Annotated in this window: 54 protein-coding genes and 1 pseudogene (1 of these 55 only partly in view); 25 read left to right on the top strand and 30 right to left on the bottom strand. The window is 65.3% G+C overall.

What is annotated here, in order from left to right:
* Nucleotides 1-763: the 3' portion of a TRAP transporter large permease gene (locus JF515_RS15865; RefSeq protein ID WP_203105444.1), read on the top strand. It extends 545 nt beyond the left edge of the window; 763 of the gene's 1,308 nt are visible here — the last part of the coding sequence; the start codon falls outside the window, past its left edge; its stop codon occupies nt 761-763.
* A 41-nt stretch (nt 764-804) separates the two neighbouring features.
* Here the strand turns inward: JF515_RS15865 and JF515_RS15860 are convergent, their stop codons facing one another.
* Nucleotides 805-1,767: an MBL fold metallo-hydrolase gene (locus tag JF515_RS15860; RefSeq protein WP_203105443.1), complete on the bottom strand. Its 963-nt coding sequence runs from the start codon at nt 1,765-1,767 to the stop codon at nt 805-807.
* 32 nt (nt 1,768-1,799) lie between these two features.
* Nucleotides 1,800-2,810 carry a N(2)-acetyl-L-2,4-diaminobutanoate deacetylase DoeB gene (gene doeB / locus JF515_RS15855; protein WP_203105442.1) on the bottom strand — a complete coding sequence of 337 codons (1,011 nt, stop codon included), beginning with the start codon at nt 2,808-2,810 and terminating at the stop codon, nt 1,800-1,802.
* A 180-nt stretch (nt 2,811-2,990) separates the two neighbouring features.
* On the opposite strand from doeB, the gene gmk reads away from it, so the two are divergent.
* The 6 genes from gmk to JF515_RS15825 all read left to right on the top strand — a co-directional run bounded on the left by gmk (nt 2,991) and on the right by JF515_RS15825 (nt 10,391).
* Complete coding sequence (gene gmk / locus JF515_RS15850; RefSeq protein ID WP_203105441.1) at nt 2,991-3,623, top strand: guanylate kinase; 633 nt, start codon at nt 2,991-2,993, stop codon at nt 3,621-3,623.
* A gap of 29 nt (nt 3,624-3,652) precedes the next feature.
* Nucleotides 3,653-3,916: a DNA-directed RNA polymerase subunit omega gene (gene rpoZ, locus JF515_RS15845; protein ID WP_203105440.1), complete on the top strand. Its 264-nt coding sequence runs from the start codon at nt 3,653-3,655 to the stop codon at nt 3,914-3,916.
* A 184-nt stretch (nt 3,917-4,100) separates the two neighbouring features.
* Complete coding sequence (gene spoT, locus JF515_RS15840) at nt 4,101-6,221, top strand: bifunctional GTP diphosphokinase/guanosine-3',5'-bis pyrophosphate 3'-pyrophosphohydrolase (RefSeq protein WP_203105439.1); 2,121 nt, start codon at nt 4,101-4,103, stop codon at nt 6,219-6,221.
* Nucleotides 6,222-6,266: 45 nt separating this feature from the next.
* A complete protein-coding gene (locus JF515_RS15835) occupies nt 6,267-6,653 on the top strand; it encodes a RidA family protein (RefSeq protein ID WP_203105438.1) in 387 nt (128 codons plus the stop codon).
* A 337-nt stretch (nt 6,654-6,990) separates the two neighbouring features.
* Nucleotides 6,991-8,739 carry an alpha/beta hydrolase gene (locus JF515_RS15830; protein WP_238401124.1) on the top strand — a complete coding sequence of 583 codons (1,749 nt, stop codon included), beginning with the start codon at nt 6,991-6,993 and terminating at the stop codon, nt 8,737-8,739.
* A 173-nt stretch (nt 8,740-8,912) separates the two neighbouring features.
* Nucleotides 8,913-10,391 carry an alpha/beta hydrolase gene (locus tag JF515_RS15825; RefSeq protein WP_203105436.1) on the top strand — a complete coding sequence of 493 codons (1,479 nt, stop codon included), beginning with the start codon at nt 8,913-8,915 and terminating at the stop codon, nt 10,389-10,391.
* Nucleotides 10,392-10,467: 76 nt separating this feature from the next.
* Here JF515_RS15825 and JF515_RS15820 read toward each other — a convergent pair whose 3' ends face one another.
* From JF515_RS15820 to JF515_RS15810, 3 genes are all read right to left on the bottom strand, one after another.
* The gene (locus JF515_RS15820) at nt 10,468-11,580 is read right to left on the bottom strand and encodes a 5-(carboxyamino)imidazole ribonucleotide synthase (protein WP_203105435.1); all 1,113 of its coding nucleotides are present in this window, start codon (nt 11,578-11,580) and stop codon (nt 10,468-10,470) included.
* Nucleotides 11,577-12,077 (bottom strand): 5-(carboxyamino)imidazole ribonucleotide mutase, encoded by a 501-nt coding sequence (purE, locus tag JF515_RS15815; protein WP_203105434.1) that lies wholly within the window; start codon nt 12,075-12,077, stop codon nt 11,577-11,579. The genes JF515_RS15820 and purE overlap by 4 nt, the downstream gene beginning before the upstream one ends.
* Nucleotides 12,078-12,214: 137 nt before the next feature.
* Complete coding sequence (locus JF515_RS15810; RefSeq protein ID WP_203105433.1) at nt 12,215-13,042, bottom strand: NAD-dependent epimerase/dehydratase family protein; 828 nt, start codon at nt 13,040-13,042, stop codon at nt 12,215-12,217.
* A 51-nt stretch (nt 13,043-13,093) separates the two neighbouring features.
* Between JF515_RS15810 and JF515_RS15805 the strand changes: the two genes are divergently transcribed.
* Both JF515_RS15805 and recG read left to right on the top strand, forming a co-directional pair.
* The gene (locus JF515_RS15805) at nt 13,094-13,996 is read left to right on the top strand and encodes a hydrogen peroxide-inducible genes activator (RefSeq protein WP_203105432.1); all 903 of its coding nucleotides are present in this window, start codon (nt 13,094-13,096) and stop codon (nt 13,994-13,996) included.
* Between the two features lie 10 nt (nt 13,997-14,006).
* On the top strand, nt 14,007-16,088 hold the full coding sequence (gene recG / locus JF515_RS15800) for an ATP-dependent DNA helicase RecG (protein WP_203105431.1): 2,082 nt from the start codon (nt 14,007-14,009) through the stop codon (nt 16,086-16,088).
* Between the two features lie 7 nt (nt 16,089-16,095).
* Here the strand turns inward: recG and JF515_RS15795 are convergent, their stop codons facing one another.
* The gene (locus tag JF515_RS15795) at nt 16,096-16,572 is read right to left on the bottom strand and encodes a hypothetical protein (RefSeq protein WP_203105430.1); all 477 of its coding nucleotides are present in this window, start codon (nt 16,570-16,572) and stop codon (nt 16,096-16,098) included.
* A gap of 93 nt (nt 16,573-16,665) precedes the next feature.
* Nucleotides 16,666-17,661, bottom strand: coding sequence for an AraC family transcriptional regulator (locus JF515_RS15790; protein WP_203105429.1), 996 nt, complete (start codon nt 17,659-17,661; stop codon nt 16,666-16,668).
* A gap of 90 nt (nt 17,662-17,751) precedes the next feature.
* On the opposite strand from JF515_RS15790, the gene JF515_RS15785 reads away from it, so the two are divergent.
* Nucleotides 17,752-19,452 carry an alkyl sulfatase dimerization domain-containing protein gene (locus JF515_RS15785; protein WP_203105428.1) on the top strand — a complete coding sequence of 567 codons (1,701 nt, stop codon included), beginning with the start codon at nt 17,752-17,754 and terminating at the stop codon, nt 19,450-19,452.
* Nucleotides 19,453-19,552: 100 nt separating this feature from the next.
* Nucleotides 19,553-20,470, top strand: coding sequence for a DUF3298 and DUF4163 domain-containing protein (locus JF515_RS15780; RefSeq protein WP_203105427.1), 918 nt, complete (start codon nt 19,553-19,555; stop codon nt 20,468-20,470).
* Nucleotides 20,471-20,472: 2 nt separating this feature from the next.
* Here the strand turns inward: JF515_RS15780 and JF515_RS15775 are convergent, their stop codons facing one another.
* The gene (locus JF515_RS15775) at nt 20,473-21,363 is read right to left on the bottom strand and encodes a LysR family transcriptional regulator (protein WP_203105426.1); all 891 of its coding nucleotides are present in this window, start codon (nt 21,361-21,363) and stop codon (nt 20,473-20,475) included.
* 149 nt (nt 21,364-21,512) lie between these two features.
* On the opposite strand from JF515_RS15775, the gene JF515_RS15770 reads away from it, so the two are divergent.
* The 3 genes from JF515_RS15770 (at nt 21,513) to JF515_RS15760 (ending at nt 24,305) form a co-directional block, all read left to right on the top strand.
* Nucleotides 21,513-22,289: a ferredoxin--NADP reductase gene (locus JF515_RS15770; RefSeq protein WP_203105425.1), complete on the top strand. Its 777-nt coding sequence runs from the start codon at nt 21,513-21,515 to the stop codon at nt 22,287-22,289.
* Between the two features lie 188 nt (nt 22,290-22,477).
* On the top strand, nt 22,478-23,098 hold the full coding sequence (locus JF515_RS15765; RefSeq protein ID WP_203105424.1) for a hypothetical protein: 621 nt from the start codon (nt 22,478-22,480) through the stop codon (nt 23,096-23,098).
* A 7-nt stretch (nt 23,099-23,105) separates the two neighbouring features.
* Nucleotides 23,106-24,305 (top strand): FAD-dependent oxidoreductase, encoded by a 1,200-nt coding sequence (locus JF515_RS15760; RefSeq protein ID WP_203105423.1) that lies wholly within the window; start codon nt 23,106-23,108, stop codon nt 24,303-24,305.
* A 36-nt stretch (nt 24,306-24,341) separates the two neighbouring features.
* Here the strand turns inward: JF515_RS15760 and JF515_RS15755 are convergent, their stop codons facing one another.
* Genes JF515_RS15755 through prlC form a run of 3 tightly spaced genes read right to left on the bottom strand, consistent with a single transcriptional unit; the run spans nt 24,342 to nt 26,872 of the window.
* Entirely contained in the window at nt 24,342-24,617 is a 276-nt protein-coding gene (locus tag JF515_RS15755; RefSeq protein WP_203105422.1) for a YrhK family protein, read from the bottom strand.
* A 12-nt stretch (nt 24,618-24,629) separates the two neighbouring features.
* Nucleotides 24,630-24,827: a YheV family putative metal-binding protein gene (locus tag JF515_RS15750; protein WP_203105421.1), complete on the bottom strand. Its 198-nt coding sequence runs from the start codon at nt 24,825-24,827 to the stop codon at nt 24,630-24,632.
* Between the two features lie 8 nt (nt 24,828-24,835).
* A complete protein-coding gene (gene prlC / locus JF515_RS15745) occupies nt 24,836-26,872 on the bottom strand; it encodes an oligopeptidase A (RefSeq protein WP_203105420.1) in 2,037 nt (678 codons plus the stop codon).
* Between the two features lie 47 nt (nt 26,873-26,919).
* Here prlC and JF515_RS15740 point away from each other — a divergent pair, with 47 nt between their 5' ends.
* Nucleotides 26,920-27,450, top strand: a complete 531-nt coding sequence (locus JF515_RS15740; protein ID WP_203105419.1) for a gamma carbonic anhydrase family protein — start codon at nt 26,920-26,922, stop codon at nt 27,448-27,450.
* 120 nt (nt 27,451-27,570) lie between these two features.
* Here JF515_RS15740 and JF515_RS15735 read toward each other — a convergent pair whose 3' ends face one another.
* The 6 genes from JF515_RS15735 to JF515_RS15710 form a co-directional block, all read right to left on the bottom strand.
* Entirely contained in the window at nt 27,571-28,557 is a 987-nt protein-coding gene (locus JF515_RS15735; protein ID WP_203105418.1) for a lipid A deacylase LpxR family protein, read from the bottom strand.
* A 195-nt stretch (nt 28,558-28,752) separates the two neighbouring features.
* Nucleotides 28,753-29,568, bottom strand: coding sequence for a shikimate dehydrogenase (gene aroE, locus JF515_RS15730; RefSeq protein WP_203105417.1), 816 nt, complete (start codon nt 29,566-29,568; stop codon nt 28,753-28,755).
* The gene (hemF, locus tag JF515_RS15725; protein WP_203105416.1) at nt 29,565-30,473 is read right to left on the bottom strand and encodes an oxygen-dependent coproporphyrinogen oxidase; all 909 of its coding nucleotides are present in this window, start codon (nt 30,471-30,473) and stop codon (nt 29,565-29,567) included. The genes aroE and hemF overlap by 4 nt, the downstream gene beginning before the upstream one ends.
* Nucleotides 30,474-30,485: 12 nt before the next feature.
* Nucleotides 30,486-31,031, bottom strand: coding sequence for an L-threonylcarbamoyladenylate synthase (locus JF515_RS15720; RefSeq protein WP_203105415.1), 546 nt, complete (start codon nt 31,029-31,031; stop codon nt 30,486-30,488).
* A 40-nt stretch (nt 31,032-31,071) separates the two neighbouring features.
* Nucleotides 31,072-32,121: a DNA-processing protein DprA gene (gene dprA, locus JF515_RS15715; protein ID WP_203105414.1), complete on the bottom strand. Its 1,050-nt coding sequence runs from the start codon at nt 32,119-32,121 to the stop codon at nt 31,072-31,074.
* A 45-nt stretch (nt 32,122-32,166) separates the two neighbouring features.
* Complete coding sequence (locus tag JF515_RS15710) at nt 32,167-33,240, bottom strand: LysM peptidoglycan-binding domain-containing protein (RefSeq protein ID WP_203105413.1); 1,074 nt, start codon at nt 33,238-33,240, stop codon at nt 32,167-32,169.
* Between the two features lie 166 nt (nt 33,241-33,406).
* On the opposite strand from JF515_RS15710, the gene def reads away from it, so the two are divergent.
* Genes def through JF515_RS15685 form a run of 5 tightly spaced genes read left to right on the top strand, consistent with a single transcriptional unit; the run spans nt 33,407 to nt 39,025 of the window.
* Complete coding sequence (def, locus tag JF515_RS15705) at nt 33,407-33,916, top strand: peptide deformylase (protein WP_203105412.1); 510 nt, start codon at nt 33,407-33,409, stop codon at nt 33,914-33,916.
* Nucleotides 33,913-34,866 carry a methionyl-tRNA formyltransferase gene (fmt, locus tag JF515_RS15700; protein ID WP_203105411.1) on the top strand — a complete coding sequence of 318 codons (954 nt, stop codon included), beginning with the start codon at nt 33,913-33,915 and terminating at the stop codon, nt 34,864-34,866. Before def ends, fmt begins: the two co-directional genes overlap by 4 nt.
* Nucleotides 34,859-36,190: a 16S rRNA (cytosine(967)-C(5))-methyltransferase RsmB gene (gene rsmB, locus JF515_RS15695; protein ID WP_203105410.1), complete on the top strand. Its 1,332-nt coding sequence runs from the start codon at nt 34,859-34,861 to the stop codon at nt 36,188-36,190. The genes fmt and rsmB overlap by 8 nt, the downstream gene beginning before the upstream one ends.
* Nucleotides 36,187-37,563 carry a Trk system potassium transporter TrkA gene (gene trkA / locus JF515_RS15690; RefSeq protein ID WP_203105409.1) on the top strand — a complete coding sequence of 459 codons (1,377 nt, stop codon included), beginning with the start codon at nt 36,187-36,189 and terminating at the stop codon, nt 37,561-37,563. Before rsmB ends, trkA begins: the two co-directional genes overlap by 4 nt.
* A gap of 10 nt (nt 37,564-37,573) precedes the next feature.
* Entirely contained in the window at nt 37,574-39,025 is a 1,452-nt protein-coding gene (locus tag JF515_RS15685; protein ID WP_203105408.1) for a TrkH family potassium uptake protein, read from the top strand.
* 120 nt (nt 39,026-39,145) lie between these two features.
* Here the strand turns inward: JF515_RS15685 and JF515_RS15680 are convergent, their stop codons facing one another.
* Nucleotides 39,146-40,294 (bottom strand): alkane 1-monooxygenase, encoded by a 1,149-nt coding sequence (locus JF515_RS15680; RefSeq protein ID WP_203105407.1) that lies wholly within the window; start codon nt 40,292-40,294, stop codon nt 39,146-39,148.
* 192 nt (nt 40,295-40,486) lie between these two features.
* Here JF515_RS15680 and JF515_RS15675 point away from each other — a divergent pair, with 192 nt between their 5' ends.
* The 3 genes from JF515_RS15675 (at nt 40,487) to JF515_RS15665 (ending at nt 41,911) form a co-directional block, all read left to right on the top strand.
* Entirely contained in the window at nt 40,487-41,152 is a 666-nt protein-coding gene (locus JF515_RS15675) for a GntR family transcriptional regulator (protein ID WP_203105406.1), read from the top strand.
* 95 nt (nt 41,153-41,247) lie between these two features.
* Nucleotides 41,248-41,595: a type II toxin-antitoxin system RelE/ParE family toxin gene (locus JF515_RS19740; protein WP_203105405.1), complete on the top strand. Its 348-nt coding sequence runs from the start codon at nt 41,248-41,250 to the stop codon at nt 41,593-41,595.
* Entirely contained in the window at nt 41,579-41,911 is a 333-nt protein-coding gene (locus JF515_RS15665) for a helix-turn-helix transcriptional regulator (protein WP_203105404.1), read from the top strand. The genes JF515_RS19740 and JF515_RS15665 overlap by 17 nt, the downstream gene beginning before the upstream one ends.
* 279 nt (nt 41,912-42,190) lie before the next feature.
* On the opposite strand, the pseudogene JF515_RS19735 reads toward JF515_RS15665, so the two are convergent.
* From JF515_RS19735 to JF515_RS19645, 8 genes and pseudogenes are all read right to left on the bottom strand, one after another.
* Nucleotides 42,191-42,278, bottom strand: a pseudogene (locus JF515_RS19735) (nucleotidyltransferase domain-containing protein); the annotation flags it as partial.
* Nucleotides 42,279-42,419: 141 nt separating this feature from the next.
* A complete protein-coding gene (locus JF515_RS15655; RefSeq protein WP_203105402.1) occupies nt 42,420-42,758 on the bottom strand; it encodes a DUF2834 domain-containing protein in 339 nt (112 codons plus the stop codon).
* A 614-nt stretch (nt 42,759-43,372) separates the two neighbouring features.
* Nucleotides 43,373-43,870, bottom strand: a complete 498-nt coding sequence (locus JF515_RS15650; protein ID WP_203105401.1) for a hypothetical protein — start codon at nt 43,868-43,870, stop codon at nt 43,373-43,375.
* Nucleotides 43,871-43,953: 83 nt separating this feature from the next.
* Nucleotides 43,954-44,334: a hypothetical protein gene (locus JF515_RS15645; RefSeq protein WP_203105400.1), complete on the bottom strand. Its 381-nt coding sequence runs from the start codon at nt 44,332-44,334 to the stop codon at nt 43,954-43,956.
* A gap of 363 nt (nt 44,335-44,697) precedes the next feature.
* A complete protein-coding gene (locus tag JF515_RS15640) occupies nt 44,698-45,144 on the bottom strand; it encodes a hypothetical protein (RefSeq protein WP_203105399.1) in 447 nt (148 codons plus the stop codon).
* A gap of 74 nt (nt 45,145-45,218) precedes the next feature.
* Complete coding sequence (locus JF515_RS15635) at nt 45,219-45,428, bottom strand: hypothetical protein (protein ID WP_203105398.1); 210 nt, start codon at nt 45,426-45,428, stop codon at nt 45,219-45,221.
* A 262-nt stretch (nt 45,429-45,690) separates the two neighbouring features.
* On the bottom strand, nt 45,691-46,161 hold the full coding sequence (locus JF515_RS15630; RefSeq protein WP_203105397.1) for a hypothetical protein: 471 nt from the start codon (nt 46,159-46,161) through the stop codon (nt 45,691-45,693).
* Nucleotides 46,162-46,253: 92 nt separating this feature from the next.
* Nucleotides 46,254-46,850 carry a TetR/AcrR family transcriptional regulator gene (locus tag JF515_RS19645; protein ID WP_203105396.1) on the bottom strand — a complete coding sequence of 199 codons (597 nt, stop codon included), beginning with the start codon at nt 46,848-46,850 and terminating at the stop codon, nt 46,254-46,256.
* 54 nt (nt 46,851-46,904) lie between these two features.
* On the opposite strand from JF515_RS19645, the gene JF515_RS15620 reads away from it, so the two are divergent.
* A complete protein-coding gene (locus JF515_RS15620) occupies nt 46,905-47,321 on the top strand; it encodes a PaaI family thioesterase (RefSeq protein WP_203105395.1) in 417 nt (138 codons plus the stop codon).
* Nucleotides 47,322-47,327: 6 nt separating this feature from the next.
* On the opposite strand, the gene JF515_RS15615 is transcribed toward JF515_RS15620, so the two are convergent.
* The 4 genes from JF515_RS15615 to JF515_RS15600 form a co-directional block, all read right to left on the bottom strand.
* Entirely contained in the window at nt 47,328-48,467 is a 1,140-nt protein-coding gene (locus JF515_RS15615; RefSeq protein ID WP_203105394.1) for an acyl-CoA dehydrogenase family protein, read from the bottom strand.
* Between the two features lie 121 nt (nt 48,468-48,588).
* A complete protein-coding gene (locus JF515_RS15610; RefSeq protein ID WP_203105393.1) occupies nt 48,589-49,038 on the bottom strand; it encodes an OsmC family protein in 450 nt (149 codons plus the stop codon).
* A 73-nt stretch (nt 49,039-49,111) separates the two neighbouring features.
* Entirely contained in the window at nt 49,112-52,213 is a 3,102-nt protein-coding gene (locus JF515_RS15605) for an Ig-like domain-containing protein (protein WP_203105392.1), read from the bottom strand.
* 192 nt (nt 52,214-52,405) lie between these two features.
* Complete coding sequence (locus tag JF515_RS15600) at nt 52,406-53,251, bottom strand: esterase/lipase family protein (protein WP_203105391.1); 846 nt, start codon at nt 53,249-53,251, stop codon at nt 52,406-52,408.
* A gap of 168 nt (nt 53,252-53,419) precedes the next feature.
* Here JF515_RS15600 and JF515_RS15595 point away from each other — a divergent pair, with 168 nt between their 5' ends.
* Nucleotides 53,420-54,343: a hydroxymethylglutaryl-CoA lyase gene (locus tag JF515_RS15595; RefSeq protein ID WP_203105390.1), complete on the top strand. Its 924-nt coding sequence runs from the start codon at nt 53,420-53,422 to the stop codon at nt 54,341-54,343.
* The last annotated feature ends 197 nt before the right edge of the window (nt 54,344-54,540 follow it).

The raw sequence follows: 54,540 nt of genomic DNA, 5'->3' as shown, positions 1-54,540 counted from the left end.
CGCTGGCCTGCTCACGGTGCTCGGTTACATCATCGTGGTCATCGTGCGGGTAAAGCTGAACCCGGAGCTGGCGCCGGCGCCGGACGAACGCATTTCCACCGAGGAGCGGCTCAAGGCGCTGTGGGAGGTCTGGCCGGTGGTGATGATCATGCTGGGCATTTTCGGCGGCCTGTTCGCCGGCCTGTTCACGCCCACCGAGGCCGGCGCCGTGGGTGCATCCCTGGCCTGCGCGGTGGCGCTGTGCAAAGGCACCCTGACCTGGCAACGCTTGCGCGACGCGGTGCTGGAGACGCTGCTTACCACGGGTACCATTCTGATCATCGCCATGGGCGCCAGCCTGTTGACCCGCTTCCTGTCACTTTCCGGCGCCGGTGACTATCTCTCTTCCATGGTCATCGACGCCGGTGCCAGCACCTTCGCCATTTTGCTGATCATCGTGCTGATCTACCTGCTGCTGGGCATGTTCCTGGAGCCGATCGGCGCCATGTTGCTGACGCTGCCCATTGTGCTGCCGATCGTGGACAGCGTCGGGCTCAGCCTGATCTGGTTCGGCGTGGTGCTGACCAAGCTGCTGGAGATCGGCATGGTGACACCTCCCATCGGCATGAACATCTTCGTGATAAAAAGCGTGGTCGGGAACCTGGTGAGCACCGGCGCCATTTTCAAAGGCGTGCTGTGGTTCCTGCTCATGGACGTACTGGTGCTGGCGCTGCTGATGAGCGTGCCGGAGCTGGTGCTGTTCCTGCCCGAACATGTTGGCTGAGGGAACGGGCCGCCGGGCGGCGGCCCATTCCGCCGGCGCCGTCAGGCGGCCTTGCGCGCCTCCAGCCACACCGCCAGCCCCTGGCTGTTGAGCTTCACGTCCATGCCCAGGATCGCATCCAGATGGTCGTCATCCTGCTCGCAGCCGTGTTCCCGGGCGCGCCGGAACAGGTAGCCGCGCAGGGCGGTTCGCAGCGCCGGCTCAAGCTCCTCGTCGCCGTGGTCGGCGGCCACCCGTTCCGCCAGATCCACATAGTCGTCCACCATGCCGCGCAGACGTTCGCCGAGAATCCGCGGGCCTTCCACCGGGCCGTAATGGGTCAGGTACATGCGCTCCGGGTTCAACGCCAGCAGCCTGGCGATGGAATGCTTGAGCGCCGGCGGGTCGAACTGCACCGGGGTGGTGGTGGGCAGAATGAAGGGGCCTTTTTCCGTGGTCAGGGGAGGATACGAAAGCCCGAAGGTGTCACCGGTGAAGACGCCGGCGGAGGCCGGATCATGGACGCAGAAGTGGTGTTTGGCGTGACCGGGCGTATCCAGGAATACCAGGCGCCGGCCATCCAGGTCGATTTCGTCGCCATCGTTCATGGTACGCACTCGCGCCTCGGGCACCGGCAGGATTTCGCCGTACATCTTCCTGAACGCGGCTTCGCCATAGACGGCGGTGGCGCCGGCGACCAGCTTCGCGGGATCAATCATGTGCCGGGCACCGCGCGGATGCACCAGCAGAGTGGCGTCCGGCAATGCCGCCATCAGGCCACCCACGCCGCCGGCGTGGTCCAGGTGCACATGGGTGGGGATCACGTAGCGGACCCGGGCGCGATCAATACCGCGCTGTTCCAGCAGGTCCAGGATGATCGGCACGGTGTGATGGGTGCCGGTCTCGATGATGGCGTAGTCCTCGCCACCACGCATCAGGTAACAGGCCGCCAGCTCCTCGCGAACCATGGCGGTGTCGATGCGGGTGATGCCGTGGCCGAGGTCTTCATAAACCTTAAAAGACATGGGTCCCGAGCTCTCCGGTTAAGTCGTTATTGTCATTGCTCCAGCGGCACCGCCAGCACGGCGAAGGTGTCGCCCGGGCTGACGCGGGCGGGGTGGCGGCGACCGATCAGGAGGCCGTTCACGGTAGCATGATATTCCGCCGGCGGGGTGCCGGTGCGTTCCAGGTCGTGGACCCGGGCGATCAGGTCGCCGGCGCGCACCGCGTCCCCCAGGTTCACGGTGAATTCCAGCAGCCCGCGGTGCTCGGTCTGCAGGTAATGGGCGGCGTCGGGGATCTCCAGCCGGCGCGTGTCCGCCGGCGCCGGGGCACCGGGCAGAATTCCGGCGTGGCGCAGCAGGTTGTCCACGCCGCGCTCGGCCAGGGCGACGCTGGCCGGAGTGGTGGTGCCGCCGCCGCGCAGTTCGGTGCTGACGAACACCTTGCCCTGGCGTTCCACGGCAGTATCGAACAGGGCGTCGCCTTCCAGTTCCGCCATCAGCAGGGTGTTGGGGGCGCCGAAGGCGAGGGTCGCGTCCAGGCAGCGCCGCGCCAGATCCAGGTCGTCCAGACGGTGGGTGGCGGCGAAGGGCAGCAGGTCCAGGGTGCGCCCACCGGAATGCAGGTCCAGCACCAGGTCCGCCAGGGGCACCAGGTGGCGGGTAAAATAGTCGGCGATGCGCTCGGTGAGGGTGCCCGTGGGACTGCCGGGAAAGGCCCGGTTCAGATTGCCTTTGTCGATAGGCGAGGTGCGGGTGCCGTTGAGCACGGCGGGGTGGTTCATCATCGGCACGATGATCACGCGTCCGGTGATGTGTTCCGCGCGCAAGCGACCGGCCAGCTTGAGCAGGGCGGTGATGCCCTCGTACTCGTCACCGTGGTTGCCGCCGGTGAGCAGGGCGGTGGGGCCTTCTCCGTTGCGCACCACGGTGATCGGAATCATCAGGCTGCCCCAGGCGGACTCGTCATGGGAATGGGGCAGCTTGAGAAAGCCGTGCTGCACGCCGTCGCGGTGGTAGTCCACGGTGGCGGTGATCGGGCTGTCCGGCGTCGGGCTGTCCTGCATGGGGTCTCCTGGCGATCGGCACGGTTCGGGTACGGGGGGGCAGGCCAATATAGCCTGCCGGCGCGCCCCTCTACGAGCCCCGCGAGGCGCGGCGCCGCTGGCCATGACGGACCGGGCCTTTGTCCCTATAATGCCGGTTTTCGCGGCCCGGCCGCGCCCTCCGCAATACAGGACGCCCCCATGACCGACAAAGGCAACCTCTATATCGTGTCGGCCCCTTCCGGCGCCGGCAAGACCTCGCTGGTGGCGGCGCTGGTGGAAAAACTGCCGCGCCTGCGGATTTCCGTGTCGCACACCACCCGGCCACGCCGGGAGGGCGAGGTGGAGGGGGTGAATTATCACTTCACCAGCCGCGAACACTTCGTGCGCATGATCGAGGAGGGCCGCTTCCTGGAGCACGCCGAGGTGTTCGGCAATCTGTACGGCACCAGCGCCGACTGGGTGGCGGACACCCTGCGCGATGGCGAGGACGTGGTGCTGGAGATCGACTGGCAGGGCGCCGCCCAGATCCGCCACCTGATGCCGGAGGCGGTGAGCGTGTTCATCCTGCCGCCGTGCCTGAAGACCCTGGCCCAGCGTCTGCGCGGGCGCGCCTCGGACCACGACCACGTGATCGAGAAGCGCCTGGCCGGGGCCCGGGAGGAAATGAGCCACTACGCCGAATTCGATTATCTGGTGGTCAACGACAACTTCGAGCGGGCCCTTCACGAGATGGCCAGCATCGTCGAGGCCAACCGGCTGGTGACCACCCGCCAGGCGGTGCGCCAGGCGGCCATCCTCGCCGACTTGTTGTCCGGCACGGAAACCCAGTAAAATCCCGCTCCCGCAACAGGAGAACCTCCATGGCCCGTGTAACCGTAGAAGACTGCCTGGAAAAACTGGACAACCGTTTCGAGCTGGTCCTGGTATCCAGCCGGCGCGCTCGCCAGCTGCAGACCGGCGGCAAGGAGCCGCGGGTAGCCTGGGAAAACGACAAGCCCACCGTGGTGGCGCTGCGCGAGATCGCCGAGGGCCACGTGACCGCCGACTCGGTGGAAAACCCGATGGCCGATCAGGGCGCCGAGGTCGATGACCTGGCCCTGCTGACCCAGTCGTTCGGCGAATAATCGCCGCCACTGGCGCCGTCCGAGCGAGCCCGCCCTTCGAGGCGGGCTTTTTCGTTGCGGCCCCGTCCGCGAAATTCCAACCTTATCAAGTACTCACGAGCCTCATCGTAGACAAATTGTCACGCCACTCCTAAGCTAGGAAAGATCGTTAACTTCCAACGCCCTGGCGGCACGGCGAGGCCCCTTGCCCTCCATTCGTAACCTGCAAAAACGGCTGCGCAGCTACCTGACGGACGATCAGATCGATCAGGTGGTGCGCGCCTACCATTTCGCCGAGAAAGCCCACGAGGGCCAGTACCGGCGGACCGGGGACCCCTATATCACCCATCCGCTGGCGGTGGCCAACATCCTGGTGGATATGCACATGGACTACGCCTCGCTGATGGCGGCCATGCTGCATGACGTGATCGAGGACACCGGCTACAGCAAGGAGCAACTGGCCGAGGAGTTCAGCGAGGAGGTCGCCGAACTGGTCGACGGGGTTTCCAAGATCGCCCAGATCAAGTTCGAATCCAAGGCCGAGCAGCAGGCGGAGAACCTGCGCAAGATGATGCTGGCCATGACCCGCGACATCCGCGTGATCCTGGTGAAGCTGGCCGACCGGCTGCACAACATGCGCACCCTGCATGTGATGAAGCCGGAGAAGCGCCGCCGCATCGCCACCGAGACCCTGGAGATCTACGCTCCCATCGCCTTCCGCCTGGGCATGTACAACATGCGGGTGGAGTACGAGGACCTGGCGTTCCACAACATCCACCCGATGCGCGCCCGGCTGATCGGCAAGGCGGTGCAGTCGGCGCGGGGCAACCGCAAGGAGATCCTTTCCTCGATCAAGGCGAGCATCGAGCACAGTCTCAAGGAAGAAGGCATCGAGGCGCGGGTGCTGGGCCGCGAGAAGCACCTGTACAGCATCTACCAGAAGATGAAGGAACAGCATAAGCCGTTCTCGGAAATCATGGACGTGTTCGGTTTCCGCATCATCGTCGACCGGGTGGACACCTGCTACCGGGTGCTGGGCGCGGTGCACAACCACTTCATCCCGATCCCCGGGCGCTTCAAGGACTATGTGGCGATCCCCAAGGCCAATGGCTACCAATCGCTGCACACCACCCTGAAGGCCCATTCCGGCATTCCGCTGGAGATCCAGATCCGCACCGAGGAGATGGAAGCGATGGCCAACAACGGCATCGCCGCCCACTGGCTGTACAAGGCCAGCGACGAATCCGGCTCGCCCACCCACACCCGCGCCCAGTCCTGGATGCAGCGCCTGTTGGAGATCCAGCAGAAAGCCGGCAATTCCATGGAGTTCATCGAGAACGTCAAGGTGGACCTGTTCCCGGACGAAGCCTATGTGTTCACCCCCAAGGGCGACATCAAGGAGCTGCCCGCCGGGGCGACGCCGGTGGATTTCGCCTACGCGGTGCACACCAAGGTGGGCAACCGCTGCGTGGCGGCGCGCATCGACGGCAAGCTGGCGGCGCTGTCCACGCCGCTGGAATCCGGCCAGACCGTGAAGATCATCACCGCCCCCAACGCCAGCCCCAATCCGGGCTGGCTGAATTTCGTGGTCACCGGCAAGGCGCGCTCCAACATTCGCCACTTCCTCAAGCAGCAGCGCCGGGAAGACGCCGCCGAGCTGGGCCGCCGGTTGCTGGACAAGGCGCTGGGCGCCTATGAAATGGAGCTGGGGCGGCTGTCCGATGTGACCCTGGCCACCGAGCTCACCGACAACAACTACGCCACCGTGAACGATTTGCTCGAGGACATCGGCATGGGCAACCGGCTGGCGCCGCTGGTGGCGCGCAAGCTGGCCGGCGCCCGGGACGACGCCGAGGAGGACAGCGGCGAAAGCGACCGCCGGCCACTGGCGATCCGTGGCAGCGAGGGCCTGATGGTCACCTACGCCAAGTGTTGCTACCCGCTGCCCGGCGACACCATCATCGGCCATCTGAGCGCCGGCAAGGGCATCGTGGTGCACCGCGATACCTGCAAGAACCTGCTTTCGGAAATGCGCGGCGCCCCGGAGAAATGCATCGCGCTGGACTGGGACAAGGAGGTGGCCCAGGAATTCACCGCCGCCCTGCGCATCGAACTGATCAACAAGCGCGGCGTGCTGGCCACCCTGGCCAACAGCGTGTCCGAGCTGGGCTCCAACATCGACACCATCGACATGGCCGAGAAGGACCCGACCCTGTCGGTCATCAATGTCACCCTCACGGTCAAGGACCGCATTCATCTGGCGCGCATCATCAAACGTTTGCGTACGCTGGATAATGTTGTGAGGATTCACCGTATCAGCGCCTGAGGCCGCCGGCCCGGCGCCGTCATTATTTATGGGGAAAACGTCATCATGTCCAATCATTCCGTGATCAAGACCGATCGGGCGCCCGCCGCCATCGGCACCTATTCCCAGGCCATCAAGGCCGGCTCCACCGTTTACCTCTCCGGCCAGATCCCGCTGGACCCGGCCACCATGGAGCTGGTGGACGGCGATATGGAAGCGCAGATCCGCCGTGTGTTCGACAACCTGACGGCGGTCTGCGAAGCCGCCGGCGGCGGCCTGACCGACATCGTCAAACTGAACATCTACCTCACCGACCTGAGCCACTTCGCGCTGGTCAACGAGGTGATGGCCAGTTACCTGCAGGAACCCTACCCGGCCCGCGCCGCCATCGGCGTGGCGGCCCTGCCCAAGGGCGCCGGCGTGGAGATGGACGCGATCATGGACATCGCCTGACACGCCCTGGAAGTGACAATGTCACTCCGGCACGCACCAAGGGGCATCATTGTGATGCCCCTTTTTAATGGCCACCGCACACGGATGGACCACCCGAGCGCGCCAGTCCGTCGCGCCGCCCTCCCTCTCCGCCATACCGCCCGGTATGCCCGACCGGAATAATTCCCATGTCAAATCAAGGGGTTTGTCCCAATAAGCCGTAAACATCCGTGCACATCAACGGCGGAATGGCACCCAACTTGCCTCCTGGTACCCCGTCCAGATTCTGGGCCTTTGCCAATTCATTGACGGGGAACAAAGCATGACAATTTCAATGTCCTCCCTTCGAAGCAAGGGAATGAGCACCTTTGTTTTATCCGCCGCCCTGGTGCTGAGCGCCTGCGGAGGTGACTCCGACAGCAACGATGATTACAGCGAAGCACCGGCACCGAAAACACAACCGGACCCGGTCGCCAACACCACCGCCGCCGATGCCGCCGCCATGGGCAGTCACACCGTGGCCGAGGAAGAGTACGACTTCGGCCGCATGACCGTGTACGACAACAAAAACGGCGACAGCTACGAAACCGACATTCACGGCTACATCCAGTACCCCGAGGACGCCGACGGCCCCTTCCCGGTGGTGTTGTTGCTGCACGGTCGCCACGGCACCTGCTATGACGGCCGGGGTATCGACGACGACGATTGCGCGAACCCGATCCCCAGCTTCCGGGGCTATGAGTACATTTCCGAGAACCTGGCCAGCCACGGCTACGCGGTGATCTCCGTGGACGCCAACGACATCAATGACAATGACAGCGGCCCGTCCAATGGCGACACCGGCGCCCTGGCCCGCGCCATGCTGGTGGTGCGCCACCTGGATGAGTTCCGCGACATCAACGCCTCCGGCGGCCTGGGCCTGGACGCCCTGATGGGCAAACTCGATATGAGCGAGATCGGCATCATGGGTCACTCCCGGGGTGGCGAGGGCGTCAACCAGACGGTGCTCTACAATCGCGCCCAGCCGGAACCGCACAACATCACCGCGGTGTTCTCCCTGGCCCCCACCGACTACAACACCCAGACCGTGAGCCGGGTGAATTTCGTCGCCCTGGCCGGTTACTGTGACGGCGACGTGGAAGACCTGATGGGCAACTTCGCCTACGACACCAGCCGCTACGCCGTGGATAACGACCCCTATCCCAAGTTCCAGCTGATCCCCATGGGCGCCAACCACAACTACTACAATACCGTGTGGACCACCGACAGCCGCCCGGACGACTGGACCATCCTGGACAGCGACGGCGACGACCCCTGGTGCGGCGAGAACGCCGCCGACAATGGCCGCGACACCCCGGAACTGCAGCAAGCCCAGGGGCTGTTCTTCATCGCCTCCTTTTTCCGCTATTTCATCGGCCATGAACCCGAATTCGGCGCCTACTGGAACGGCCAGACGCCGGTGCCCGGCGACATCTGCCCGGATGGCCAGGGCCCGTGCGACGACCGCTACCTGCTGAGCGTGCACGCGCCGTCGGCGGAAAGGCTGGTGATCGACGACACCCTGGACCCGGCCAGCCTGACCACCAACAACCTGGGTGGCTCGGTGTGGTTCGACGGCTTCTCCTCCTACGGTATCTGCCAGACCAACGGCCGACCCGGCGAAGGCTGCGACGTGGCCACGCCCACCTTCAACATCGCCGAGCAACTGTTCATGGCCTGGGACACCAGCGCCACCTACCGCTCGGAACTGCTGGGCCTGGATGCCACCGATTATCAGGTGCTGTCGGTACGCGTGGGGATTTCCCATGGCGACACCGACAACGAAAGCGGCCAGGACTTCCACGTGATTCTCGAGGACCGTGACGGCAACCGGGTGGAAGCCCTGGCCAGTGATTACAGCGACGGGTTGTTCTACCCGCCGGGGCGCGCCTTCTACGACAGCAACCATGGTTCACAGAAGACCACGCTCAACGCCGTGGATATCCCGCTCACCGCTTTCGACGGCGTCGATTTCACCGATCTGAATGCGGTGGAACTGGCCTTCGACGAAACCCCCGCGGGTACCGTACAGATCACCGACCTGGTAATGCAGCGCGTGGATTTCTAAACCCCACCCCTCCCACCATTCAGGACGCCCCGCCTTGTGCGGGGCTTTTGCCTTGACACCCCGTTCCACCGGGCTCGATATTGGCCCCTCGCCTTTGCGGAAAGACTATTTCGCAGAGCGAAACACATAAACAAAAAAGACCAATAACACTAAGAACAACGGGAGAAACCAACGTGGATTTTAATTCCGGAAGACGCACGACAACCCTGCTGTGCGGCCTGCTCGCCGCCGGCCTGCTGACCGCCTGCGGCGGTGACAGCGATCATCACAACGATACCGACACCCCCTCCGAACCACAGCGGGCCCAGGACAGCCGCTCCTTCAGCGTCAACGAAGCCAGCCTGCCGTTCGACGAAACCGGCGTCAGCGGCCACGACAACGCGGACCGCTGGTGGGGCGTGCGGCCCAGTGGCGCGGGCTACCGCATCGAAGTGCCTGAAACCTGGAACGGCATGCTGGTGATGTACGCCCACGGCTATCGCGGCGAGGGCGAGGAACTGACCGTGAACAACCCGAGCATCCGCCAGCATCTGCTCGACGAGGGCTATGCCTGGGCCGCCTCCAGCTACTCCACCAACTACTACGACGTGCGCGCCGGCGTGGAGGACACCAACGAGCTGGCGCTGGCGTTCAACGACATCGCCGAGGACGAGGGCCGCACCCTGGCGGCGCCCACCAAGATCTACATCATGGGCGGTTCCATGGGCGGCCATGTCACCGCCGCGGCCATCGAGGAAGAGACCTACCAGACCGCCAACCACAAGGTGCAATACAACGGCGCCGTGCCCATGTGCGGCGTGGTCGGCGATACCTTCGAGTTCCAGTACCTGGCGCAGGTCACCATGGCCGCCCAGCACTTCGCCCATATGGTCAACCCGGCGGCGCCGCCACTGACCGCGATTCCGGCCACCAACTTCGACGTGGCCGCCATCAACGATGTGGCCTGGGACAGCGTGCCCACCACCAGCACCCTGGGCGTGCTCAGCGAGGAAGGCGAGAAGATGCAGGCCCTGGTGCGTAACCTGTCCGGCGGTCAGCGTCCCATCGCCGATACCGGCTTCCGCACCTATTACTGGAACGTGGTGATGGGCACCGGCGGCCGGGGCGGCGACGTCAACGGCATCCTCACCGGCAACCTGACCGGCAACGCCGGGGTCACCTATCAGTTCGACAACTTCCCGCCGCTGACCACCGAGGAGCAGGCGTTCAACGACACCATCCTGCGCGTGGAGGGCAATCCGGCGGCCAATGGCCTGCGCGACGATGGCCTGCGCTGGATTCCGGTGATCAACGGGGAATTCAGTATTCCGGTGGTCAGCCTGCAGGGGCTGGGCGATCTGTACGTGCCCTTCCGGCACGGCCAGCTCTACCGCGAGCGCGCGGAAGCCAACGGCAACGGCGGCTGGCTGGTGCAACGGGCGATCCGCTCACCGGGCCATTGCGACTACACCCTGGAAGAACAGGAAACCGCCTTCGACGACATGATCGACTGGGAGCAGAACTCGATCATGCCCGATGGCGACGACTTCCTGAATCCGACCAACGTGGCCGCCGATACTTTCGGCTGCGCCTTCTCTACCAACGCCAGCGGCGATGACGCCGCCGCCGTCCAGGCCACCCGGCCGTCGACCATGGCCGCCTGCGTTCCGTAACCGGCGGGTTCCACCGGCCACGAACGACAACGCCCCGCATTGCGGGGCGTTGTTTTTTGGCATTCGGGGTTCCGCTTCAGCCGCGATCCAGCGACAGCTCGGAATCCAGCACCTTCTCGAAACCCTCGGGCAGCACATCCGCCCAGGCACGCAGCCCCTGACGCAGGCCATCCAGGCTGTCGGCGGTGAGATTGGCGTGGCCCAGCTTGCGCCCGGGCCGCACCGACTTGCCGTACCAGTGCACCACGCCGGGGTGCTGCAGCCAGGCCTGATCGAAGGGCGTGCCGATCAGATTCACCATGGCGGTGGGGCCATGCACGTTGAGCGCGTGCAGGGGCACGCCGGCCAGGGCGTGGACGTGCAGGTCGAACTGGGACCAGTCCGCGCCTTCGTGGGTCCAGTGGCCGGAATTGTGCACCCGGGGGGCGATCTCGTTGACCAGCAGCTCGCCATCCTGCTCGAAGAACTCCACCGCCATCACGCCGGCGTAGTCCAGCTCTTCCATGATGCGCCGCAGGATGTCCTCGGCGTGGGGCTGAAGGGCGGCGCTGGCCACCGCCGGCGCCAGGCTCAGGCGCAGGATACCGTCCACGTGCCAGTTGCGGGTAAGCGGGTAAAACAGGGTCTCGCCAGCCGGGTTGCGGGCGCCGACGATGGACAGCTCACGGCGGAACGGGATCTTTTTCTCGACGATGGCGCGGCCGGCCAGCTCGTCGGCGGGCACCGTGCCCAGGTCGCCGCCTTCGCCGATGATCCAGGTGCCGCGACCGTCATAGCCGCCGCTGCGCGCCTTGACCACCACGCCGCCGAATTCCGCCACCGCCGCCGACAGGTCCTCGACCCGGTCCAGCAGCCGCCAGGGAGCGGTGGGAATGCCCAGACGATCCAGCATGGACTTCTGATCGAAGCGGTCGGGGATGGTGGCCAGGGCGCCGCGCGCCACGCAACGGTCGCTGGCGGCAAGCCGCGCGGACAGACCAGTGTCCGGAAAGGCTTCCCGCTCCACGGTGATCACCGGGTAGCGCTCCATGCATTCTTCCCAGGTGATCGGCACCGCCAGATCGGAGGTGCCGGGGAGCAGCACCGCCCGTTCCGGATCATAGCGATCCACCACCAGACCGAGCCGGGCGGCGGCTTCGGCCATCATCAGGCCGAGCTGGCCGCCGCCGAGTACCAGCACCCGGTTCATCGCGTGCTTTCCTGGCCCAGATTCGCGTCCGCCAGCACCTCATCGGCGCGGGACGCTTTCCACTCGGCGATGCGCTTGAGCAGGGCATCGTCCTGGCTGCCCAGCATCTGCGCCGCCAGCAGGCCGGCGTTCCAGGCCCCGGAGGTGCCGATCGCCAGCGTGCCCACGGCCACGCCCTTGGGCATCTGCACAATGGAGAGCAGGCTGTCCATGCCGGACAAGGCCCGGCTCTTCACCGGCACGCCGAGCACCGGCAGCGGCGTCATGGAAGCGATCATGCCGGGCAGGTGGGCGGCCCCGCCGGCGCCGGCGATGATCACCTTGTAACCCTCGTCCACGGCGCTCTCGGCGAATTCCACCAGGCGCTTGGGCGTGCGGTGAGCGGACACCACCTCCGCCTTCCAGCCCACGCCAAACTGGCTGAGCGCGTCGCACGCCTCCTTCATGGTCTCCCAGTCGGATTGGGACCCCATTACCACGGCTACCGGTATCGTCATGTTTCACTCCCCTTGGGCGGGCGCGCCGCCTCGGCGCCTCGAAGGCGCACACTCTACGGATTCCGAGGCCGGGCACAAGTGCGCCCGGGGGCGCTAAAGATACAGCAGCGAGCGGCTCAGGCCCAGAATTGGCGCGGTTAGCGCGCCTCCAGCAGGGTCCGGTAGCCGGCCCGGTAGTCCGGGTAGCGCAGGGTATAACCGCCCTCGGCGATAAAGCGACTGTGCAAGCGTTTGCCGGTGGCCCGGGTGGCCGGCACCGGCAGCGCGCCGCCCAGGCACTCCGCCAGCCACTGGTAAACGTCCAGATTACGGGCGGGATGGTCGTCGGTGCCCACCACCAGCGGCGGCACCGTCTCTCCGGCCAGCCATTGCCCCGCCAGGGTGTGCAGCAGGCCGACGCAATCGTCCCGGTGGATACGGTTGCTCCATACCGGCTCGGGCAGGGCCTCCTCACCGCGCATCAGCTTTTCCACCTTGCTCAGCAGGCGGAGGCGGCCAGGGCCGTAAATACCGGAGAAACGCACCACCGTGGTCAGGGCGCGGGCGCTGATCTCCTGCTCCGCCGCCAGCACCACCTTGCCGTTATAGCGGCTTGGCCGGGGCGGGGTGGTTTCGTCCACGTCGCCGTCCTGGTCGCCGAACACCGCCGTGCTGGACACGAACAGTACCGGCGGCAGCGGCTGCCGGGCGGCCAGGCCGTCGAGCAGGTTCAGCGGCGCGCGCACATAGGCCTTCAGATAACCTTCCTCGCTGTATTCCGAGGGCGTCATGATGACCACCGCCAGGTCAACGCGATCCGGCGGCAACAGGAGGGCGCCGTCGAGCAGGTCCTGGCTGTACAGATCCACGCCGGCGGGGGCGTCGCCGCCACGGCGGATACCGCTCACCCGGTGGCCGTCGGCGAGCAGCCGCTCGGCCAGGCCGGTGCCCAGGTCACCGAGTCCGGCGATCAGAATATGGCTCATTGGGAGTCAGTCCGGCAGAATGGGGGTTCATTGAAAATACTTGTTGCGATTATGACCCTAACAGAACTTCGCTATCTGGTCGCTCTTGCCCGCGAACGCCATTTCGGCCACGCGGCGCAGGTGTGCAACGTCAGCCAGCCGACTCTCAGCGCGGCGATCAAAAAGCTGGAAGAGCAGCTCGGCATGCCGCTGTTCGAACGGCGCCCCCGGGAGGTGGTGGTCACCCCCCAGGCAGGCCCCATCGTCGCCCAGGCCCAACGGGTGCTGGAGCAGGCCGACCTGCTGGAACAGATGGCCATGAGCCAGCGCGACCAGCTCGGCTCGCCGCTGCGGGTGGGCGCCATCTTCACCGTGGCGCCCTATCTGTTCCCCACCATGGTACCCCGAGTGCGGGCGGAAGCGCCGGAAATGCCGCTGTTCATCGAGGAGAACTACACCCACGTGCTGCGCGGCAAGCTGGACCGTGGTGAGCTGGACGCCATCATCGTGGCGCTGCCGTTCTCCGGCGGCGGTCTGGTGCGCGCCAAGATGTACGAGGAATCCTTCTCGGTGCTGCTGCCCGGCGACCATCCCTGGACCAAGCAACAGCAGATCCGCCCGGAGCAACTGCTGGAGGAAACCCTGCTGCTGCTCGGCGAAGGCCACTGCTTCCGCGACCAGGTGCTGGAGCTGTGCCCGGCCATCGATTCCGAGCGCCAGCGCAATCTGGTGCAGATCGAGGGCGGCTCCCTGGAGACCCTGCGCCACATGGTCGCCTCCGGCCTGGGCATCACGGTGTTGCCGAACTCGGCGCTCCACCAGCACGGCTACGACAAGGCCACCTTCGCGGTGCGCCCGTTCGCGCCACCGGTGCCCTCGCGCACCATCGCCCTGGTTTGGCGCGACAGCTTCCCGCGTCCCAAGGCCATCGAGGTGCTGCGCCACTCCGTGCCCCGCGAGGGCCTGGCGGCCTGACCGGCGTGGCATGAGCGAACCCGCCGCCACTCCGGACCATATCGACATCACCCGCTTCAAGGGGGTGGGTCCGCGAGCGGCGGAGCGGCTCGCCAAGCTCGGCCTGCACACTCTGGAAGACGTGCTCTTCCACCTGCCGTTCCGCTACGAGGACCGCACCCGCATCACGCCGATCGGCGCGCTGCGCCCGGAGCAGGGGGTAGTGATCGAGGGCGAGGTGATGGCCGCCGACGTGGTGTTCGGCAAGCGCCGCTCGCTGCTTTGCAAGGTCGCCGACGGCACCGGTATGGTGGTGCTGCGCTTCTACCATTTCAGCGCCGCCCAGAAGAATTACCTGGAAAAGGGCCGGGCGATCCGCGTCTACGGCGAGCCACGGCCCGGTGCCGCCGGCCTGGAGTTCTACCACCCGGAATACCAGACCGGCCCGGACCTGCCGCCGCTGGAAAAAGCCCTGACCCCGGTCTACCCGACCACCGACGGCGTCAGCCAGAAGCTGCTGCGCAACCTGGCCGGCCAGGCGCTGCAATGGCTTCGCGGCCACGAACCGGAGGAACTGATCCCCCGGGAGCTGCTTGATCAAAGCGGCCTGCCCGGCCTGGCCGAGGCGCTCACCAAGCTGCACCATCCGCAGCCGGACGATCCGGTGGACCTGCTGCTGGACGGCAACCACCCGGCGGTGAAGCGGCTGGTCATGGAGGAGATGGTGGCCCACCAACTGGGCATGCTGGCCAAGCGGGCCGGGCAGAAGGCGCTGGCCGCCCCGCCCCTGGAAGGCGAGCGGCTCACCGCCCAGCTTCTGGAAAGCCTGCCGTTCCCGCTCACCGGCGCCCAGCAACGGGTGATCGGCGAAATCCGCGCCGACCTGCGCCGCGACCACCCCATGTTGCGCCTGATCCAGGGCGACGTAGGGTCCGGCAAGACCCTGGTGGCCGCCGCCGCCGCCTTGGTGGCCATGGAAGCCGGCTACCAGGTGGCGTTGATGGCGCCCACCGAACTGCTCGCTGAACAGCACCTGAACAACTTCCGTCACTGGCTGGCGCCCCTGGGCATCGACGTCCACTGGCTGGCCGGCAGCGTGGGCGCCAAGGCGCGCCGGGAAACCCTGGCCGCCCTGGCCGACGGCAGCGCGCCCCTGGTGGTGGGCACCCATGCCCTGTTCCAGGACGCGGTGGCGTTCCAGCGGCTGGGGCTGATCATCATCGACGAGCAGCACCGCTTCGGCGTGCAGCAACGGCTGGCCCTGCGCGAGAAGGGCCGCTTCGACAATCAGGTGCCCCACCAGCTCACCCTCACCGCCACGCCGATTCCGCGCACCCTGGCGATGAGCGTCTACGGCGACCTGGACACCTCGGTGATCGACGAGATGCCGCCGGGGCGCAAGCCGATCCAGACCCTGGCGCTGCCCGCCGGCCGCCGCGACGCCGTGGTGGAGCGTATTCGCGCCGCCTGCCGGGACGGCACCCAGGCCTACTGGGTGTGCACCCTGATCGAGGAATCCGACGAACTGCAGGCACGCGCCGCCGAGGTCACCTTCGAGGATCTGCGCGAAGCATTGCCGGACCTCACCGTGGAGCTGGTGCACGGTCGCATGAAGGCGAAGGAAAAGCAGGAGCGGATGGCGCGCTTCGCCAGCGGCGAGGCGCAGCTGCTGGTGGCCACCACCGTCATTGAAGTGGGGGTGGACGTGCCCAACGCCACCCTGATGGTAATGGAAAACGCGGAACGGCTGGGCCTGGCCCAGCTTCACCAGCTACGCGGTCGGGTGGGCCGGGGCGGCGACCAGAGCTACTGCCTGCTGCTCTACGACACGCCATTGTCGCAAACCGCCAAGAAACGCCTGGCGGTGATGCGCGACACCAGCGATGGCTTCGTGATCGCCGAGGAAGACCTGAAACTGCGCGGTCCCGGGGAATGGCTGGGCACGCGCCAGACCGGCGACCTGGCGTTCCGGATCGCGGATCTGGTGCGTGACGAAGCCTTGATGGCGCCGGCGCGAGAGGTGGCCTCGGCGCTACTGGCGCGTTATCCGCGGCGGGTGGATCGTCTGCTGCGCCGGTGGTTGCGGGGCGGCGAGCATTTCGCGGACGTTTAGGCGGGGCTCAGTTCCGGTCTTGTTCCGGATCCGGGGCGGTCAGCTTGGACCAGGCGTTCTTGGTGGACTCCCAGGCGCCGCCGAAACGGGCCTTGGCCGCTTCCCAGTTATCCCCGGAAGAGGCTTCCAGTTGCTGGTAGCGGGTCTGCAGCGTCTCGCGCTGTTCCTTGAGTTCGCTGAGCGCTTCCTGCTTCTTCAGGCGGGCATCCTGGGACATATCCTGCCAGTTCTCATCAATCCGCTCGCTGGCCTGATCAATGTCCTCGTCCAGGGCGTCCATGGCGTGGCGCAGGGCGGCCAGGGCCTGATCTTTCTGATCGGCGGAAAACTGCTTGATGGTTTCCCAGGTATCGCGCATTTGCGTCTGGATATTCTCCTGGTCCGGCTGCTTGATATTGGGTACGCCGTCGGTGGCGTCCTGGGCCCAGCTATTGGCGGTGGTGGCCAGCATCAGCGCGGTGGCCAGAAGATAGGAAGGTCGCATCGGTTCTCTCCGAGAATGTGACACTAAGACTCCTCTATTATGGCTTTGCCCTTCTTACATGGGTGCAAAACACTGAAAAACAAGGGGTTGTGGTCAAGATCGCCGAAAATGGTCCGGCGCCATGCCGTACCAGCGCTTGAAAGCCTTGCCGAAATTACTGGCATCGGAGAAGCCCAGCCGCCGGGCGACTTCCGCCACCGGCAGCTTCTCCTGACGCAGCCAGACGGCGGCCTGTTCGGCGCGCTGCTCCTCGATCAGCTTGCGGTAACCACTGCCCGCTTCCGAGAGGCGCCGGCGCAGGGAACGCTCGCTCAGATTCACCGCCCGCGCCAGTTCCGCCAGGGAGGGCGGCGCGTCCGGGCGCACCCGCAGCAACCCGCGCAGGGTCTGAATCAACGGCGGCGCCCGGTCCAGTTCCGCCAGCGCTTGCTCCGCCAGGGTCTCGTGCTGGCGGCACAGAGCGGCATCGCCCAGCGGCAGCGGGTCGCGCAACCCCTCGGCACGATGCCAGATAACATCCCGTTCCCGCCCGAAACGCACCACCTCGCCGAACGCCGCCCGCCAGGGGCCCGGGTCCCCCGGCGCCGAACGGCACAGATCCACCCCGGTGATACGGACCCCCGGCGCCAACCGCCGCAAATGTCGCACGTGGGCGGCGACGAAGGCATCCAGGGCGCAGGGGTGCACCGGCGCACCGGGCCGGGCCTGGATCGCCAGGCCCACGGCGCCGGGCCGGTGCACCCGGGTCACCGTGACGCTGGTGGAGATCAGTGCCTGGAAACGCACCACCAGGTCCAGCACCCGGTCCAGGGTGGGGGCGGTCTGCACCAGCAGGCCGAGGATGCGCAGATGCATGGGCTGGGCCCGGGCGCCCACCCGCAGGCCCACGGCGGGATCGCCGCTAAGGCGCTCGGCGGCGGCCCACAGCAGGCTCATGGCGGCCACCGGCACGCGGCCACCCGGGTCCGCCGCCAGGGCCTCGCCTTCCAGCCCCGCCTCGCGAAGCAGCGCCGGCGCGTCCACGCCGGCGGCGGCCAGGGTGTCCAGCAACGCCAGCGGCCAGGCCGCCACGGTGGTGGCGGTGGTCATCGGCCACCTGCCACTGGCCGTTTGCGACCTTCGGCCCCGAGCGGCGTCGAGCTAGCCTGAAAGTCGATTTCCCAACAAGGATAACAATCCATGCGATACCTTTTTCTTCTGCTGACGGCGACGCTGGCCGCCTGCGGCGGTGACCACCCCCAGCCCGCCGAGACTCCGGCGCCGGATGCCCTGCGGGCGCACAATCAGGTGTTCGAACAGGGCGTGGTGAAAGTCACCGACGGGGTCTACGTGGCGATCGGCTATGGTCTGGCCAATTCCATTATGCTGGAAGGCGACGATGGCATCATCATCGTCGACACCATGGAGACCGTGGACGAGGGCAAGCGGGTACTGGCCGCCTTCCGCGAGATTACCGATAAACCGATCAAGGCGCTGATCTACACCCACAACCACGCCGACCATGTGTTCGGCGCGCGCGCCTTCGCCGCCGCCGGCGAGGTACCGGTGTACGCCCATGAAACCACCGGCTATTACATCAACCGGGTGGTCAATCAAATCCGGCCGATCATCACCACCCGCTCCATGCGCATGTTCGGTCACCATCTGCCGGACGGCGAGCGCATCAACGACGGCATCGGCCCCTTCCTGGGCGTCAACGAGGACAGCACCCTGTTCGCCCTGCCGCCGGACCACACCGTGGGCGAACGCCGGGAAGTGACCATCGCCGGTTTGCGTCTGGTGCTGGTGCACGCGCCAGGGGAAACCAACGACCAGCTGTTCGTGTGGCTGCCGGACAAGAAAGTGGTGCTGTCCGGCGACAACATCTACCAGGCGTTCCCCAATCTCTACACCATTCGCGGCACCCCTTACCGGGATGTACGCCGTTGGGCCGACAGCCTGGACAAGATCCGCGCTCTGGGCGCCGAATACCTGGTGCCCAGCCACACCCGTCCGCTCACCGGCGCCGACACCATTCGCGATACGCTCACCGCCTACCGGGATGCGATCCAGTTCGTGCACGATCAGACCCTGCGCTACATGAACCAGGGCCTGACCCCGGACCAGATCGTGGAACGCGTGCATCTGCCGCCCCATCTGGCGAAGCACCCGTGGCTGCAGCCGTTCTATGGCAACGTGGCCTGGTCGGTGCGCTCGGTGTTCGATGGCTATCTGGGCTGGTTCGACGGCAACCCGAGCACCTTGCAACCTCTGGCGGAAGGCGAACGGGCCCGCCATATGGCGGAACTGGCCGGTGGTGAGGACGCGCTGCTGGACCGTGCCCGCGACGCGCTCCAGGGCGGCCAGGCCCAGTGGGCGCTGGCACTCACCGATCACCTGCGGGTGCTGCGCCCGGACGATCAGGACGTCGCCGACCTGCGCGCCGGGGCGCTGCGCCGCCTGGCGGAAACCGAATCCAACCCCAACGCGCGCAATTACTACTTCACCGCCGCCCGGGAAGCCGCCGAGGGCCTGCATCCCGGCTTTCGCACGGAAAGCCCGGACGGCTTTCTCGCCACCCTGCCGATCGATAACTTCCTGAATGCCATGCCCGCCTTCCTGAAGGCCGAGGAAACCCTGGACGCGCACGAGAAGCTGGGCTTCGAATTCGCCGACTCCGGCCGCTCGTTCACCCTGGAAATCCGCCATGGCGTGGCGGTGGTCCATGAAGGCCTGGACGAGGACACCGTGGCGGTGCTGGAAACCCGCGAGCCGGTATGGAAGGCGATCGCCGCCGGCAAACGGGGCGCGGTGGCGGCCCTGGCCGGCGACGACCTGGATATCCGCGGCGGCAAGGTGGCGGCGCTGCGCATCCTCGGCTACTTCGAGAAGGTGGACTGACCCGGCCACTTGCCCGGCGACCGGCAATCAGGGCATGCTCCCGCATTACGGCGCGGTTGCGACCGCGCCGCTTTTTTCCATGGAACCAACGGGACTTCCCATGCCGCGCCTGCCCGGGCAATCGCCCTTCGTGATCTCCGCGCTGGCGGCCCTGACGCTGTCACTGGCCGCCTGCGACAATAGCAACGACGCCACCTCCGCCAAACCGGAACGGCCCGCGGCCACCGATCAGGCGGAGCAACCGGCCACCGGCGCCCCGGACGGCGGGTCCGACGGAAATCACGATACTAACGCGGGCCAGGACGATGCGGACCAGAGCAACGGTAGCCCGGTCCCGGAAAAGCTGACCCACCATACCGAAACCCTGGAGCGGCGCCCGGACGGCTGCGAGGGCGACCAGTGCCCGGTGTTCGATGCGCGGCTTGAGCTCTATGACGGCCAGCCGGCGCTCAATCAGGCGATCCGCGAACGTCTGGCGTCGCAGTTGGTGGTCAACAGCGAGGACCCGGCCACGCCGGACAGCCTGGAGGCCGCCGCCGAGCAGTTCCTGGCAACCGCCGCCGGCACCGCCGGCGAGGGCGGTCAGGGCTGGGAGTTATCCGGCAACACCAAACAAATAGGCCGCTGGCGGACCCTGGTGACCGTGGCGATCAACAGCTATGAGTTCACCGGTGGCGCCCACGGCATGCCCATCACCCAATGGCTGAACTGGGATCTGGCCAGCAATGGCCCGGTCTCCCTGGGCAATCTGATCGAGGCCGGCCAGGAAGACGCCTTCTGGGAAGCGGCCCGCCGGGCCCACGGCCAGTGGCTCGAGCAGGAAGCGCCCACCGATGACGGCACCTTCCAGGAAGACTGGCCGTTCCAGCAAACCGACGCTTTCCGCCTCACCCGGGCAGGCGTGGTCCTGCATTACGACGTCTACAGCATCGCGCCCTATTCCATGGGGCAGCCGGAATTCACCCTCCCCTGGGAGGATCTGGAAGGAGTGATCCGGGCCCGCTACCGCCCCCTCTAGCGCTAGCCGGGCGCCGACGACGCCCGGCACAATTCCAGCCAGCGCTCCACCCCGGGGCTGCGGTATTTATCGCGGTGCAGCACGAAGTAGAACTCCCGGCTGAAGTCCCGGTGCGGCACCGCCAGCGGCACCAGGGAACCGCGCCGGAACGCTTCACGCAGAGACACCCGGGACAGGCAACTGATGCCCAGGCCGGTTTCCACCGCCCGCTTGATCGCTTCGGTGTGCTCCAGCTCCAACAACAGATTCAGATCCGGCAGGATGCCGTGCATGCCGCGCTCGAAGGTCTGGCGGGTCCCGGAGCCGGGCTCGCGCACGATCCAGGTAGCCGCCTTCAGGTCGTGGTCATCAAGGCGCCCCCGAGCCGCCAGCGGGTGGTCCGGCGAGCAGAACACCACCAGGTCGTCACCGCGCCAGGGCAGTAATTCCAGATCGCGGTGATTGATTTCACCCTCGATCAGACCCAGATCAAGATCGAAGCCCAGCACTCGGTCGACAATGGTGCTGGTGTTCGCCACCTCCAGTTGCACCCGGGCGCCGGGCTGTTCCGCCATATAGCGGGCCATGATGCTCACCGCCAGATAGTTGCCGATGGTCAGGGTGGCCCCCACCTTGAGCTGCCCGAGTTCCTGATGGGCCAACAGGCCGGCTTCCAGTTCCCGGGCCTGTCCAATCAGGGCCTCCGCCCGGGGCCAGAGCTGACGTCCCAGTTCATTCAGGCGCAACCGCTTGCCGGCGCGCTCGAACAGTTTCACCTCGAACTGGGATTCCAGCTCCTTGAGCGCCCCCGACGCGGCGGATTGGGACATGTTCAATTGGGCCGCCGCCCGGCTCACATTCTCGTAATGGGCGGTGGCGAGGAAGACTTCCAGTTGGCGCAGGGTGTAGCGCATGGCGATCACCGTTCATATGAATGAGAACCATTGACATTTAGATATCGATGCTGTCAATATGAAATATCGGAATTACCCATTTTACCGATATCCATGAAGTGGTTACATTCTCGCCAACTGGAGATTTCGGAATAAAAGCGTATTAGCTTATGTCAAATTTGAATACTGAAACCGTCACCAGCGTGCACCATTGGAATGACACGCTGTTCAGCTTCACCACCAGCCGTGACCCGGGTTTCCGGTTCAAGAACGGCCACTTCACCATGATCGGCCTGGAGCAGGACGGCGGTCGCCCGTTGCTGCGCGCCTACTCCATCGCCAGCGCCAACTATGAGGAAGAGCTGGAGTTCTTCAGCATCAAGGTGCCGGACGGCCCGCTCACCTCCCAGCTGCAGAAGATCCAGCCCGGCGACAAGATCTACGTGAGCCGCAAGCCCACCGGCACCCTGGTGGCAGATCATCTTCTGCCCGGCAAGCGCCTGTGGCTGCTGTCCACCGGCACCGGCCTGGCGCCGTTCATGAGCATCATCAAGGACCCGGAGATCTACGAGAAATTCGATCAGGTGATCCTCACCCACGGGGTGCGCTATACCTCGGAGCTGGCCTACAAGGACATCATCGAGCAGGAGCTGCCGAACAACGAATTCTTCGGCGAGATCATCCGCGACCAGTTGCTGTATTACCCCACGGTGACCCGCGAGCCCTACCGCAACAAGGGCCGGCTCACCGACCTGATGACGTCCGGCAAGATCTATGAGGATCTTAACCTGCCGAAACCGAATCTGGACGAGGACCGCTTCATGCTGTGCGGCAGCCCGGCCATGCTCAAGGACCTCACCGCCATTCTCGACGACTGGGGCTTCCAGGAGTCCCGAGGCGGCAAGATGCACGAATACGTGATCGAGCGCGCTTTCGTCGAAAAGTAAGCCTTGCGCTGTTTTCTCCAGTTTGTTGTTGCTACGTTTGTTGTTGCTACTTCGTTGCCGTCACTCCAAAGCCCCGCTCCGGCGGGGCTTTTTTATGGTTTGTTTATGAATTCCGTGGCGGTCTTCCATGACAACCGCCATGGGGACCGGTATGTTTCCGCGATTCAGCCGCCAAGGAGATTCACGCCATGTCCTCCCTGCTTTCCAGCCTAACGGCCATCCTGCCCCTGGTGATCCCCGCGCTGGTGGGCATCGTGCTGGGCATCGTCTTCCACAAACGGGCGCCCAAGGCCGCGATGCTGGTGATCATCGCCTGCATTCTGATGCTGCTGCAGTCGGTGTTCATCGTCTTCACCATGACCGTGCTGATGGATCTGGCCGGCAGCGGCTCCTTCAGCTGGGACATGTACGGCCTTCTGGTGTCCTCGGTGCACTTCGTGCTGGGCGTCTCGGTGACCGGCCTGATGCTGGCGGCGGCGTTCGTGGAGCGTCCGGCGGCGCCGGTGCCAACCACCACGGCGCACGCCGCCGCCACCAACACCGCCCTGCGCCCGCACCGGGGCACCGCCGTGCTGGTCATGGGGTTGCTGGGGATGCTGGTGTTCGCGCCGATCGGCACCGTGGCCTGGATCCTGGCGGCACGGGATCTGGGCGCAATGAACCGGGGCGAGATGGACCCCGAGGGCCGTGGCCAGACCACCGCCGGGCTGGTGCTGGGCATCATCGCCACGGTGCTGATGGTGCTGGCGCTGATCGGCGCCGGGTTCTTCGTGTATTCACTGAGCCAGATGAGCTGGTCCCCGCACTGACGCCGCCATGAAGCCGCAAACCATCGCCGTGGTCGGCGCCGGCACCGCCGGCCTGGCCAGCGCCTGTCTCCTGGCCCGCCAAGGCCACCGCGTCACCCTGATCGAGCAGGCCCCGGCGCCCGCGCCGGTGGGCGCCGGCCTGCTGTTGCAGCCGTCGGGCCTGGCCGTGCTCACGGAAATGGGCCTGGCGGGTCCGATCCGCGAACGTGGCGCGCCGATCCACGGCCTGTTCGGTGACACCCCGGAAGGCCGCACCGTGATGCGGGTCCACTACCAAAGCCTGGCCCCCGGCATGGAGGGCCTCGGCGTGCACCGGGCCAGCCTCTGCCACACCCTGGACGAGGCGCTTCAGGCGCAACCCCACGAGCGGCTCACCGGCACCCGGGTGCTCGCCGTGGCCCCCGTCGACGACCGCGCCTGGCTGGACCTGGACCGGCAAGGGCACCATGAGCGCCGCCCCTTCGACGCGGTGCTGGTGGCCAACGGCAGCCACAGCCGGCTGCGCCCGCCGGCCTGGGTGCGCTATGACCGCCGCTACCCCTGGGGCGCGATCTGGGCCATGCGGCCGATGGTGGCGGAACTGGACCATGACCGGCTCAGCCAGCGCTACCAGGGCGCCCACACCATGGCCGGGCTGCTGCCCACCGGGCGCTCGCCGGCGGCACCGGACCAGGATCTGGTGAGCTTCTTCTGGAGCCTGCCGGTCACGGAACTGACACGCTGGCGGGCCGGCGAGGTGGATTTCAATGCCTGGCGGGAACAGGCGTTGCGAATCTGGCCCCGGCTGGCGCCGGTGCTGGAAGGGTTGAGCGCGCCCTCGGACCTGCTGGTGGCTACCTATCGGGATGTGATCATGCGCCGCTGGGGCGCCGGGCGGCTGGGCTTTCTGGGCGATGCCGCCCACGCCATGAGCCCGCAACTGGGCCAGGGCGCCAACATGGCGCTGCTGGACGCCCGTGAGCTGGCGGCGGCGGTGGCGGCCAGCAGTGACTGGCCCGGGGTCTGGGCCCGCTATCACCGCGCCCGGCGGGGCGGGATCCGCTTTTACCAGCGCATGAGCCGCTGGCTGACACCGGCGTTCCAGTCCCATGGCCGCCTGGTGCCGGCCCTGCGCGACACGCTGTTCCCGGCCATGGACCGGGTGCCCTGGCTGCGCCGGGAAATGGCGCGCACCACGGCGGGTCTGAAAACCGGTTTTATCCGGTAGGCGCGGCCAGGCGCTCCGCGATCACGGGCCAGGACGCTAGCGTTCCCAGCTGCTCTCCGGCAGCCGCTGCAGGTGAATATGACTGATCAGCCGCAGGGTGGGCCGGATCAGGAACTGGAAACTGCCAACGATGAACAGCCAGGCCGCGGGCTTCTCCAGGCTCGGATAAAGAAAGAAAACACTGCCCAATAAAAACCAGATGGCGATCAGGAAGTCGTTGACGATACTGAGCGTCTCATAGCGCCGCCGGATGATCAGTTCCTCGCGCCCCAGGTGCAGGGTCAGCGGGTCATCGACACGGGGTCGCGTCATCGTCCTTCCTCCCTAGTTCGGTGTTTTCGGCCCTCGCAGGGTCACCGGCTGTTCATTGGCGTTGGTGGCCGCCGGCTTCTCATCAAGATTGCGCACCATGCCGCAGGCGACGCATTCCATCCAGATGGTGTCGCCCTCGCTGCAGCGCTGAATACGGTCGACGGCGCCGCAGGACGGGCAGGCGGCGCCGGCGATGAACTGACGTTTCATGGTGCGGCTCAGCCTTCGATGCCGCTGTGACGCAGCAACGGCTCGACGCTGGGTTCGCGGCCACGGAACGCCACGAACAACTCCATGGGCTCCTGGCTGCCGCCCCGGGCCAGGATCTTCTCGCGGAAATCCCGGCCGGTATCAGCGTTGAAGGGCCCTTCTTCCTCGAACCGGGAGTAGGCGTCGCAGGACAGCACCTCCGCCCATTTGTAGCTGTAATAGCCCGCCGCGTAGCCACCGGCGAAGATGTGCGCGAAGCCGTTCTGGAAGCGGTTGAACGCCGGCGGCTTGACCACCGACACCTCCTCGCGCACTTCATCGAGCACCTTCTGAATGCTCATCCCCTCCCGGTACTCGGCGTGCAGCCGCATGTCGAACAGGGAGAATTCCAGTTGCCGCATCATGCCCATGGCGCTCTGGAAATTTTTCGCCGCCAGCATCTTGTCGAGCATGTCCTTGGGCAGCGGTTCGCCGGTCTCGTAGTGACCGGAGATCAGCGCCAGGCCCTCCTCGGTCCAGCACCAGTTTTCCAGGAACTGGCTGGGCAGCTCCACCGCGTCCCAGGCCACGCCGTTGATACCGGAGATGCCCGGCACGTCCTGTTCGGTGAGCATGTGGTGCAGGCCGTGGCCGAACTCGTGGAACAGGGTCACCACCTCATCATGGGTGAGCAGGCCGGGCTTGCCGCCGGCCGGCGGCGCGAAGTTGCAGGTCAGGTAGGCCACCGGGGTCTGCAGGGCGCCGTCCAGCCGGCGCCGGCGGATGCGCGCGTCGTCCATCCAGGCGCCGCCGCGCTTGCCGGTGCGCGCGTACATATCCAGGTAGAAGGCGGCGCGCACGGTGCCGTCATCGTCCACCAGTTCGTAGAAGCGCACGTCCGGGTGCCAGGTGTCCACGTCGTCCCGGGAGCGGAAGCGAATGCCGAACAGCTTGCCGACCACCTGGAACATGCCGTCGATCACGGTTTCCGCCGGGAACCAGGGCCGCAACGCCTCCTCGGAGAGGTCGTAGCGGGCCTCGCGGAGCCGCTCGCTCCAAAAGCCCAGATCCCAGGGTTGCAGATCGTCGGCGCCCTGCTCAGCGGCGAACGCCTTCAGCTCCGCCAGTTCCTTTTCCGCCTGGGGCTTGGAGCGGCGCGCCAGGTCGTGCAGGAAGCCCATCACCTCGTCCACGTCCCGGGCCATCTTGGTGGCCAGGGATTCCTCGGCGTAGTTGGCGAAACCGAGCAGGTTGGCCTGCTCATGACGCAGCTTGAGGATCTCATCCATGATGGCGGCGTTGTCGTACTCACCGGCCTGGGGGCCCTGGTCGGAGGCTCGCGTGGTGAAGGCCCGGTACATTTCCTCGCGCAGGGCGCGGTTGCGGGCGTGGCTCATCACCGCCAGGAACACCGGCACGTCCAGGGTCAGCAGCCAGCCTTGCTCCAGGCCCTCGGCGCGGGCGCGGTCGGCGGCGCCGGCCAGGGCAGTTTCCGGCACGCCGTCCAGCTCGCTTTCATCGGTGATGTGCTTCTTCCACGCCTGGGTGGCGTCCAACAGGTTGTTCTCATAGCGGGTGGTGAGCTCGGAGAGGCGCTTGGCGTTCTCCATGTACTGCTTTTTCTGCCCACCGGACAACGCCACGCCGGACAGCCGGAAATCACGCAGGGTGTTGTCGATGTCCTTTTGCCGGGCGGGGTCGAGGCGCTGGAATTCCTCGCTTTCGCGCAGCGCCTGGTAGGCGGCGAACAGTTCCGCGTTCTGGCCCACCTCGGTGCCGTACTCGCTGAGCAGCGGCAGGCAGGCGTTGTAGGCTTCGCGCAGGGCCTCGTTCTGGGCCACGGCATTGAGGTGCCCCACCGGCCCGAACGCCTTGCTCAGCCGATCATCCTCCTCGGCCAGGGTCTGCTCCAGGGCGCGGTAGCTGAAGTCGCCCTTGGCCAGCACCTGGCGGATGCGTTCGCGACCGGCCTCCACCAGGGTTTCCACCGCCGGCTTGACGTGCTCGGGGCGAATCTCGGAAAACGGCGGCAGATCCGGATAATCGATCAACGGATTGTGGCTCATGGGACCTCTCGGTATAAACGGGTAAACGCAACTTCAGGAGTATCGAAATGGGGATTCGCCCCTTCGAAGACAAGGCACCGGACCTCGGCGAGCGGGTCTACGTGGACCCGGCCGCCACCGTGATCGGTGACGTGACACTGGGCGACGACTGCTCACTGTGGCCGGGAGCCGTGGTGCGCGGCGACATGCACCGCATCCGCGTGGGCGCGCGCACCAGCATCCAGGATAACGCGGTGCTGCACATCACACACGCTTCCGAGTTCAATCCGGGTGGCTTCCCGCTGGAGATCGGCGCCGACGTGACCATCGGCCATCAGGCCATGCTGCACGGCTGCACCGTGGGCGACCGGGTGATGATCGGCATGCAGACCATGATCATGGACGGCGCCGTGGTGGAGAGCGACGTGATGCTGGCCGCCGGCAGCCTGGTGAGCCCGGGCAAGCGGCTGCAATCCGGCTGGCTGTATCGGGGCCGCCCGGCTCGGCCGGTGCGCGAGCTCACCGAGCAGGAAGTGCGCTTTCTGCCCTATGTGGCCGGCAACTACGTGAAGCTCAAGGACCAGTATCTGAACCCCTGACGTCGGTGGCCGCTGTAGGAGCGGCTTCAGCCGCGATCGGGCCGTGCCGCTGCCCAGGCGCAGCTTTCGCGGCTGAAGCCGCTCCTACAGCGAGTGGCGTGAATCCGGTGGGCCAGTGAATCAGATCGCCCACATGAAGGACATGTTGCCGAAGCTCAACGGGTCGTTACTGTCGCGGATCGGCGAGGTGGAGGTCTGCAGCGTCAGGGTGAAGCTGAACCCGCTGTTGCGCAGGCCAAACCCGGTGATCAGGGTGCCGGTGAAATCCCGGGTCTCGATGTCGTAGCGGTCGGCGTGTTCCTCGATGTAGGAGTAGGCGTTGTACTGGCCGGCGGCGCCCAGGAACACTTCCCAGCCGAAGCCCGGGTTGTCGAACAGGCCGACCAGGGAGCCGGCGGTGCCGATGCCGGCGTAATCGGGAATGAAATTGCCCGGCAGATTGCGGCCAAAGCGGATAAAACCGCCGGCCTGGGCATTGCCGTCGAAGTTGTTGGCGTCGATGCCCCAGGCGGTGCCGAGCTCTGTCTGGTAGCCATTGTCGCCGGTGTTGCGCAGCAGCCGGTGGGCATGCAGGAACCAGGCGCCGCCGACGGCGTCCGGGCCGAGCTGGTTGTCCCAGCCCTGGGGCTCGTTGGAGCCGGTGATGCGGTGCACCACCCTCTGGCTGTTCTCGGCCCCCGAATCCGGCCCCACCACGCCACCGCGCAGCCCGTAGCCAAACAGATTCTTGCGGTCCCAACTGAACAGCCCGACTTCCAGGTTGGCGTAGCCTACATAGGGCAGATCATTGTAATCGGGGGTTTTGCGCTCGATGTCCGACGGCGTGATCATGATTTGCTGCAGGCTCACGGTGAGCGCGTGGCGCTCGTCGGCGGCGGACACGCCGGGCAGCGGGTCCAGGGTGCGAGCCACGCCACAGGTGAAACCGCCGTTCTTTTCGCAATCGGCCTGGCCATCGCCGACCCAGCTCAGGCGCACGCCATTGGTGTAGTTCTTGTCCTGCCCCAGAAACAGGTCGTTATCCCAGGAAAAACCGAAGGTATTGGCCAGGCCCAGGGACGGCGCCAGACAGCCGGCCAGAACCAGGGCACGAAACACTGAACGCATGGCGTCCCTCCACGAGCAACAAACGGGCAAGCAATCGCCGCCGGCGCGGCGCAAGGCGGAAGGGCAAGGCAGGACGGACAGGCCGCCGGCCAATCCCAAAAAATCGGGCGCTCAGCGGCGCCCGTGTGCGCATTTCACCGCGAAGCCCGCGGCGCCGCCAGCGCGCGGACGGCAAAAGTTGTAAAAAACCGGCTTTCAGCCACGGCGCAGCGACGCCAGCACCGGCGCCGTGTCCGGTCGCCAGCCGCGCCACACCAGGAACGCCTCGGCGGCCTGTTCCACCAGCATGCCCAGGCCATCGCGCACCGCCGCCGCGCCGGCGGCCCCGGCCCACTCCATGAACGGGGTGGGGCGGGCGCCGTAGACCATGTCGTAGGCCACGGTGGCGTCGCCCACCAGGCCATCCGGCAGGGCCGGCATGTCACCGTGCAGACCGGCGGAGATGGCGTTGATGATAACGTCGAAACGGTTTTCCAGGGCATCCAGGGCGCTGGCATGCAGGGCCACGCCCTGGCCGGCGAACCGTTCCACCAGGGTTTCCGCCCGGGCCAGGGTGCGGTTGGCGATCACCAGTTCCGCCGGGGCCTGGGCCAGCAGCGGGCCAAGCACACCGCGCACCGCGCCGCCGGCGCCCAGCACCAGCAGGCGCTTGCCGCCCAGGGCCCAGCCCTGGTTGGCGCGCAGGTCCGCCACCAGGCCGGCGCCGTCGGTGTTGTCGCCGTGCAGCACGCCGTCCCGGCGCCACAGGGTGTTCACCGCGCCGGCCTGGCGGGCCCGCCCGGTGAGCTCGCCGCACAGATCATGGGCTTGTTCCTTGAACGGCACGGTGACGTTGGCGCCGAGACCGCCACCGTCGAAGAAGGCCGCCAACGCCGCCGGGAAACCATGCACCGGCGCCTCGATGCGTTCGTAGACCAGATCCTCGCCACGCTGGGCGGCGAAGGCATGGTGGATGTCCGGCGAGCGCGAGTGGCTCACCGGGTTGCCGAACACAGCGTAGCGGTCGCTCATAGCCACTCCCGGTGGATCAGGAATTTCTCATACAGCTCGGCTTCCGGGGTGCCCGCCTCCGGTCGCCAGTCGTAATCCCAGCGCACCAGGGGCGGCAGGGACATAAGGATGGATTCGGTGCGCCCGCCGGACTGCAAGCCAAACAGGGTGCCCCGGTCATAAACCAGGTTGAATTCCACGTAGCGACCGCGCCGGTAGAGCTGGAAATCCCGCTCGCGCTGGCCGAAGGGCGTGGCCTTGCGGCGCGCCACGATGGGCCGGTAGGCGCGGATGTAAGCATCGCCGATGCCGCGCGTCAGCGCGAAGCTGTCCTCGAAACCGAGGCGGTTGAAGTCGTCGAAGAACAGGCCACCGACACCGCGCGGCTCGTCGCGGTGCTTGATGAAGAAGTAATCATCGCACCAGGCCTTGAACTCCGGATAGATCTCCTCGCCGAACGGCTGGCAAGCGTCCCGGGCCACCCGGTGCCAGGCCACCGCGTCCTCTTCGTAGCCGTAGAAGGGCGTCAGGTCGAAGCCGCCGCCGAACCACCATACCGGCGCCTCGCCTTCCTTCTCGGCGATAAAGAAACGCACATTGGCGTGACTGGTGGGCACATAAGGGTTGCGCGGGTGGATCACCAGGGACACGCCCATGGCCTGGAACGATCGGCCCGCCAGTTCCGGCCGGTGGGCGGAGGCGGACGGCGGCAGGCGCTCGCCGAACACATGGGAAAAGTTCACGCCGGCCTTTTCGAACACGGCACCGTCGGCCAGCACCCGGCTGCGGCCGCCGCCGCCCTCGGCCCGGTCCCAGGCGTCCTCGATGAAGCGGCCCTCACCGTCTTCCGCCTCCAGTTCCGCCACGATGCGGTCCTGCAGATCCAGCAGCCAGGCCTTCACGGCATCCGGCGAAACGTCTTGCATGTTGCTTGCTCCTTAACGCAGCACGCGGCCGCTTTCCAGGTCGATGATGGTGGAGGGGCGGGCCAGCGGGTGGCACTGGCCGGTGACCACGAAATCCACGTCCGCGCCCAGGTTGCGCGCCGCCAGAAAACGGTTGCGGGCCGCCGGGCGCCCGGCGCGGTTGGCGCTGGTGGACACCAGCGGCGTGCCCAATCCCCGGGCCAGGGCACGAGCCACCGGGTGGGGCCCCACGCGCACCGCCACCTTGTGGTGGGTGCCGCGAATCCAGGCCGGCACCCGCTCGGTGGCGGGCAGCAAGTAAGTCACCGGCGCCGGCCACACCGACGCCAGCTCGCGGTGCTGGGCCGGGGTCAGCGTCACCAGCCCGTCCAGTTGGTCGAGATCCGCGGCCAGCAGGATCAGGCCCTTGGCCACCGGCCGGTCCTTGATCGCCAACAGCCGCGTCACGGCGGCCTCGTCAAAGGGATCACAGCCCAGGCCGTATACGGTCTCGGTGGGATAGGCGATGACGCCGCCGGCGCGCAGGATGCGGATGGCCGTATCGAGATGCTGATTCATGCGGCGAGAGGATACCCGCTGCAACCGGTGCGCCGCCAGTTCAGCGGTGGATCACGTAGCCACCCCGGGCGCGCTTCACGTGGCCTTCCAGCTCCAGCTCGGCAAGGCGGTCGGCCAGCTCCGCCATGCCCAGGCCGCTGCGCCGGCACAACGCGTCCAGGTCGTTGACGCCGCTGGTGAAATGCCGGAGCAGCGCCGGCCGATCCGTGTTCAGGGCGGGGCTGTCATCGATCACGCGGCGGAAGTCGCCGAACGCTTGCAGCACATCCTCCACGCTTTCCAGCCAGTTGGCGCCATCGCGCAGCAGCCGGTGACAGCCCTTGCTGAACGGGTTGTGCAAGGAGCCGGGCACGGCGAACACCTCCCGGCCCTGCTCGGCGGCGGTGCGGGCGGTGATCAGCGAGCCGCTGCGCGGCGCCGCCTCCACCACGATGGTGGCCAGGCTGAGCCCGCTGATCACCCGGTTGCGCATGGGGAAGTGGCGGGCCAGGGGACCGTCGCCGGGGGCGAATTCCGTGATCACCGCGCCGCCTCCCTCGACAATGGCCTCGGCCAGAGCCCCGTGACGGGCGGGATAAATGCGGTCCGGCCCGCAGCCAAGCACCGCCAGGGTACGACCCGGGGCCGCCAGCGCGCCCCGGTGGGCGGCGCCGTCCACGCCCAGGGCCAGACCGCTGGTGATGGTGAAGCCGGCACCGGCCAGGGCGCGGGCGAAACGATGGGCGTTATCAAGCCCGTCCGCCGAGGCGTGACGGGCGCCAACCATGGCCAGTTGCGGCGCGCTCAGGACGGCGGGGTCACCGCGCACCGCCAGCACCCCGGGGGCGTCGTCCAGATCGGCCAGCAGCGGCGGGTAATCGGTGTCGCCCAGGGCCAGCCAGCGCCAGCCGTGGGCGGCCAGGCTGTCGCGCACCGGCATCAGGACACGGGGATTGCGGAGCAGGCGCGCCTGCCCAGCGGCGCTCAGGCGCGGCACGAAGCGGAGCAGATCATCCCGGTCCGGGTTGAGTTCACGCAGCGCCCGGCCAAGCCGGGCGGAGTCGGGGGAAAAGGCGGCGCTCAGGGCCAGCCGGCGGAGTTGTCCATCCATCGCGCACCTCCTTGTGCGCCGGTTGAAGCGATGTCAGTCGCGGTATCAGTAACTGCCCTCCGGGCTCTCCACGATGTCCTTCATGTAGATCGGGCGGAGGGATTCCATGATCAGGCCGTAGCTGACTTTTTCGTAGACCCGGAACAGCACCATGCTGCCGGAACGGGTGCGCGGCAGGCGCACCATTTCGTCACGCTGACGGTCGCGCACCAGTTCGCCCTGCTGGAAGATATCCAGCACATGGCCGGCCTCCATGCCTTCGCGCTCGCCCAGGTTGATCACCACCACGTCGTTGCGGGCGACGCTGTTGATGCGGTCGAAGAAGCGGATGATGTGGCCGGTGGTCTTCTCGTCCGGCGCGTGGGGGTAGAGCACCGCGCGCACCCGGCGGTCCGGTTGCGGGAACAGCCGGTCATCAACGCGGATGTCCTCGGAGGAGCGCACCACCTCCATGGTCACCATGTCGTCCTCGTGGCCGGTGATGCTGGCCAGGCCGATCTGGCGAGCCTCGTAGCCCAGCACCTCGTCGGTTTCCGGGTCCACGTATTCCTCGCCCACCCGGTAGATGCCGTAGCGGGGCGGGGCGTTCTCGAACTGGTTCTCCGGGTCGCGGGCGTAGACGGTGTCGCCCATGCCGTAAACCACCCGGCGATCCTGGCCGCCCACCACATAGGGGGCGGAGGTGATCTCCTCGCGGGTCACCACCAGCGCTTCCTTGAGGTAGCTCTGAATGGCGCTCATGGGAATGGCGGGGATGGCGCTGTCGCGGTCCAGTTCCCGGGCGCGCGGGCTCAGCTTGATGGTGCCATCGGGCAGCTTGGCGCGGCTGTTGCCGTCCCGGCGCAAGGCCAGGCGCGGCTCGCCATCCTGCCAGAGCAGGCGGATTTCATCGCCGGGGTAGATCAAATGCGGGTTGTCGATCTCCGGGTTGTCGTGCCAGAGTTCCGGCCACTGCCAGGGGTTCTCGAGGAAGCGAGCGCTGATATCCCAGAGGGTATCGCCCTTCTTGACGTAGTAGACGTCGGGATGACCGTCACGAAGCTGAATGCTGTCGGCCGCGGCCAGCGACGCCAGCAGCAGTGCCCCCAGGCACAGGATTCGCTGCAGCGATTTCATCATCAGCGGATTCCTTTTATGATTATCGGCATCCGCGACAAGGCGGACGCACCCCCGGATCGAACACAGTCGTCACCGGATATTAGCAACGCGATCATAGATTTAGCAACCAAATTTAAAGCAGCTTCACAAGTAGCTGGCAAGCAGTTGGAAGAGACGCAGGAGCCCCATGGCCAAGCTGGAGATATTGGAATTTCCCGACCCACGACTCCGCACCGTAGCAAAACCGGTGGAGCAGGTGGATGACGCGCTTCGCAAACTGATCGACGACATGATCGAGACCATGTACGACGCGTCCGGGATCGGTCTGGCGGCCACCCAGGTGAACGTGCACCAGCGCGTGCTGGTGATCGACGTGTCCGAGGAGCGGGACCAGCCCCAGGTGTTCATCAACCCGGAGATCACCCCGCTCACCGAGGACCTGGCCCCCTACGAGGAGGGCTGCCTGTCGGTACCCGGCTTCTATGAGAAGGTGGAGCGCCCGGCCAAGGTGCGCATCAATGCCCTGGACCGGAACGGCGAACCCTTCGAGATCGTCACCGACGGCCTGCTGGCCACCTGCATCCAGCACGAGATCGATCATCTGGACGGCAAGCTGTTCGTCGATTACGTGTCGCGGCTCAAACGCGACCGGATCAAGAAGAAACTTCAGAAAATCCACCGTCAGAACGCCGGATGAGCAGTTCACCTCTGCGCATCGCGTTCGCCGGCACCCCGGATTTCGCCGCCGCCAGCCTGCAAGCCCTGATCGACGGTCCCCATGACATCGCCGCCGTGCTCACCCAGCCCGACCGGGGCGCCGGGCGCGGCAAGAAAGTCGTGCAGAGCCCGGTGAAGAAGCTGGCGCTGGCCAACGACCTGCCGGTCTGGCAACCGGAATCCTTGAAGGACGAGGCGATCCAGCGGCAAATCGCCGAGCTGGAGCTGGACGCCCTGATCGTGGTGGCCTACGGCCTGATCATCCCCCAGGCGGTGCTCGACCTGCCACGCCTGGCCTGCGTCAACGTGCACGGCTCGCTGCTGCCGCGCTGGCGCGGCGCGGCGCCGATCCAGTGGGCGATCCTGGCCGGCGACGCCGAGACCGGCAACACCATCATGAAGATGGACGCCGGCCTGGACACCGGCCCCATGCTGCTCAGCGAGGCCCTGCCCATCGGCGAGCGGGAGACCGGCGGCGAGCTGCACGACCGGCTCGCCGCCCAGGGCGCCCGGCTGCTGGGCACCGTGCTCGACGACCTGCCCGGTTATCTCGAGCGCGCCGAACCACAGCCGGACGAGGGCATGACCTACGCCAGCAAGCTGAGCAAGGCCGGCGCCCGGGTGGACTTCGGGCTGCCTGCCCGGGGCATCGTTAACCGGGTGCGCGCCTTCAACCCCTGGCCGGTGGCCTGGGTGGAGCTGGACGGCCAGCCGCTGCGCCTGTGGGACGCCGAGGAAGCCCACGGGGACGTGGACGACGCCGAGCCGGGGCGCATCCTCACGGTGAGCGACGAGGGCCTGATCGTGGCCTGCGGCGATGGCGCCGTGCGCCTCACCCGGCTGCAGTTGCCCGGCAAGAAACCCCTGACCGTGGCGGAAATCCGCCGTGGCCATCCCGACTTGTTCCAACCAGGAGCCTTCCTTGGCTGAAAGCCCGGACCCCCGCCTGGCGGCGGTACGCGCCCTCAACCGCGTGCTGCCCGGCCAGGGCGATGGCGCCAGCCTGCGCGAAGTACTGCGCCGGGGCGTTCCCGACGGCAGCGCCGGCGGCCTGACCCGCGACCTGTGCTTCGGCGTGTGCCGGTATTTGCGCCCGCTCAATCAATGGCTCAACGACCAGCTCGATAAGCCGATCAAGGCCAAGGCGCAGCCGGTACGGCTGGCGCTGCTGTGCGGGCTTTACGAACTGTGGTTCACGGAGCGCCCCCAGCACGCCGTGGTGAACGCCTACCCGGAGCTGTGCCGGCGCCTCAAGGCCGGCTGGGCCAGCGGCCTGACCAACGCGCTGCTGCGCAAGGCCAGCCGCCTGGACGCGGCCACCGCCTTCGCCGGCTACCCGCCGGCGGTGGCCAGCTCCCTGCCGGACTGGCTGTGGCGGCAGTTCCAGGAGGATTGGCCGGAGCAGGCCGACGACATGGCCCGGGCGAGCCTGACGCCGCCGCCGTTCACCCTGCGTGTGAACCGTCGGCGGCACGACCGCGACCAGGCCCGCGCGGCGCTGGGCGAGGGCGCCCGACCCAGCGAGCTGGCGCCTTGGAGCCTCTACCTGACACCGCCCCGGCCGGTGACGGCGCTGCCCGGCTTCGACACCGGTGCTTTTTCGGTGCAGGACGAGGCGGCGCAACTGCCGGCGGAATGCCTGGCGGTGCCGCCCGGCGGGCGGGTGCTGGACGCCTGCGCCGCCCCCGGCGGCAAGACCGGCCAGATTCTGGAAGCCTTCCCCGATGCCCGGGTGGTGGCCCTGGACCAGGTACCGGCGCGCCTGGAGCGGGTGCGCGAGACCCTGGCACGGCTCGGCGTGGATGCCGAACCCCGGGTCGGCGATGCCGCCGAGCCATCGCAATGGTGGGATGGCGAGCCCTTCGACGCCATCCTGCTGGACGCCCCCTGCTCCGCCACCGGCATCCTGCGCCGCCAGCCGGACGTGAAATGGCACCGGCGTCGCGCCGACCTGCCACCGCTGGTGGATTTACAAGCGCGCATGCTGGATGCACTATGGCCGCTTCTGCGGCCCGGTGGCCGGCTGGTGTACGCCACCTGTTCGGTCCTGCGCGAGGAGAACGACCGCCAGGTAGCGGCGTTCCTGGCGCGCACGCCGGACGCCGCCGACCTCACCGAGCGGCCGCCCGCGGCGCCGGCGGTGGAAGCGGGCTGGCAACTGCTGCCCCGCGAGAACGGGCCGGACGGCTTTTACCTGGCTTGCCTGCGCAAGCACGAAGCGCCGGGACCTGATGAACAAGAAGGCGATCGATGAAGATCATCATTCTGGGGGCCGGCCAGGTCGGCGGCACCCTGGCGGAGAACCTGGCGGGGGAACGCAACGACATCACCGTCATCGACATTGACGGCGAACGGCTGCGGGAACTGGGCGACCGCCTCGACATCGGCACCGTGCAGGGGATGGGCTGCTACCCCTGGGTGCTCAAGGACGCCGGCGCCGAAGACGCCGACATGCTGATCGCGGTGACCAACTCCGACGAAGTGAACATGGTCGCCTGCCAGGTGGCCTACACCCTGTTCCGCACCCCCACCAAGATCGCCCGCATCCGTACCGCCTACTACACCAGCCGCGCCGACAAGCTGTTCAACGAAAGCGCCATCCCCATCGACGTGATCATCAGCCCGGAGCAGGTGGTCACCGACTACATCAAGCGCCTGATCGAACACCCCGGCGCCCTGCAGGTGGTGAACTTCGCCACCGGCCGGGTGCAGCTGGTGGCGGTGCGTGCTTACTACGGCGGCCCGCTGGTGGGCAACGAGCTGCGCGAACTTCGCAAGCACATGCCCAACGTGGACACCCGGGTGGCGGCCATCTTCCGCCGCAACCGGCCGATCATCCCGGAAGGCAACACGGTGATCGAGGCGGACGACGAGGTGTTCTTCATCGCCGCCAAGAACGACATCCGCGCGGTGATGAGCGAGCTGCGCCGCCTGGAGCACAACTACAAGCGCATCCTGATCGCCGGCGGCGGCAACATCGGCTACCGGCTGGCCAAGAGCATCCAGCACCGCTACAACGTCAAGCTCATCGAGCGCTCGCCGAAACGCGCCGAGTGGCTCGGCGAGCGGCTCAACCACACCGTGGTGCTGCAGGGGCTCGGCACCGACCGCGACGAGCTGCTCAAGGCCAACATCGAGAACACCGACGTGTTCTGCGCGCTCACCAACGACGACGAAGCCAACATCATGGCCTCGCTGCTGGCCAAGCGCCTGGGCGCGCGCAAGGTGATGACACTGATCGCCAACCCGGCCTACGTGGATCTGGTACAGGGCCACGACATCGACATCGCCATTTCACCGCAGCAATCCACCATCGGCAGCCTGCTCACCCATGTACGCCGGGGCGACGTGGTCAACGTCTACTCCCTGCGGCGTGGCGCGGCGGAAGCCATCGAGGCGATCGCCCACGGCGACGCCAAGTCCTCCAAGGTGGTGGGCCGCGCCATCGAGGACATCGACCTGCCGGAGGGCACCACCATCGGCGCCATCGTGCGTGGCGAAAAGGTACTGATCGCCCACGACGATCTGGTGATCGAGCCCAACGACCACGTGATTCTGTTCCTGATCGACAAACGCCGTACCCGGGATGTGGAAAAACTGTTCCAGGTCGGGTTCACCTTCTTCTAGGACGCCGGGGATGCACTTCGCGCTGATCTCGAAAATCCTCGGCCTGCTGCTGGTGGTGTTCAGCTTCACCATGATGCCGCCGGTAGCCGTGGCGTTCTATTACGGCGACGGCAGCGAAGGCCCCTTCCTGACCTCGTTTTCCATCTCCATGCTGCTCGGCCTGATGCTGTGGTTGCCGTTCTTCCGCCACCGTGCCGAGCTGCAGGCCCGCGACGGCTTCCTGGTGGTGACCCTGTTCTGGTCGGTGCTGGGGGTGATCGGCGCCCTGCCCATGCTGATTTCCGACGCCGTGCCGGTGGGCTTCACCGACGCCGTGTTCGAGTCCGTGTCCGGCCTGACCACCACCGGCGCCACCATCCTTTCCGGCATCGACGAGTTGCCCAAATCGATGCTGTTCTACCGCCAGCAGCTGCAATGGCTGGGCGGCATGGGCGTCATCGTGCTGGCGGTGGCGATCCTGCCGATGCTGGGCATCGGTGGCATGCAGCTCTACAAGGCGGAAATCCCCGGCCCCATGAAAGAGGCCAAGCTCACCCCACGCATCGCCGAAACCGCCAAGGCACTGTGGTACGTGTACCTGGCGATCACCGTGGCCTGCGCCCTGGCCTACTGGGCCGCCGGCATGAGCCTGTTCGACGCCGTCTGCCACAGCTTCAGCACCGTCTCCACCGGCGGCTTCTCCACCCACGACGCCGCCATGGCGTACTGGGACAAGGCCGCCATCGACTGGGTGGGGGTGATCTTCATGCTGATCGGCGGCATGAACTTCGCGTTGCATTTCGCCGCCTGGCGCGGCCGCTCCCTGCTCACCTATGTGCAGGACCCGGAATTCCGCTTCTTCATGGGGCTGATGCTGATGTACATCGCCCTGGTGGGCATCGGCCTGATGTTCTTCCACATTCACGACCACCCGGATCAGGCCGCCCGGCACGCCGCCTTCCAGGTAGCGTCTTTCGGCACCGGCACCGGGCTGACCAGCACCAACGCCGCCGCCTGGCCCGGTTACATTCCCTACCTGCTGATCTTCACCAGCTTCATCGGCGGTTGCGCCGGCTCCACGGCGGCGGGCATGAAGGTGGTACGCGCCGCGCTGATCGCCCGCCACAGCCTGCGTGAGCTGCGCCGCCTGATCTACCCGAACGGGGTGTTCGCCCTGCGCTTCGGCAAGCACGTGGTCAACGACCGGGTACTGCAGGCGGTGTGGGGATTCGTCGGCGTTTACATCACCATCGCGGTGATCTTCACCCTGCTGTTCACCGTCACCGGCATGGACCTGACCACGGCGGTGAGCGCCGTGGCCGCCTCCATGAACAACCTGGGCGTGGGCATCGGCCAGGTGGGCGGCGGCTTCGCCAACATCACCCCGGAAGCCAAGTGGATGATGACCCTGCTGATGCTGCTCGGCCGTCTGGAGATCTTCACCTTCCTGGTGCTGTTCACGCCCCTGTTCTGGAAGCAATAGGAACCGGCTAGTGCCGTAGGACTGTAGGAGCGACTTCAGTCGCGATCAAAGGCCGTGCCGACGGCATCGCGACTAAAGTCGCTCCTACAACATCTCCCCCCCCCGGGGCCCGATACCGGATCAGGCGATGTTGTTCACCCGGCGGCTGTCGCGGAACAGCTGGTCCATCTCGCCCTGGTAGTAAGCTTCCACCCGCGGGTTCATCACCTTCTTCCACAGCGGCGGGAACAGCGCCAGCACGTACATGGCCGCGTAACCACCGGGCAGCTGCGGGCTCTCTTCATAATGGCGCAGCACCTGGTAGCGGCGCTTGGCGTAGGCGTGGTGGTCGCTATGCCTCTGCAACTGGAACAGCGCCAGGTTGGTAAGCAGGTAGTTGGAGTTCCAGCTGTGCGCCGGCGTCACCCGCTCATAGCGGCCATTATCCTTGACCCGACGGTGCAGACCGTAGTGCTCGACGTAGTTGATCACTTCCAGGGTGAAGGCGGCCACGAAACTCTGGGCGCAGAAGAACAACACGCCCTGCCAGCCGAACAGGACGCCGAAGGCCACCGCGAACAGCGCCGAGATGCCGTACCACCAGATCAGCTCATTGTGGATGCTCAGGTTTTTCTTACCCTTGCGCTCCAGGTACTGCTTTTCCAGCCGCCAGGCGTTCAGAAAGTTGTGCTTGAACGCGTGGGGCAGGAACGCATAGAGCCCCTGATTGTACTGTGAGGAAGACGCGTCCTCCGGCGTGGACACATGCACATGGTGGCCGCGCACGTGCTCCACCTTGAAGCCCGCATAGGTCACCGACGACAGCAGCAGACCGCCCATCCAGTTTTCCAGCTTGGGATCCTTGTGCACGAACTCGTGGCCCAGGTTGATGGCGATGATGCCACCCACGGTGCCCATGGATACGATCCAGCCCAGCTTGCCCAGCCAGGAATAATCGTTGTTCACGAACACCCAGCCACCGAAAAACAGGGCGCCCAACCAAATGAACCCCATCAAGAACAGGGACCCGGTGTAGAAACGCTCCTGACTGAGCGAAGGCACCTGTACCTGTTCGTCCGGGTTGGAAGGGTCCTTGCCGATCAGGTAGTCCAGCACCGGAATGACGCCGAACACCACGAAGTAGATGAACCAGGCCCAGTAATCCTGGGTGCCAGCCTCCCGGCCGATAAAGGCACTCAACGGCAGCAGCGGCAACACCAGGGCCCAGAACCCCAGATATCCCCATTTTTTTATTTTCAGCATGGTGTCGGAATGCATCGTGGCGAACATCGTTTGGCCTCCTCCCCGGCGACCCGGGGTAAACGGTGCGTCCTGTTTTCATCGTATGACGGACGCGGGTCTCCCATGACTTTATCAGTCCTCGATGGCAACGTTACCACCCTTTCTTGAATTGTCCAACAACTCAATTCGTGACATAGAAGCCCCGGCAACGGATAATGACCACCCAAAGGAGGAGTCAGGATGTCGCTGAAAGCGGTAAGTTTGAGCGAGCAGATCGCCGAACATCTGGCGGAGCGGATCATTCGCGGGGCACTGGCCCCCGGGGAAAAGCTGCCGGAAACGGACTTGGCGAAAGAGCTGAATGTGAGTACCAACTCACTTCGGGAGGCCTTCAGGCTGCTGGAGAAGCGACACCTGATCGAGCTGCAACCGCGCCGGGGCGCGCGGGTCTGCGAAGTCACCGAAAGCCAGGTCCGCGACCTCTATGACTTCCTGTTCCTGCTGCTCTCGCACATGGCCGCCCGCGCCGCCCGGGACTGGCAACCCGGCCAGATCGAGGACCTGGCCGCCATGCTGCCGGAACTGGAGCGCCACTATCAGGCCGACGACATGCCCGGCGCCCACCAGGTGGCCTTCCGCTTCGTGGAGCTCGCCACCCGGCGGTTCGCCAACAACAGCTACCTGGCCGCCGACATCGAGGACCTGGTCCCCCTGCTCAAGCGCTTCTCCTACATCGCCCTGCAGGAAGAAACCACGGAATTCGACGGCTCCCTGCGCATCTTCCAGCGCCTGCTGGAGAACGTCCTCGGCCGCAACCCGGAACAAGCCGCCGCCGACATCCGCGAATACGGCGACAACCAGTGCCGCATCGTGCTCAGAGCGGTGGCCAAGCGCTACGCGGCTTAGCGGGCCTTGCGGCGAAGAACCGGGGCGCCCAACTATCAGCACCTTTACTTCCCCAGCCTTCAGTCTGCTTGATGACATGTCGAAATTGACATATTATGTCGAACATGAGCCCCAAGGACAAGCCACTGATCTGGCTACATGGATACGTAAAGACGCCGCCTTTCTCGGCCGCCGCCAGATTAGAGGCGGGCTATCTGCTGCGTGAACTGCAGCGCGGTATAGCGCTGACCATGCCGCACTCCAGACCCATGCCCTCCATAGGCGCTCATTGCCACGAACTTCGCATCACGGACGACGACAAGATCTGGCGTATATTTTACCGGATAGATACGGATGCCATTGTCATAGCGGATATTGTTAAGAAGAAAACCGGCAAAACTCCGAAGACGGTAATCGACACATGTAAGGCCAGATTCAGGATGTATGATGATGCATGCGAATAAACGTAAGAAGCTCGAGGAAAAGGGCTGGAAAATTGGCGATGCGGACGAGCTCCTGGAACTCACGCCAGAAGAATCCGCCTACATTGAAATGAAACTGGCGCTCAGCCAGTCTCTCAAAGAGAGTCGACGTAAGAAAAATCTGAGCCAGGTCGAGCTGGCGAAGCTGATCAAATCCAGTCAGTCTCGCGTTGCGAAAATGGAAGCTGGCGACCCGAGTGTCTCCTTGGATCTGCTTATGAAATCATTGCTTGCGCTTGGAGCCTCACCGGAGGAAGTGGGCAAAGTAATCTCTTCAGGCAAGCCCCGAGCAGCCTAGCCCAATACCAAGTGGCAACCAGCAGAGCTTTTGCTCTACGGGGCGACCAGACACGCCTCAATCGATCTCTTCATATAGGCAACAAGCGCGTCAAAATCCTCTCGCAACCATTCACCGTATACAAACTCGGCCTTAGGCGGAAATCGCCAAGGCGCGACCTCGGACACCGTGATCACCGTCAGCTCCAATGCCCACACGCCCCGAGTATTCCCAACCGCGCCGGGTACGCTCATCGAGAGATCAGGGCCCTTCTTTGCTCGAAGGTAGGCGGCTCAATCATCGCGACCAGGACATCCACGTCACTGTCGCGCCTTAAACCACCCACGACGGCGGAGCCGAACAGGTAAATGCCGATGATCGAATCACCAAGCGCAGCCTCAACGGCCGAACCGTGCCTGCTTCGCTTCGTCGGGCATCTCTGCATTTGCCATATAAGCCAGGATATCCTCGCGCCGCTTACTACCGGTTTTTTCCGCAAGACACGGTTGGAATCTATTTGATCAGCTCGTCATGCATCGCGCTTGAATTCCCGGATCTGCTTTGCTCGAAGCAACAGATACAGCGCAAACCCAACCGCCACTCCAGGCACAATGCCGAGCAGCAGGCAAACCCACCCCTTTTTAACTTCATGGGCCTTGGCTTCATAAGCCACCCAGACAGCAAGAACAACCCAACAAACAAGCACATCCGTCGAATAGCCACTCGAATAAGGATTCACAAACCCCGCCGCGAACGCGCCCCATACATCGGGGTTCTCAAAAAGCGGTGGCAAAACGGTCACAGCAAAGAACGCCGTGAAGAAAAGAGCAGCGACAACCAACATTCCTTTATAGATCGATTCGGGCATCTTTATATCCCTCTGCTTGCCATAGCGTAGTTAAGCATCGGTACCGGGAGGCATGAAATGCCGCTGCTCGTTACCCCATCATTCCTCATTCTCGGTCGTTGGCTTTTGCCTAAACCACTGAATCTGACCACATGATGTGCATTCCAGAATCGTGACCCTTCGGTTCAGCCAATCAAGATTCAAGAAGGTGGCAAACCAGGTGTTCAGTTGAACCTGGCGACTGGAGAATGACTCGCCCCCGCAATGGAGGCACTTAACTTGCTTGCCAGCCGCGTAAAATTTCATCCCAGCCTTCTTTATCAATTTAACCGAAGATCGATTCCGCCCCTCCAGGTACCCACTAATGAGAGAGGCACCCAAAACCAGGGCGACGAAAACGAACGGGATCAGCAGAATTACGATATCGTTCATTCCTTTCCCTAACACCAGACATAGCAGGATTTCTTATTGGCAGTATATTTACGCCACTGCCTATAAGCCTATATCCAACCAGCCGCACAGCAATGCTCGTTTACGAATTGGATAGTTCGCAAGCGCGGAAACCGCTTTGGCACAGCCACCTTGCCAATTTTCCTGCCCCAGATTCCCGCGACAATTTCCGCGCCACTTAACAATTATTTGGGCTCGAACCGACGAATCGGGTACCAGCTGTAAGCCTTCACGGTCAACGTTAACCCATCGACGCTATTGCTTCTGAAGCCATAGAGTTTATGGTCTTCCGCCAAAGCCAGGACGCCATTTTCTACTGTCGACTTAATCGCGAACTCTTTAATCTCTTGGCCGTTTTGGCCAAGAACCGAGAACTCGACCAGCAGATCATAATTATCCAGAGGGAAATCACTGTTTGTTTGACGCAGGTTAGCCTTGAATTTCACCTTTGGTGTGTCGTATTTACCATCAGGATTGCTAAATTCCACGTCTGACAGAGAAAAATCCAGTGCCGGATCCAGTGCCATATAACGAAACTGGCCAAGGTCCTGCTGCGTAGAACGGAGCTCTTGTTTAACCGCATAGAGCTCCTCCGCCAACTCACGGTGATCCTCCTCAGAAACAACACAGCCTGAAACCAGCAACACCGCGCTCAAAACCCCAAGAGACAACATAGACTTCACAACAAGCTCCTTATAGTTGAAATAATTATTAAAACACACTTTATCGCCCCGGTGCGCGATCGCGAACGCATTGAACACCTTGGTTAACTTCGGACATTTAGATTGACCTCATTAGCCGGCGACAAAGGAAGCCGCCAACCAACGATGAATGCCACTAATATAACCAAAAGGAAGTGTAAGAATGGTGCAACTTCGTAGAGGCTGGTTAATTTTGATACTTGGTGTGCAAGAACAAAGGTAAGTGGCCCCATCCAGAACAATGGCTTTAGCACCATGTTCTTTCCTGCAATTAACTGGCCCAGCCAATACCCAGAAAATGCAAGCACGAAATAAATAGCCGCCTGAATCAGTATGGATAAAGAGTCAAAAGGCAAAGACCCCTTTACCATTGGGACCATTAGAAAAGCCACTGAGGTTATCGAAAGCGTTATAGAAAAAATTAAGGCTTCCTTTCCATGTTTCATTACTGCTCCTTATACAGCTGACGCCGACCATCATGCGCTAGTCGCACGCTTGGCATTGTTATATCTACTCCACATCATCACTGCCGCAATCCGGACACTCTTCTAACAACTGTTCCTTTCTGGTGGCGGGGATAAAGTCCATGCAGTCATTGCAATAAAGCTCGTACTTCTTAGCACTTCCCTCGCAAGTATCCGGGTGGCAGCTTGTCAATTCCGGGTCATTAAATGGAACCCAACGGCGCCTGCATTCCCCCGGCGGGAGGACAACAGCCATGAAAATAACTCACCAACAGTACTTACACCTCTTTTCTCGTGCCATCCCTAACCCATTAGATATAACACCGCAAGCAAAATATTTGGCTGCTACCGGCCAAGGTTTAGATCCAATGGTTCATTCAAATTCGGCACGCCGTTTTCAATCGGGTATAAAACTGCCTTGGGGTCGCATGCGGAGCTTTCCTCTGATTTTATAATGCCCGCTGTCCCTATTGAAGTAAGGGTTTCCGGGATATTTGAGTCAGAGGTTTGACCAACCTTAGTCAGCAGTCCGTTCGCAAACTCAGCAGAGAGGCTGGAAGACCCATACCCTGCCTTGAAGTCTAGATGCCTTTTTTCGCCTGGCAATGTCACCGCAGTTGCGGAACTCACACATTTGTCAGTTACAGCGTAGAAAAGATACGGAACCGGCTCGTAGTAAACCGCGCCGTCTTCGTCGGCATTGAAATCGATGCTTGCACACCCTGAAAGGACCGTCGCCAATAATACTGTCATGTATTTTATCATCATATTTTTTCCTTTGATCTTCTGCATATCGCTTGCAGCATGCACACCCACGGAATGGAGCCGAAGGCGCAATGTAGTGGGCGTCGCCGTGCCTGCACTGGTTATGCAGTGTTGGCGCGGGTTAGTAATTCCAATACCTGTTCAAAAATTTTCTCTACATGCTCTCTGTTCTCAATATTTTCTGGAAGTGCTGCCCGATCACCTTCAACGCCCGCGATCATTTCCTGGAGCATGCCAGGGCGCTCAGCATCAAGACGCTGAAGAAGCCCCGTCAACAGATACAGAGCCGCATCGGCTTTAACGCTTTCCATATATTAACCTCAGTTCCCAGTTCCATAATGCTGTATAACAGGTATTAGGACGCCGGCTCGAATATCCAATGAACGAGCGGGCGTCATATCTTGTAAACCGGCATGTAATGGCTTCAGATCAAACCAGAAATCTCCAAGCTCGACAAATCCGGATAACGCCCTGTCGCAAAAGCACAAAAAACGCGGTCGAAGCCGCGTTCTTGTGTCGGCACCGCACGCGCTTATGCGCGGTGGCCGAAGGTCTGCCGCCTGGGGCGGGTATTTACCAGGTCACGCTAAAGCCGGTGACGCGGCCGCTTTTCCAGAGGTTTTTGGCGCCGTTGGGCGGCAGGCAGTTGGTGCGGCGGTTGCCGTTGAAGCCACACAGGGCTTCGTCCCAGTCCGGGGAGCCGGTGGTGTTGTAGCCAAAGCCGGCGTTGCCTTTGGGGACGGCCGGCGAGAGCCGGACGTAGCCGCGGCCGCCGCGGCCGTCTTCGACTTTTAGCCAGAGGGTGGTGGAGGACGGGAGCGAGCAGTTGCCGTTGCCAGTCCATTTGTAAGAGCCGCTGACGGTGGGTTCGCCCATGAGGCTGTCGAGTTTATAGATGACCTGCATGTTGCTGACCTGGCAGTTGCCGACGCGGAAGTTGCTTTGGCTTTGCGAGCCGGCGCCGGGGCCGACGGCGAGCGCGGCCACCGGGGTGGCGAGGAGCAGGGCGGCGAGGCCGCGTTGGAGGGAAGATGAAAAGATCATGGTGGCGTCCCCTGTGATGAAGGTATACGCCGGATAATCCGCGCTCCGGAACCGGGGCGCATGCCCCATCTGGGGGGTGCGACTGGTGGACTTCAGTGGCCCAGGAGGGCCCGCACCACGCCGTCGGCCAGGGCTTCTCGGTGTTCCAGGGGGCTGGCGGGCATCAGGCCGTCGAGCCAGGGGCGGGCGAGGTAGTCCACCGGGCCGAATACCAGCGCCAGCACCAGGGCGGGGCGGCGGGCCAGGGGCCGGGTTTCCGGCCAGCGGTTGAGCCAGTGGCTCAGGGCGGTGAAGTAGCGGCCGTTGGCGTCGCGTAACTGCGGGCCGGCCTGGCTTTCCAGGCGGGGGCGGGCGGTGAGCAGGAAGCGGGCCCAGTCCGGGTGCGCCACGATCCATTCCAGGTAGTCGCCGACCAGGGCGCGCAGGCCTGCTTCGGCGGAGTCGCCCCGGGCCATGGCGGCCATGGCGATTTCGCCGAAGTGCTCCACGCCGGCGACGAACAGGGCGGTGAACACGCCCTGTTTGTCGCCGAAATGGTGGTAGAGGCTGCCCACGCTGACGCCGCTGCGGGCGCGGATGGCGTCAATGGTGACCGCGTCCATGCCGCTTTCGGTGGCGCAGGCCAGGGCCGCCGCCAGCACCCGCTCCCGGGCACCGGGACGGTGCCGCATGGGGGTTGCTTCGCTCATACTAGAATCCTATTCTAGAACTATATTCTAACCGATTGTTTCCTAGAGGTTGCCATGACACCGCAAGAATTGCAGGCCCTGGGTGAACGCGTGCTGGAGGCCCAGCCGTTCAGCCGTTTCCTGGGGACGCGCCTGGATCGTTTCGTGGAGGGGGAGGCCCAGCTTTCCCTGGCGCTGAAACCGGAGTTCCTGCAACAGCACGGTCGCCCCCACGGCGGCGTGCTCAGCTATCTGGCGGACAACGCCCTGACCTTCGCCGGTGGTTCGCTGTACGGCGACGGCCTGACGCTGGAGTTCAAGATCAACTACGTGAAGGCGGCCAAGGGCGACACCCTGGTGGCCCGCGCCCGGGTGGAGAGCGCGGGCCGCCAGGCGGCGGTATGCCGGTGCGATCTGTTCGCGGTGGCCGACGACGGCGCCGAGACCCTGTGCGCCGTGGCGCAGGGCACCATCATGGCGCCGGCGGCTTAGGGCGGATCAGCGGCCGAGAATATCCCGGGCGATGATTTCCTTCATGATCTCGCTGGTACCGCCGTAGATGCGCTGGATGCGGGCGTCCACGAAGTCCCGGGAGATGGGGTATTCCTTCATGTAGCCGTAGCCGCCGAACAGTTGCAGGCATTGGTCGGCGACCTTGCCTTGCAGTTCGGTGGTGGTGAGTTTGGCGATGGAGGCGTTGGTGGTGCTGAGTTCGCCACGGTCGTATTGGTCGGTGCATTGGGCGCAGAAGGCTTTGTTGACCTGGACCTGGGCGTGCAGGTCCGCCAGCACGAAGCGGGTGTTCTGGAATTTGCTGATCGATTGGCCGAAGGCCTGGCGCTCCTGGGTGTAGGTGACGGTGCGGTCGATCATGCCTTCGCAGGCGGCGACGGCGCCCAGCGCCAGGATCAGGCGTTCGCGGGGCAGTTCGTTCATCAGGTTGAAGAAGCCTTTGCCTTCGCCGCCGAGGATCTGGTCGGCGCCGACTTTGACGCTTTCGAAGAACAGCTCGGAGGTGTCGGCGGCGTGGTGGCCCATCTTCTCCAGGTTGCGGCCCCGGGAGAAGCCCGGCAGGGAGGCGTCCACGGTGAACAGGGTGACGCCCTTGGCGCCGGCGTTGGGATCGGTCTTGGTGGCGAGCACGATGACGTCGCAGTGCTGGCCGTTGGTGATGAAGGTTTTCTGGCCGTTGATGACATAGCCGTCGCCGTCTTTTTCGGCGCGGGTTTTCATGCCTTGCAGGTCGGAGCCGGCGCCGGGTTCGGTCATGCCGATGGAGCCCACGGCTTCACCGGTGACCATTTTCGGCAGCCAGGTTTGTTTTTGCTCCTCGGTGCCCAGGTGGAGGATGTAGGGGGCAACGATGTCGGAATGCACGGAGAGGTTGGAGGCCAGGGCGCCGAAGCCCATGCGCGAGGCTTCTTCCACCATCACGGCGGAGAGCCGGAAGTCGGCGCCGAAGCCGCCGTACTGCTCGGGCACGTCCACGCACAGCAGGCCGTTCTCACCCATCCGGTTCCAGAGTTCGCGGGGCAGTTTTTCGTCCTTTTCCCACTGGTCGTAGTGGGGTTGCACTTCCTTCTCCAGGAACTTGCGGACATTGTCGCGGAACAGGTCGATTTCGTTCTGATCAAGCATGGGGCGCCCTCTCTACAACGGCAGAAAAGCGGCGACGGGCCGCCGGGGAAGGCGACAGTTTAGCGGCTCGGAGCCGCGCGGTCGCCGACCGGGCGTGGCCGGCCGGTCACGGGGCGGGCGGTCAGTCGTCGGGCTGAACCACCACTTCGGCGCGCAGGGAGTTGGCGACGAAGCAGTTGCGGTGGGCGGCGTCGTGGAGTTTCTTCAGGGCCGCCGGTTCCGGCTCCGCGTCGAACACCACCCGGGGGTGCAGCTCAATGCGGGTGATCGCCATGCGCCCGTCCTCGTTCTTTTCCACCACGCCCTGGGGGCGGTCCACGTAGCTGAGCACCTTGAGGCGCTGCTTGGCGGCGATGGACAGGAAGGTGAGCATGTGACAACTGGCGGTGGCGGCGATCACCGCCTCATCGGGATTGACCCGGTTTGCGGAGCCGAAGAACTCCGGTGACGCGGAGGCCTGAACCACTTCACCGCCGGCGAAGGTCCACTCATGGGACCGGTCGAAGCTGTCGTAGTCGAAACTGGCATCCGGAGCCAGATGCCAGGCCACGGTGGCGCCGTATTCACTCATGGTGCCTCTCCCCTTTTCTGATTGTCACTGACACCATGCTACGCCTTCCCTGGCGGTGCAATACTGAGCCGCGTCAACGTTTTATCGGCACGCCCAGATACTGCAGTTTCACCGCCCCTTCCGGGATCTGGAGGTTGATGCTGGCGCTGAGAAACAGCAACAGTTTGCTCAGTTCCACGTTCACCGGAATCGGGTTGCGGTTGTATTGCTGGATCGCCATGCGCCCGTTGGGCAGGAAGGTGAGCGGGCCGGCCAGATCCATGGTCAGCGGGTAGCTGTGCTGGTTGTGCTCGCCGCCCAGGGGCGCTTCCAGGTAGGGCGCGTCGAGATACAGGTCCACTTTGGCGCGGAATTCCGGGCCATCCTCGGTTTCCAGAATCCAGCCGGGGATCAGGCCATCGTTGTCACCGCAGGCGCCGTCGCCATCGCCGGCGGCGCAGGTGTAGCGCATGCGCATTACCTGGGTGCCGGTGGGGCTCTCGATGGGAATGCCGCCTTCGATCAACACATCCGCCTTGACCGTCACCGAGGAGGCCAGGATCAGGGTCGGATGCAGCGCCACCCTTACCCCGGGGATGCGCTCTTCCTCGGGCGTGGAGGGGTCGTCGTAGACGCCAGGCCCGAGTACTTCCGAATTGAGACCGCCCACCACCTGGATGTCACAGGCCTCGGGAGTACCGCAGCTCAGGCGCGGGTTCTGGGTCAGAGCGCTGCCGCCCAGTACCTGGAGGCGGGTGGTGTTGAAGCCCGGCTGGCCACCGATGTAGCCCGGTTCGCCGTCGTCGAAGCGGCCGTTGCCGTTGACGTCGGCGCTGGGCAGGTTATCCAGCGCCTGGAACACGCCCTCGCGGGCGGGTTCGCCCCGGAAATGGATCTCCATGTCCGGGCCGCCCCAGTCGGGTTCGGGCGCTTCCAACAGGGCGGTTTGCAGGCGCATGCCGGCGCTGGAGCAGATCGCCTCGCCGCCGCGGCAGTCGTCGGCGGCCTGCCCGGAGGCTCGATTCACCGATTGCAGCTTGTAGCGGTAGGCCACGCCGGGCTCCCAGGGCCGGTCGGGGACGAAGGTCAGGATGCGGGCGCTCTTTTCAAGGCGGCCGGGGACCGCCGTCTGGCAGTCGTATTTGCGTTTATCGCCGTCGTTGCGGATCACCGGCGCGCCGCTGGCGTCGGTCACCACGCGCTCGACCCGGAAGCTGCCTTCATTGCAGCTCTGGCCGAGAATCACCGATTCCGGGTCGATGTCCTGGGAGAAGGTGACGCGGATCGGTCGTTTGGCGGGCAGCCGCGACACCGGCAGGTGATCATCGTCGGCGCCGCCGCCCCGGCAGACGCCATGGTCTCCATCGGCGATGTTCCAGGTGGTCTTGTCCACCGCGCAGGGGAAACCGGGATAGGTGGTGGTGGCCACCGGCGCCACCGGGTCGCCCACCAGCGCCGGCAAGTGGAACTCCCGGCTTACCGGCACCAGCGGGTTGGGCGGGTCGGCCAGATCGGTGGCGCGGTCATTCAGGGCGACCTGGTACGGGTCGCCGGGGCGCAGCGGGGTGAGCGGGCGCACCACCAGGGTGGCGCCGTCCAGGGACCAGTCAAACGGCTCCACCTGGCCGGCCCGGGTCAGGGTCAGGGCCTGCTCCACGCTGACCGGGTCCAGCGGCTCGCTGAAGTTGAGCACCAGCGGGTCGCCGGGTTTCACGGTGGGCGCCAGGCCATCCTGGTTGATCAGCGGCGTCATTGATTGCAGCACCGGCGGGGTCGTGTCGGGGATAGGCGTCGGCGCGCCGATCTGGTCCGGGTAGGATTCGGTGTGCAGGCTGAGCAGACCGAACCCGGTTTCCTGGCCCAGCACCTCCGGTTCCACCACTCCCAGCGCGTCCATGATCAGGCTGGCGCCCCGGGTGCGCACCAGGCCCACCAGCTCCACCTGCAGCAGGGTCTGGCTGAGGCCGCCGTTGGCTTCCGGGTTTTCGGCGGTCATCGCCATGTCCACGTACAGGCGCACCTGGCGGGGGGCGTCGTCGTCGGTGCTGTAGTGGTTGGGCATCAGGTAGCCGGTGGCGTCGGACAGGAAGGTCACGGTGACGTCGCCGGTCTCGATGCCGGCGGGTACGGTGCCGGCCACCTTGACGCTCACGTTGCTGCCCCGGAGCAGGCTGCCCCGGGCGATGCGCAGCGGCGACACCAGCGGGAAGTTGGGCTGGTAGGCCAGCTCGGTGAACACATCGCCGCTTTGCTGGGTGGCGTCGCGGTCGCCCAGCAGCACGGCATCGATGGGCACGCAGTTGAGCGGCGCGCCGGACAACAACGACCGCCGGGCGTCATCCGCGTGGCAGGAATCCGGCCGGTCGCTGCCCGCCGGCGTGTCCTGGACCATCACCGAGCGGGGCCGGGAATCCCGGGCCACCCAGCTTCGCTCCACGGTTTCGCCCAGGGTGGTGCCATCAAAGGCGCGGATCGAGCCGTCCAGGGTCAGGGTGTAGCGCTCGCCGGGCTGTAGATCCTGGCGCGGGTCCAGGCTGATGGCATCGTTCTGGGCCAGCAGCACCGCCGGCACCAGTTCATTGCCCCGGGTAAGACGCACCGACTGCCCATAGACCAGGCTGCGGGTGTCCAGGAGGCGGCTGAAACGCAGGCGCCAGGTGGCGAAATCCATGGCCGGCAGTTGCTCGCCGTCCGGGCTCATCTCCACCAACCGCAGCGGTCCTTCGCGGCGCCGTTCCTGGTTGGGCCCCCGTGGCTCGAAGCGGGTGCGGAAACGAATCCCCTCGCCGGGCAGAGCGAAAGAGAAATCGTCGCCGCTCAGGCCGTTGAGGCGCAGGCGGTAAAGGGTATCCGGCTGCAGCGGGCCATTGGCGGGACGCACCATCAGGCTGCGTCCGTCGCCTACCACCTCCGGCTCGGACAGTGGCACCGGGTTGCCCTGTTCATCCTGGAGCAGCAGGTCGCCGCCGGAGGGGTCGCTCACCGGCGCCGACAGCCGCAACACCAGCGGCGTGTTCGGCGACACCCGTTGCTGGCCGTCGTAGGGATAGCTGAAAAACACCTCGCCGCCGTCCTCGCCAATGCGGGGCGCCGCGTCGTTGCCGGCGGCGCCGTCGCCGCCACCCCCACAGGCGCTCAAAGTCGCCAGAGCAGTGATCAGCAACAGGGCCGGGAGAGGGAAGGAGTGCCTTGCCATGGTTATTGTCTCCAACGCCACGCCGGCGGCGCCGGACGGCGGTTTCTTGTTCTGGGGTCCGTGCTCGGGATGCCGGACGGTCTTGGTGGCACTAACGTACCACTTTATTCGAGACAGAAAACCCCGCCGTGCACGCACTTACAAAAAGCCAACAATCGACAGGGGAGAGCCAGGGAGGGAGGAGCGGCGCCCTCAGTCGGCGCGCAGACGTTCGGCCACCGCCCGCGCCACCCGGGGGCTATAGAGCAGGGAGCAGTGCCCCAGGTAGGGCAGGTGCAGGTTTTCCTCGGCGTCCGCGAGCACCGCGGTGGCGGCGGGCAGCACGAAGTTGTCCATGTCCGAGTAGAGGCAGAAGAAGCGGGCGCCACCGGGGCACTCGCCCTCTTCCGCCAGCTCCCGCACGAAGGGGCTGCGGTAGCGCATTTGGGCGGCGGCGCCCCGGGCCGGGAACAGCGCGGCGATGCGCGATCCGTAATGGGGGCTGCCCAGGGTAACGACCTTGCGGACCCGACCGGCCAGGCCCAGGTTCTTGATCGCGTAGCGGCTCAGCGGGCCACCCATGGAATGACACACCAGGTCCACCTGGTCGGCACCGGTGCGCTCCAGTATGCGCTCCACATGCCTGGCCACCTGCCCGGACAGCTTGCGCATATTGATGTGCGGCGGCGTGTAACTGACCGCGTAGACGTTGCGAAATCCCCAACGCCGCAGGCGCCACTGCATCCACAGAAAATTAGCGCTGTTACCGCCGTAGCCGTGGATCAGCACCACCGGCGGCCGGTCCCAGGCGCGGGCGCGCTTGGGCGAGGCGTCCTGAATCAACCGCAGCGGATAGGTGGCCACCAGAAAGGTCAGGCTGAGGGCCTCCAGCAGCATGGCGCGCAGCACGCGCCCGGCCTTCAGGGTGGCCGGCGCCTGATCCAGCACCGGCTCGGGGAAGTTGCGCCGGTCGTAGTGCCAGACCAGATAGAACGCCAGGGTGACGTAGGTGGGGATCAACACCACCACCACCAGAACAACGGACAAAATCCAGAACATGACGGCCTCCAGTACCTTGATCACCGACCCTACCCGCAGCGCCGCCGGCACTCAACGGAGTACCGCTGCGATAACAACAAGCGGCGGCCATTGACCGGCCCCGGCCAGTGTGGCCGCCCGGACGCCGCCATGGCACACTGCGGGACCTCCAAGGCACCGGGATACACCATGACCGACACCGCGATCATCAACGAGGTGGGCCTGCGTGATGGCCTGCAGAACCAGCCCGCCCCCGTGGACACCGATACCAAGGCGCGCATCGCCGAGGCCCTGGTGGCCGCCGGCGTTCGCTATCTGGAGCCGGTGAGCTTCGTCAGCCCCAAGGCGGTGCCGCAAATGGCGGACGCCGCCGCCCTCACCGAACGGCTGCCGCGCGGCGAGGAGCTGCGTTACACCGCCCTGGTGCCCAACCTGAAGGGCTACCAGCTGGCCCGCGACGCGGGCTACCCCACGGTGGCGCTGGTGCTGTCCACCACCGACACCTTCAACCAGCGCAACCTGAACATGAGCCTGGAACAGGCGGCGGCCAGCTGCGAGGCGATCCTGGCGGCGGCCCGGGAGGACGGCGTCGCCACCCGCACCTACATTTCCGGCGCGTTCGCCTGCCCCTACGACGGCCCGGTACCGGTGAGCCTGAGCCAGTCCCTGGCGGAGCGCATGTTCGCCGCCGGCAGTGACGAGGTGGCCATCGCCGACACCATCGGCGGCGGCAATCCGCGCCAGATGAAGGACATCATGGGGCCGCTGATCCGCGACTTCGGCGCCGAGCGGTTCTACGTGCACCTGCACGACACCCGCGGCCTGGCGGCGGCCATGGCCTGGGAAGCGGCGGACCTGGGCGTGCGCCGCTTCGACGCTTCCCTGGGCGGCCTGGGCGGCTGCCCGTTCGCTCCCGGCGCCACCGGCAACATGGCCACCGAGGATCTGGTCTATCTGCTGGAAAGCGTCGGCCTGAAGACCGGCATTGATATAAAGGGCCTGCGCGAGGCCATCGCCCTGGCCGCCGACGCCACCGGGCGCCCGCTGGGCGGGCGCATTCTTTCGTGGATGGATTCCCAGGAGAAACAGGGCAAGACCGTTTGCCTGTGGTAGCGCCGCCCCCATCCCCGTACGAGCGGCTTCAGCCGCGATCAAGGAGGATACCGCCTCCCTATCGCGACTGAAGTCGCGCCTTGTGTCTCTCCGCAGGGAGATGATTAGCTACCATCCCCTGTCAGCCCGGTGGCAACCCGAGTCGCTCCTGAGGTCCTTGAACCTGTGCCGTAGATCGGACCACCGGGCTGTTTCTC

It is taken from the genome of Alloalcanivorax marinus, assembly GCF_016785095.1.
Lineage (GTDB): Bacteria > Pseudomonadota > Gammaproteobacteria > Pseudomonadales > Alcanivoracaceae > Alloalcanivorax > Alloalcanivorax marinus_A.
Note: the sequence above shows the minus strand (reverse complement) of the source record. Positions and strands in the feature narration are given on the sequence as shown.

What these genes read in the sequence shown, in the direction of transcription:
- aroE (WP_203105417.1), bottom strand. Translation starts at nt 29,568, where the DNA reads ATGAGCGACCGCTACGCTGTGTTCGGCAACCCGGTGAGCCACTCGCGC.
- JF515_RS15720 (WP_203105415.1), bottom strand. Translation starts at nt 31,031, where the DNA reads ATGAATCAGCATCTCGATACGGCCATCCGCATCCTGCGCGCCGGCGGC.
- JF515_RS15620 (WP_203105395.1), top strand. Translation starts at nt 46,905, where the DNA reads ATGACACCGCAAGAATTGCAGGCCCTGGGTGAACGCGTGCTGGAGGCC.
- JF515_RS15780 (WP_203105427.1), top strand. Translation starts at nt 19,553, where the DNA reads ATGCCGCGCCTGCCCGGGCAATCGCCCTTCGTGATCTCCGCGCTGGCG.
- def (WP_203105412.1), top strand. Translation starts at nt 33,407, where the DNA reads ATGGCCAAGCTGGAGATATTGGAATTTCCCGACCCACGACTCCGCACC.
- JF515_RS15775 (WP_203105426.1), bottom strand. Translation starts at nt 21,363, where the DNA reads ATGCGCTACACCCTGCGCCAACTGGAAGTCTTCCTCGCCACCGCCCAT.
- JF515_RS19740 (WP_203105405.1), top strand. Translation starts at nt 41,248, where the DNA reads ATGTCGAACATGAGCCCCAAGGACAAGCCACTGATCTGGCTACATGGA.
- JF515_RS15630 (WP_203105397.1), bottom strand. Translation starts at nt 46,161, where the DNA reads ATGATCTTTTCATCTTCCCTCCAACGCGGCCTCGCCGCCCTGCTCCTC.
- JF515_RS15820 (WP_203105435.1), bottom strand. Translation starts at nt 11,580, where the DNA reads ATGAACCGGGTGCTGGTACTCGGCGGCGGCCAGCTCGGCCTGATGATG.
- JF515_RS19645 (WP_203105396.1), bottom strand. Translation starts at nt 46,850, where the DNA reads ATGAGCGAAGCAACCCCCATGCGGCACCGTCCCGGTGCCCGGGAGCGG.
- JF515_RS15755 (WP_203105422.1), bottom strand. Translation starts at nt 24,617, where the DNA reads ATGACGCGACCCCGTGTCGATGACCCGCTGACCCTGCACCTGGGGCGC.
- JF515_RS15600 (WP_203105391.1), bottom strand. Translation starts at nt 53,251, where the DNA reads ATGTTCTGGATTTTGTCCGTTGTTCTGGTGGTGGTGGTGTTGATCCCC.
- JF515_RS15795 (WP_203105430.1), bottom strand. Translation starts at nt 16,572, where the DNA reads ATGCGACCTTCCTATCTTCTGGCCACCGCGCTGATGCTGGCCACCACC.
- JF515_RS15770 (WP_203105425.1), top strand. Translation starts at nt 21,513, where the DNA reads ATGTCAAATTTGAATACTGAAACCGTCACCAGCGTGCACCATTGGAAT.
- JF515_RS15615 (WP_203105394.1), bottom strand. Translation starts at nt 48,467, where the DNA reads ATGCTTGATCAGAACGAAATCGACCTGTTCCGCGACAATGTCCGCAAG.
- JF515_RS15645 (WP_203105400.1), bottom strand. Translation starts at nt 44,334, where the DNA reads ATGAAACATGGAAAGGAAGCCTTAATTTTTTCTATAACGCTTTCGATA.
- JF515_RS15835 (WP_203105438.1), top strand. Translation starts at nt 6,267, where the DNA reads ATGTCCAATCATTCCGTGATCAAGACCGATCGGGCGCCCGCCGCCATC.
- JF515_RS15635 (WP_203105398.1), bottom strand. Translation starts at nt 45,428, where the DNA reads ATGGAAAGCGTTAAAGCCGATGCGGCTCTGTATCTGTTGACGGGGCTT.
- doeB (WP_203105442.1), bottom strand. Translation starts at nt 2,810, where the DNA reads ATGCAGGACAGCCCGACGCCGGACAGCCCGATCACCGCCACCGTGGAC.
- trkA (WP_203105409.1), top strand. Translation starts at nt 36,187, where the DNA reads ATGAAGATCATCATTCTGGGGGCCGGCCAGGTCGGCGGCACCCTGGCG.
- JF515_RS15805 (WP_203105432.1), top strand. Translation starts at nt 13,094, where the DNA reads ATGACCCTAACAGAACTTCGCTATCTGGTCGCTCTTGCCCGCGAACGC.
- JF515_RS15680 (WP_203105407.1), bottom strand. Translation starts at nt 40,294, where the DNA reads ATGTTCGCCACGATGCATTCCGACACCATGCTGAAAATAAAAAAATGG.
- hemF (WP_203105416.1), bottom strand. Translation starts at nt 30,473, where the DNA reads ATGCAAGACGTTTCGCCGGATGCCGTGAAGGCCTGGCTGCTGGATCTG.
- recG (WP_203105431.1), top strand. Translation starts at nt 14,007, where the DNA reads ATGAGCGAACCCGCCGCCACTCCGGACCATATCGACATCACCCGCTTC.
- JF515_RS15760 (WP_203105423.1), top strand. Translation starts at nt 23,106, where the DNA reads ATGAAGCCGCAAACCATCGCCGTGGTCGGCGCCGGCACCGCCGGCCTG.
- JF515_RS15790 (WP_203105429.1), bottom strand. Translation starts at nt 17,661, where the DNA reads ATGACCACCGCCACCACCGTGGCGGCCTGGCCGCTGGCGTTGCTGGAC.
- JF515_RS15605 (WP_203105392.1), bottom strand. Translation starts at nt 52,213, where the DNA reads ATGGCAAGGCACTCCTTCCCTCTCCCGGCCCTGTTGCTGATCACTGCT.
- rpoZ (WP_203105440.1), top strand. Translation starts at nt 3,653, where the DNA reads ATGGCCCGTGTAACCGTAGAAGACTGCCTGGAAAAACTGGACAACCGT.
- JF515_RS15785 (WP_203105428.1), top strand. Translation starts at nt 17,752, where the DNA reads ATGCGATACCTTTTTCTTCTGCTGACGGCGACGCTGGCCGCCTGCGGC.
- gmk (WP_203105441.1), top strand. Translation starts at nt 2,991, where the DNA reads ATGACCGACAAAGGCAACCTCTATATCGTGTCGGCCCCTTCCGGCGCC.
- JF515_RS15710 (WP_203105413.1), bottom strand. Translation starts at nt 33,240, where the DNA reads ATGATGAAATCGCTGCAGCGAATCCTGTGCCTGGGGGCACTGCTGCTG.
- JF515_RS15765 (WP_203105424.1), top strand. Translation starts at nt 22,478, where the DNA reads ATGTCCTCCCTGCTTTCCAGCCTAACGGCCATCCTGCCCCTGGTGATC.
- JF515_RS15750 (WP_203105421.1), bottom strand. Translation starts at nt 24,827, where the DNA reads ATGAAACGTCAGTTCATCGCCGGCGCCGCCTGCCCGTCCTGCGGCGCC.
- JF515_RS15610 (WP_203105393.1), bottom strand. Translation starts at nt 49,038, where the DNA reads ATGAGTGAATACGGCGCCACCGTGGCCTGGCATCTGGCTCCGGATGCC.
- purE (WP_203105434.1), bottom strand. Translation starts at nt 12,077, where the DNA reads ATGACGATACCGGTAGCCGTGGTAATGGGGTCCCAATCCGACTGGGAG.
- prlC (WP_203105420.1), bottom strand. Translation starts at nt 26,872, where the DNA reads ATGAGCCACAATCCGTTGATCGATTATCCGGATCTGCCGCCGTTTTCC.
- JF515_RS15740 (WP_203105419.1), top strand. Translation starts at nt 26,920, where the DNA reads ATGGGGATTCGCCCCTTCGAAGACAAGGCACCGGACCTCGGCGAGCGG.
- JF515_RS15675 (WP_203105406.1), top strand. Translation starts at nt 40,487, where the DNA reads ATGTCGCTGAAAGCGGTAAGTTTGAGCGAGCAGATCGCCGAACATCTG.
- JF515_RS15640 (WP_203105399.1), bottom strand. Translation starts at nt 45,144, where the DNA reads ATGCAGAAGATCAAAGGAAAAAATATGATGATAAAATACATGACAGTA.
- JF515_RS15860 (WP_203105443.1), bottom strand. Translation starts at nt 1,767, where the DNA reads ATGTCTTTTAAGGTTTATGAAGACCTCGGCCACGGCATCACCCGCATC.
- JF515_RS15685 (WP_203105408.1), top strand. Translation starts at nt 37,574, where the DNA reads ATGCACTTCGCGCTGATCTCGAAAATCCTCGGCCTGCTGCTGGTGGTG.
- JF515_RS15665 (WP_203105404.1), top strand. Translation starts at nt 41,579, where the DNA reads ATGATGCATGCGAATAAACGTAAGAAGCTCGAGGAAAAGGGCTGGAAA.
- fmt (WP_203105411.1), top strand. Translation starts at nt 33,913, where the DNA reads ATGAGCAGTTCACCTCTGCGCATCGCGTTCGCCGGCACCCCGGATTTC.
- JF515_RS15595 (WP_203105390.1), top strand. Translation starts at nt 53,420, where the DNA reads ATGACCGACACCGCGATCATCAACGAGGTGGGCCTGCGTGATGGCCTG.
- dprA (WP_203105414.1), bottom strand. Translation starts at nt 32,121, where the DNA reads ATGGATGGACAACTCCGCCGGCTGGCCCTGAGCGCCGCCTTTTCCCCC.
- JF515_RS15735 (WP_203105418.1), bottom strand. Translation starts at nt 28,557, where the DNA reads ATGCGTTCAGTGTTTCGTGCCCTGGTTCTGGCCGGCTGTCTGGCGCCG.
- JF515_RS15830 (WP_238401124.1), top strand. Translation starts at nt 6,991, where the DNA reads ATGAGCACCTTTGTTTTATCCGCCGCCCTGGTGCTGAGCGCCTGCGGA.
- JF515_RS15655 (WP_203105402.1), bottom strand. Translation starts at nt 42,758, where the DNA reads ATGCCCGAATCGATCTATAAAGGAATGTTGGTTGTCGCTGCTCTTTTC.
- JF515_RS15810 (WP_203105433.1), bottom strand. Translation starts at nt 13,042, where the DNA reads ATGAGCCATATTCTGATCGCCGGACTCGGTGACCTGGGCACCGGCCTG.